Consider the following 57,671-nt stretch of genomic DNA (forward strand, 5'->3'; position numbering starts at 1 on the left):
TTGTTCACCGGTCAGAACGGGTGACAGCAGAATGCGGTTGTAGTTGGGATAAGGCTCGGAGCCAAACACCGTGATGTCATATAGATCGCGGTCCAGCTTGAGCAGTTCTTCTATGGTGCGGATGCCGGCCATACCGTTGCCGACGACGACGAGTTTCATTTTCTTCATGATGCATTCACAAGTTTGAGTGGCGACTGTTCAGTGTTGGCACCGGTGTCATGGTTGCTGAGGTCAGCCGGGTGCCCGTGACGGTGGTGCAGAAAGCTCAGCACAGCGCTGCGATAGGCAGCGTATTCAGGGTTGTTCAGCAAGGCCATGCGATCACGTGGGCGAGGCAGGTTGATGTGCAGGATTTCGCCTATGGTCGCAGCAGGGCCATTGGTCAGCATGACGATGCGATCAGACAGCAGGACGGCTTCGTCCACATCGTGCGTCACCATGATGGTCGTGGTGGAGGTCGCGGCCACGATGCGCAGCAGCTCGTCCTGCAGGTGGACACGGGTGAGTGAGTCCAGTGCCCCGAAGGGCTCATCCAGCAAAAGTACTTTGGGCTTGATCGCCAAAGCCCGTGCAATGCCAACGCGCTGCTTCATACCGCCCGAGATTTCTTTGGGCAGCTTGTGCATGGCATGGCTCAGGCCCACCATATGCAAGGCCATGGTCGTCCGCAGGCTCAGCGCATCTCTGGTTTCGCGGTTGCCGAATACGCGCTCGACCGCCAGATGAACATTCTGAAAACAGGTGAGCCAGGGCAATAGGCTGTGATTCTGGAAGACCATCGCTCGGTCGGGGCCTGGCCCGGTGATTTCCTTTTCGGCGCACAGCAGCACGCCTTCGGTGGGGCGGGTCAATCCTGCGATCAGATTCAGCAAGGTCGATTTGCCGCAGCCGGAGTGCCCGATCAGCGAGACGAACTCTCCCTCTCGAATCGCCAGGTTGATGTCGCGCAGCGCAACAAAATGGCCGTTGCGGGTGTCGAAGCTTTGCCCGACATCTTCGATGCGTACGAACTTTTTCATGCTCTCAAGCCTCGCTGTAGTTCATGCGGCGGGCCAATGCCAGCAGGCCCAGGTCCAGTATCAGTCCGATCATGCCGATGACCAGCACGGCGATCAAAATGTTCTGTACATTCAGGTTGTTCCATTCGTCCCATAGCCAGAACCCCAGGCCGGTGCCGCCAGTCAGCATTTCGGCTGCCACGATGACCAGCCACGCAGTGCCTATGGACAGGCGTACGCCTGTCATGATGTAGGGCAGTGCCGATGGCAACAGAATGCGGGTGAAGACTTTCCATTCAGACAGGTTCAATACACGCGCGATATTCAAATAGTCTTCCGGCACACGCCTTACACCGTCAGCCGTGTTGATGATCATGGGCCAGATCGAACAGATGAAAATCGCCCAGATTGCCGCAGGGCCGGCAGCCTTGAACAGCAATAGTCCCAGCGGCAGCCATGCCAGAGGCGAGATCGGACGCAACAGGTTGATGACGGGTGTGCAGATGGCGTTGATGACCGGGACACGTCCGATCAGGAAGCCTATGGGTATGCCTACCAGTGCAGCCAGCATGAAGCCGATGGCCACGCGGCTGAGCGAGGCCAGGATATTCCAGCCTATGCCTACGTCGTTGGGGCCGTTGTCGTAGAACGGATCTTTGAACAGATTAAAAGCTGCCAGCAATGTGGATTCGGGCGGAGGGATGTCGCCTATCCGCATTGAGATTATTTTCCAGATGAAGAGCAACAGCGCAAAGCCAAGCAGTGGTCCGGCGCTGGCGCCGGTAAACTGCCCGATCAGAGTGCGCCAGCTTTTTCTGTTCGACGGCTTGATGACAGAGCTGGTTGTGTTCATATGTTTACCCTTTATGCCTTGATGACGAAGCCGTCGGCATAGCCGGCCGGATCGCTGCCGTCCCACACCACGCCGTCCAGCAACTTACTGCTGCGCGACTCGCTGGCGGGCAATGCTATGTTGGCCGCCGCGGCGGCTTCTTTGTAGGTGTCGATGCGATTGACTTGTTGTGCAACGGTCCGGTAGTTGGGGTGTTCCTTCAGGATGCCCCAGCGCTTGTGCTGGGTCAGGAACCACATGCCATCACTCAGGTAGGGAAAGTTGACCGCACCTTCCCCATGAAAGCGCATGGCGTGTGCGTCTGACCAGGACTTGCCCAGACCGTTTTCATATTGGCCCAGCATGCGGCCCATGATGACGCCGACGTTGGCGTTCACATATGATTTGGCGGCTATTGTTTCAGCCGTCTTGCGCAGATTGTCGGGCGAGCTGTCTATCCAGCGGCTGGCTTCAAGAATCGCGGCGGTAACTGCGCGCACGGTATGGGGGTGGCTTGCGACGAAGTTCGCACGCGTACCCAGGACTTTCTCGGGATGGTCCACCCAGATGTCTTGTGAGGTGGCTGCGCTGAAACCCACTTTGTCGATGATGGCCCGGGCATTCCATGGTTCTCCCACACAATAGCCGTCAACATTACCTATGCGCATATTGGCCACCATCTGCGGTGGCGGGACGGTCACATTGCGTGTCTTGCCCGGATCTATGCCATGGCTGGCCAGCCAGTAATAAAGCCACATGGCATGCGTGCCTGTGGGAAAGGTATGTGCGAAGGTGTACGGACGTTTATCGCCAGCGATTTTTCTGGCTAATGACTCACCGTCGATCACGCCCGCTTCGCGTAGCTGGTTCGACAGAGTGATGCCCTGGCCGTTCTGGTTCAGGCCCATAAGCACGGCCATGTCTTGTTGGGCGCCAGCCAGCCCAAGCTGCATGCCATAGATCAGACCGTACAGCACATGGGCGAAATCCAGATCTCCGTTGGTGAGTTTTTCCCGTACCCCGGCCCATGAGGCCTCCTTGGTGGGAATGATCTTGACTCCATGCTTCTTGTCGAAGCCAAGGACAGAAGCCATCACCACCGATGCGCAATCGGTTAACGGGATAAAGCCAATTTTCACTTCGGTCTTCTCGGGCGCATCGGAACCGGCAGCCCATGCAGTGGCCCGGATCAGGGGATCCATCAGCGAGAGTGCTCCCAGTCCGGCTGCGGCGGAGGCGCCAAGCAAGGCCCGGCGCCGTTGATCGATACCATTGATCTGCGATGTGGCGATAGTCTGCGCGCCAGAGGCAGGGGGCGGTGGGGATGCGGCTTTCATTGGGGCTCCATGTAAAACATCTGCACAGGAGTTAAAGCAAAATTCGTGCCAGCTTTATGTCAGGCCCATCAGGCTGGAAAACGCTGTCACCTGCACTGGAGCTGTGCATCGTGTGTTGCGACGCACCAGAACCGGGCTGTGGCGCTTTGGTCATTGGCTTATAATTTGCTGTGCTTTTGTACAGCAGCCAACATGGATTCCGAACACGCTCGCCCTCGCCGTATCGCTCATCTGGATATGGATGCTTTTTATGCATCGGTAGAGCGCTTGCGTTATCCCGAGCTCAAGGGCTTGCCTGTCGTGATTGGTGGCGGCAGCGCAAGTCAGCCTACGGTGCTGCCCGATGGCACGCGGCTGTTTTCGCGCCTGCAGGGCTATGTTGGCCGCGGTGTGGTGACTACCTCCACTTACGAGGCACGCGCGCTGGGTGTGTTTTCAGCCATGGGCATGATGAAGGCAGCCCAGCTGGCGCCCGAGGCGATTTTGCTGCCGGTGGATTTCAAGGCCTATCGCTATTACTCACGCTTGTTCAAGTCCGCGGTGGCGAGTATTGCTCCCCACATGGAAGACCGTGGCATCGATGAGATATACCTCGATCTGAGTCAACATCCGGAGGATACCCTGACGCTGGCCCGCAACATCAAGCAAGCTGTTTTCCAGGCAACCGGTCTTAGTTGTTCGATAGGCATTTCGCCCAACAAATTGCTGTCGAAAATAGCGTCAGAACTCGATAAGCCTGACGGTATAACCATTATTGGGCCAGGTGATCTCGAGGCACGAATCTGGCCACTGCCGGTGGGCAAGGTTAATGGCATAGGGCCTAAAGCGAATGCTCGTTTGGCCGCAGCAGGCATCCATACCATTGCCGAACTGGCTGCCGCAGCCCCCGAGCTGTTGCAAAGCTTGTTTGGCCTGAGCTATGCGCAGTGGCTGCTGAATGTGGCACAGGGTGTTGATCACCGCCCTGTTGTCACCTATTCGGAACCAAAATCCATCAGTCGTGAAACGACTTTCGAGCGTGACCTGCACGTCCAGCACGACAAGAAGGTGTTGTCTGCCCAGTTTTCACAATTATGTGAACAGCTGGAAGGTGATTTGCTGCGTAAAGGCTATGTAGGGCGCACTATAGGGATCAAACTGCGCTTCGATGATTTTCGTACAGTCACGCGTGACCTGACACTACCGGGCCCCACCGGCAGTGCGCAGGTCATACATCATGCGGCCGGGCAGTGTCTGAAGCGTATAGAGCTGAATCACCGGATTCGGCTATTGGGGGTACGCATCAGTGGACTGCAGCCTGGTACAGGCCCGGAAGATGAAACGAACAGGGCGCCCGAGCAGCTGAGTCTTTACGATTAGCAGAGCGATAGTGTTGGTGGTCGATAGAAAATTTAAATAACAATAATTGCTTTAAGCTAATTTTTATATTTCTTTTAGCTATTTATAAGTAATGAACAAATAGTTATAAAAATCGGGCGGGCTTGCTAGCATAAGGTTTCTGGCGCATGTTGCCGGGGTGGCCTGAAACGGTTGCCTTGCGCTGCCAACCCAATATCTTGCAGGAACAATTCATGAAGACTTTTGCTTATGTACGCGGCTTACTGGCTGCGGGCGCAGTGGCTGTGTCGGCCCTTGTCGCCGGTGGTGCTGCCCAGGCGGCCGATCTGATCGATACCGTCAAGGAACGCGGTACCTTGATTGTCGGTGTCGAGGGTACCTACCCACCCTTTAATTACGTAGATACCAAAACAGGCGAACTCGATGGCTTCGACATCGAAGTGTCCAGGCTCATCGCCGACAAGCTGGGTGTCAAGGTACAGTTTGTCAAAACAGAATGGAGCGCGATTCTGGCTGGACTCAGTTCGGGCAAGTTCGATGTCATCGTCAATCAAGTGGGCATTACGCCCGGAAGGCAGCAAACCTTTGATTTCTCGATACCCTATGTGGCGTCCAGTCCGCAGCTGATTCTGCGCAAGAATGACGACGCAGGCTACGCCAGTTTCGCCGACCTGAAAGGCAAGAAACTGGGCGTATCGCAGGGCAGCAACTACGAGGCTCTGGCCAAGTCCCAGGAAGGGGTGGATGTCAAAAGCTATCCCGGTGCCCCCGAGTATTTGTCCGACCTGATCAGCCGACGTGTCGATGCTGCACTGAACGATCAACTGATGACCGCCTATCTGGTCAAGACATCCAATATTCCCATCAAGGGCGGGGCAATTGTGGGCGAGCCCAAGTTCAATGGCATACCCTTTCGCAAAGGCAATCCAGGCTTCGAAGCGGCACTGAACAAGGCCCTGCAAGACGCTTTCGACAGCGGCGAGTTTGCCAAGATCTCGAATAAATGGTTTGGCATTGATGTCAGCAAGGTTCGCAAACCTGAGTAATTCCAGTTTTTGATTCAGTATGAATTTCTTTGACCTGATGGTCCTGGCCGGTCCCATTCTTTTGAAGGGGACCGGCTACACCTTGATCTTTGCCTTTTCAGCCATGTTTGGCGGCTTGCTGGTGGGCTTTGCGCTGGCTGTGCTGCGTATTATTCCCAGCCGCTGGACTCAAGTTCCGGCCACGGTATATGTAAGCATGATGCGGGGTACGCCCTTGCTGGTGCAGGTATTCATTATTTACTATGGCCTGCCCAGCATCGGTATTTCATTCGATCCGCTGACGGCCGGGGTGCTGGCACTTAGCCTGAATGCTGGCGCTTATATTTCTGAGAGCCTGCGGGGCGCCATTGTGGGGATTACCAAAGGGCAGTGGTCGGCAGGCTACAGCCTAGGCCTCAGTTACTGGCAGAATCTGCACTACATCGTGATGCCCCAGGCTCTGCGCCTGGCCGTGCCATCCATGAGCAACTCCCTGATCAGCCTCATCAAAGATACTTCGCTGGTTTCGGTGATTACGGTCACTGAATTATTGCTGGCCACCAAAGACGTGATCGCCACCACCTTCCAGCCCCTCCCGTTGTATCTGGCTGCGGCAGGTATCTATTGGATACTGAGCTTGTGCCTGGAGCAGGTACAGGCTCGGCTCGAGAAACACTACGGCCGCAGCGCCCGCCACGCCTAGTACTTTGGCGGGCGTACAGCGCGTGGGCTTGTTCGCGGAACGCTTAAAAATCGAATTCAGCTTCGACCAGATCGCCAGCGCTTAGCGTGCTGCCAACGCTGGCACCCGCCACCACGGCATTCACACCAAACAGCAAGCCTTCGGGAAACTGTCGATACTCGGCCAAAGTCAGGCCCGGCTCGTCGGCCGGCAGGGCGGTGGCCTGATCGATGTTGGGTATGGGACAGCGGGCGCAGCGCTTGACCTGAGCCAGCGTCATGCGCCCCACCTTAATGCTGGCCAGGTAGTCTTCTTCGTAGGGTTCCAGGCCCTGTAGCACGATATTGGGGCGGAAGCGATTCATGGGTACAGCGTCCAGCCGCTTGGCCTGCAGGCGCTGGTTCAACTCGTCGAGGGAGCCCTGGTTGGCGATCAGAAAGGGAAAGCCGTCGGCAAATCCAAAACGGTGACGGGCCGGAAAATCCGGCATCAGCTCGCCATGTTTGGCGCGCCAGTTTTGTACGTGTTTGAGGCTGGCATAGCGTTCGGCTTCGGGGTGTACCCGCAGCAGGCGGCAGGGCAAGCCCAGGAACGCTGCGAGCCAGTTTGCCACCACATCGCCTTCGTCGAAGCCCAGCGTATCGGCTGCCCAGATACGTACGGGCACCTGGGCGGGTTCGGCTGTGTCGGTGAGCCAAGGCACCAGAATATCGGGCATGCCCGGTGCCGACAGGGTCAGGTCGCCTTGTTGAATAGCGGGTTGTATGAGTGCCATTTTGGCGTGCTGGCGCTGCGTCAGGAACACACCATTACCGTCGACAATCACCCACTGCCTGTCAAGAAACAGGCCGCTTTGGCTGACAGCGACTTTGGCGTGATCGATACCGGCACATGATTTGACCGGGTAGGTGTGCAGGCTAAGAATGGAAATAGTCATGGTGCTACGGGCTCCTGGCGCATAATACCGCTTTCCAAGTATATAGCTGAAGGAATGGGAATGCCGTTGAAAGACTGGCTGGCGGCCTTGGTCATCGTGTGCGCCTGGGGTATTAATTTCGTGGTGATCAAGCTGGCGCTGGATGAAATACCACCCCTGCTGCTGGGAGCCTTGCGTTTCACCTTTGTAGCTTTCCCTGCCATTTTGTTCGTCAAACGACCGCAGCTGCCCTGGCGCATCATCGTCCTGTATGGACTGACGATCAGCTTCGGACAGTTTGTATTCCTGTTTACGGCTATGTATGTGGGCATGCCGGCGGGCCTGGCTTCGCTGGTGCTTCAGTCGCAAGCCTTCTTTACGGTACTGATCGCCGCTCTATTGCTGGGCGAAGGGGTGTACCGGCACAATATCCTGGGCATGGGTGTTGCCGTGCTGGGGCTGGTCTTTATACAGCAGGGTGCCACAGGAGGCTCGATGACCCTGCTGGGCTTTGTATTGACCTTGCTGGCGGCCTTGAGCTGGGCCAGCGGCAATATTGTTGCCAAGGTGGCCGGCAAGGTCGATATGCTGGGGTTGGTGATCTGGGGCGCATTGATTCCACCTATACCTTTCCTGGCAATGTCATGGGCGCTGGAGGGGCCGCAGGCCATACAAGAAAGTCTGAGCCAGATTACTTATGTGGGGGTTGCGGCGGTAACTTATCTGGCTCTGGTGGCCACTGTGATTGGCTATGTCTTGTGGGGGCGCCTGCTGACGCGGCATCCGGCCAGCAAGGTGGCGCCCTTGACGCTGCTGGTACCGGTCATAGGCCTGGTCTCGGCGGCCTGGCTGCTCGGTGAGCAGCTGCAAGCCGTGCAATGGCTGGGCGGCGCAATCGTCATGCTGGGCCTGATCATTAATGTATTTGGTCCCAGATTCATGCTGCGTTTGCGCACGATTTTGCGCGCTTGAACGCGGCGGGTTCGTCATGCCCATGCTTGCTGTACTGCGGTAAAATTTGCCTTGCAGGACTTGCTGCCATTACTTTCTTTTTTTGAATAGGAAGCCAAAATGAAATTTGATCAGTCGGGTGTCGACGCGTTGATGGAGATTACCAGCCGTCCCGAGCTCGTTTTTGTGCGCGGACAAGGTTCCTGGCTGGAAGATCACAATGGCAAGCGATACCTGGATTTCGTGCAGGGCTGGGCGGTCAACAGCCTGGGCCACTGCCCACCCGAAGTCGTTCGCGCCCTGGGAATGCAAGCTGAACAACTGATCAACCCTTCGCCGGCCTTCTATAACCAGCCTGCCATGGACCTGGCCAAGCGTCTGACTGGCGCATCCTGTTTCGACCGGGTGTTTTTTACCAATAGCGGTGCCGAAGCCAACGAAGGTGCCATCAAGCTGGCACGCAAGTGGGGGCAGCTCAAGCGCAACGGCGCCTACAAGATCATCACCTTCGATCATAGCTTCCACGGCCGTACGCTGGCGACCATGTCGGCATCAGGCAAGCCTGGTTGGGACAAAATGTTTGCCCCACAAGTCGATGGCTTCCCCAAGGCTGATTTGAATGACCTGGATTCGGTGCGTGCCCTGATCGACGACCAGACCGTGGCCATCATGCTTGAACCGGTTCAGGGTGAAGGCGGGGTCATCCCGGCGACGGTCGAGTATATGCAGGGGTTGCGCAAACTGGCCGACGAACACGGCCTTTTGCTTATCGTCGATGAGGTGCAGACCGGCATGGGCCGTACCGGTACCTTGTTCGCCTACGAGCGCTCGGGCATTACGCCTGACATCATGACGCTGGCCAAGGGAATAGGCGCCGGTGTGCCGCTAGGCGCGCTGTGCGCACGCGAAGAAGTATGCGTGTTTGTACACGGCGACCAAGGCGGTACCTACAATGGCAATCCACTCATGGCGGCCGCCGGCATTGCCGTCTTTGATGCCATCACGGCCCCAGGCTTTCTTGACTCGGTCAACGCGCGTGCGCAACAGCTGTCCGAAGGCCTGCTGGCCCTGTCGGCCAAATGGGGCATGAAAGGCGAGCGTGGTGTGGGCCTGCTGCGTGCCCTGATGCTCGATCGCGACGATGGTGTTGCCATTGTGAACATGGCGCGCGACTGGGCACCCGAGGGCATGTTGCTGAACGCACCGCGGCCGTCCTTGTTGCGCTTTATGCCGGCGCTGAATGTCACGGCCCAGGAAATCGATCTGATGCTGGGCCGGCTGGACGAAATCGTGGCAAAGGTGCGCGCTTAGCTTCCGTCTTCTTTGCCCATACCAGACACAAACAACAAGGCCTGAAACGCTCCCGCACTTCAGGCCTTGTGTATGAACGGCTGGCCGGATTCTTACTTGGCCTTTACTGCCTGGCGCCACTGGTGCAGCAAGGGTTCGGTATAGCCGTTGGGTTGTTCCAGACCTTTGAACACCAGATCGCAGGCTGCCTTGTAGGCCAATGAGGTGTCGAAGTGTCCGGCCATGGGCTGGTACAGGGGATCACCGGCATTTTGACCATCAACCACAGCGGCCATGCGTTCCATGGTTTCCTGTACCTGCGCTTGGCTGACCACGCCGTGACGCAGCCAGTTGGCCATGTGCTGGCTGGAAATGCGCAGGGTTGCGCGGTCTTCCATCAGGCCGACGTCATGAATGTCGGGGACCTTGGAGCAGCCTATGCCCTGGTCCACCCAGCGCACCACATAACCGAGTATGCCCTGTGCATTGTTGTCGAGCTCTTCCTGGATTTCCTGGGCTGACCAGTTGGTATCGGTGGCGACGGGGATGGTCAGTAGTTTGTCGAGCAAAGGCTCGGACTTGCCTTCCATGCCTTTCTGGACTTCCTGCACATCGACTTGGTGGTAGTGCAGCGCATGCAGGGTGGCCGCGGTGGGCGATGGCACCCAGGCTGTGTTGCCGCCGGCCTTGAGGTGACCGATTTTTTGTACCAGCATGTCGGCCATCAGGTCGGGCATGGCCCACATGCCTTTACCGATTTGAGCCTGACCGCGCAAGCCGCATTCCAGGCCAGTTTGCACGTTGTTGCGCTCGTAGGCGTCTATCCATGCACTGCGCTTCATGTCGCCCTTGCGCACCATGGGGCCCGCTTCCATGGACGTGTGCATTTCGTCGCCAGTGCGATCCAGAAAACCGGTATTGATGAAGGCGACGCGCTCGCGCGCAGCGGCAATGCAGGCCTTGAGGTTGGCACTGGTGCGGCGCTCTTCATCCATGATGCCCATTTTGATGGTGTTGGGCGCAAGACCCAGCAAGGCTTCCGTGCGCGAGAACAGCTCAGTTGCAAAGGCGACTTCGTCGGGACCATGCATTTTGGGCTTGACGATGTAGATGGACCCCGAGCGCGAGTTGCCTTGTTTCTTCAGGTCGTGGATGGCGATCAGCGAAGTGAAGACCGCATCGAGTATGCCTTCGGGCACCTCATTGCCGGCCTCGTCAAGGATGGCCGGATTGGTCATCAAGTGACCCACGTTGCGGATGAACATCAGGGAGCGGCCATGCAGAGACTGCGGCTGGCCGTTCAGGTCGGTGTATTGACGATCTGGATTCAACTTGCGGGTGAAGGTCTTTCCGCCTTTGCTGACTTCCTCGGCCAGGCTGCCGTTCATCAGGCCCAGCCAATTGCGGTAAGCGCTGACCTTGTCTGCGGCATCGACGGCGGCGATGGAGTCTTCGCAGTCCATGATGGTGGTGATGGCAGCTTCCATGACCACGTCCTTGATGCCCGCGAGATCTTGCCCGCCGATGGGGTCCTTGCTGTCGATCTGGATTTCAAAATGCAGGCCGTTGTGCTTGAACACGAGGGCTTCGGGTTGGGCAGCGTCACCGCGATAGCCCAGAAAGAGCGTAGTGTCAGCCAGCGTGGTGTCTTGTCCATTGCTCAGGCTGACCTGCAGTTTGCCATTGTTCACGGCATAGCGCTTGGCATCGCTGTGCGAGCCGGCGGCCAGGGGAATGCTTTCGTCCAGGAAGGCGCGTGCAAAGGCAATGACTTTGTCACCGCGCTTGGCGTTGTAGCCACCGGCCCGGGTGGCGCCATCTTCTTCGGAAATGGCATCGGTGCCATACAGGGCATCGTACAGGCTGCCCCAGCGTGCATTGGCGGCGTTCAGCGCGTAGCGTGCGTTGGTAATGGGTACGACCAGCTGTGGACCGGCTTGCTGGGTAATTTCGGTGTCGACTTTGTTGGTCTTGACGGCCACACTGGCTGGCACGTCTTTCAGGTAGCCGATCTGGCGCAGGAAATCCTGGTAGGCCGCGGCGTTCTGGATGGGGCCGGGGTTCTGGCGGTACCAGTTGTCGAGTTCGGCTTGCAGGCGATCACGCTCGACCAGCAACTGGCGGTTCTTGGGTGCCAGCTCGTGCACCAACTGGTCGAAGCCAGACCAGAATGCCTCGGCGCTGACGTCGGTACCGGGCAGGGCCTCGTTCTGGATGAAGTCATACAGTACGGTGGCAACCTGCAGCCGATGGCTGGAAGTTCGCTCGCTCATGGTGTTCCTTTGATTGGATGGATGGAAGGCGGCGCCGGATGCGCCTGCATGGCTATAGCATAATGAAAATAAGCCTGGAGTTGAATGCTATGATTTATCGTTTCTATCGATACTTTTAGTATTGGCTATTACCAGTAAAAAAGAGTTTTTGAGAACTTTCCTGTTTGCTTTCACCCTTAGAACCTAAATTTAGGTACGGAATGGATAGATATACCGCCATACGCAGTTTTGCCCTGATTGCAGAGAAAGGCAGCTTTGCCGCGGCGGCTATCGTCGAGGGTGTCACCCCGGTGATCATGGGGCGGCGCCTGACCTCGCTGGAGCGGCGGCTGGGGGTGCAGTTGATGCATCGGTCGACTCGCGGGCTGACTCTGACTGACCTGGGCGAACAGTTTCTCGAGACTTGCCAGCAGTTGCTGCAGGACTTTGATGCGGCAGAAGACGGCATCAGTGCAGGCCGCAATGTGGTGCGCGGTCATTTGGCGGTGGCGGCACCGGCCGCCTTCGGACGCAAGCATGTGGCACCGCATGCGGTGGCCTTCCGGACGCTCTACCCCGAGCTGCGCTTGTCTTTCAACTTTACTGACAGTGTCGAAGACCTGGTGCGGGAAGGCTATGACATGGCCATACGCATAGGCGAAGTCAAAGATCCCAATTATGTGCCGGTGCACCTGTTTCCAAACCGGCGTGTGGTGTGCGGCACGCCAGAATATTTCAGCCAGCATGGTGTACCGCGCATCCCCGAGGATCTGACCCGGCATAATTGCCTGGCCTTCAATCTGCAGGGCGGGCAGCAACGCGGCTGGATTTTTGTGCGCAACGGCAAGCCCTTTGCCGTGCGGGTCGAGGGTGACCTGGCCTGCAACGATGGCGAACTGCTGTACGAATGGATCAAGCAGGGCCTGGGTATAGGTTGGCGCTCAACCTGGGAAATACAGGCGGAGCTCAAGGACGGCAGTCTGATGACGGTGCTGGATGATTTCGCCCTGCCCGACTACAACATCCAGGCGGTGTATCCACAACAACGCTATTTGCCCGCTAAGGTGCGCCATCTTATCGACTTCCTGCGCGACATCTATAACCGCCCTGGTTATTGGGAAGAAAAGCTGCCGGCCTGAAGCGCGGGCTGGCCGGAATGGCTAGTCAGCTGCGTTGATGATACCGGGCGGGCTCAGGTTGACGACATCGCAGTTCTCGCCCGGGCCACTGCGATCTATGACCAGAAAATCAGAGGCCTGATCCAGTGCAAGCAGCGGATGGTGCCAGACTCCTGTTCGGTAATTGACGCCTTGGGTGCTTTGGCACAGAAACACGCGCAAGCTATCCAGGGTTGGCGCAGCGCCCGCCGGAGCAACCACCACCAGATAGGGATGACCGGACAGCGGCATGAAAGCCTGGCTGCCTTGCGGATGTCGCTCCATCATGCTGACCGTGAAAGGCAGCTGGCGGGGCAGGCCGCGAAATATCGACACGATGGCTTTGCCGTTCGGACCTGGGTCGATATGGGCGAGGTCGTGGTAGCGTTCGGTATTGCCGTCGTTGATGGTGAAATGCCTGGCCTGGCCGGAGACTTCAATGACATCTCCGTAGGGGGCGAAGGCGTCTGGCGTCAGGGGTGCAATGGGCAGGTTGTTAAAGGTCATGGTTGTGCACCTCAAGAGTAGCGGGCGTCCAGCCGGAAACGGGCAATCTTGCCGATTTCCTGCAGGCAGGTAGAAAGCTCGATGTCGCGACTGTTCAGCAGGCGTGTATCGATGGCATCCATGATTTGGTGGCGGCTCAGGCCTTTGACCGCAATGATGAATGGAAAACCGAAACGCTCGCGATAGGCAGCGTTCAGCCGGCGCAGGCGTGCGAGCTCGTCGGCGCTGCATTGGTCCAGTCCGGCTCCTTGTTGTTCTTGTGTCGATGCCTGCGTCAGCGTGCCTTGAGCGGCTTCCTTGCCCGCCAGCTCGGGGTGGGCGCGTATGAGGGCAAGCTGGTCAGCGGGGTCGGCTTGGCTGACGGCGTCCAGCAGCGCCTTGTGCAATGCCTGCACGCTGTCAAAAGGGCGGGCATGCCAGGCGCGTTGAGTAACCCAGGCAGAGTGCTCGAAGATACCCTCCAGTGCCTCGGTGAATGCCTGGCAAGGCATGACGGACAGTTCGGCCGGAGTTGGAAACGGCGCTTGTGTGGTGGTCATGTGGAGCTCGTGCTGGTTTGCGTGTTGTAGGGGACAGCAAAGCCGTCGCTGCATAAACAAGACACTAGTGTGCCCCAAAGGGCGGTCAGGTCGCAATTGAAATCACCCCCGATAGCGGGCACAATCGGGATGAGGCCTGACAATATTTGCCAGGTGCGATCCCTGGGTACTCTGCGAGTACGGAGCCGGTTCAATGAAGACGCACAACATCCGTTTTTATTATCAGGGCAAGGTTCACGAAGTGGCTGAACAGCCAACGACGCGAACGGTCTTGCAATACCTGCGCGAAGACCTGCACTGCCGTGGTACCAAAGAAGGATGCGCCGAAGGTGATTGCGGCGCCTGTACGGTGGTGGTGGGCGAGCTCGATCACGACGGCAAGCTTGCCCTGAAGGCAGTCAATGCCTGTATACAGTTTCTGCCCACACTCGATGGCAAGGCGCTTTTTACAGTTGAAGATTTGCGGCAGCCCAATGGTGCCCTGCATCCAGTGCAGCAGGCTATGGTCGATCATCATGGTTCGCAATGCGGCTTTTGTACGCCGGGGTTCGTGATGTCCCTATGGGCTCTGTATAACAAGCAGCAGGCGGGCGAACGCCCCACGCTTGCGGACATACACGACACTTTGTCGGGCAATCTTTGCCGCTGTACGGGCTACCGCCCTATCGTCGATGCGGCCCATGCCATGTTCGACTCGCCGCGACTGACCCTCGACGAGCAGGCTCTGGCCGGGCAGCTGGATACACTGCGTCGTACTGATACCTTCAACTATCGCCATGGCGAGCAACTATTTTTTGCACCACGCACCTTATCTGAACTGGCGCAGCTGCGACTCGATTATCCCGATGCGCGGCTATTGGCCGGCGGCACCGATATCGGTTTGTGGGTTACCAAACAATTACGCGAGCTGCCTCAGTTGATCCATGTGGGCCGGGTGGCCGGGCTGCACGATATGGATGAAGACGACGGGGTTTTGTGCATAGGTGCCGGTGTCTCGCTGAACGACGCCTATAGTGCTTTGGTGCAGCGTTATGAGCAGTTGCACGAAATGCAGCGGCGTTTTGCGTCGTTTCCCATACGCAATGCCGGCACGCTTGGTGGCAATATTGCCAATGGTTCTCCCATAGGCGATGCCATGCCTGCCCTGATCGCTTTGGGCACACAGCTGGTCTTGCGCCGGGCTGAACATACCCGGACGCTGGCCCTGGAAGATTTTTACCTGGGCTATCAAAAGAATGCGCTGCAAACCGGCGAGTTTGTGCAAGGTATGCGCGTGCCCTTGCCTGTTAGCGGCTTGTGTTTTCGCAGCTATAAGTTGTCCAAGCGTTTCGACCAGGATATCTCTGCAGTATGTGCAGCGTTTGCCTTCAGGCTGGACGATGGCCTGATACGCAACGCGCGTGTGGCATACGGAGGCATGGCCGCAACGCCAGCCCGCGCGCCGGCTGCAGAGCACGCGCTGGAAAGCCAGCCCTGGACGCTGGCCACAGCCAGACTGGCCATGGAAGCGCTGAAGCAAGATTACAAACCTTTGTCCGATATGCGTGCCAGCAGCCGTTATCGCATGGTGGCCGCGCAGAATCTGCTGTATCGCTTCTACCTTGAAACTCGCGCTGACCAGCCGTTGCCAGCGCAAGAAACCAGTGTGTTTGCGGATGTTCCCTAAATGAATACGCAATCAGAAGTTTTCCTGCATGATGGCGTCAAAGCGACCGCGTCCAACGCGGCAGGCGCGCCGGCGCCGCATGAGTCGGCCGCCCTGCATGTCAGTGGCGAGGCCATCTATGTCGACGATCTGCCCGAGCTGCAAGGCACATTGCATGGCGCCCTGGGTTTGTCCGGCAAGGCGCATGCGCGCGTTCTCTCCATGGACCTGGACCCGGTACGACGGGCACCCGGGGTGGTGGCGGTGCTGACTGCAAGCGACATTCCTGGAGAAAACAATTGTGGGCCGATCGTGCACGATGATCCCGTGCTGGCCGACGGTCTGGTGCAATATGTGGGCCAGCCTGTTTTTGCGGTGGTGGCTGAAAGTCACGACGCCGCCCGCCGCGCAGCGCGTCTGGCATGCATTCAGTACGAAGACCTGCCGGCTCAGCTGACGCCACAACCTGCTGGGGCGGAACAGGCTACAGTGGTGGCACCCATGCGCATGCGTCGTGGCGACCCCGAGGCTGCCATTGCGGCGGCGCCGCAACGCCTGGCCGGCACTTTTTCATGCAATGGCCAGGAGCAGTTTTATCTGGAAGGGCAAGTCTCTTACGCCATACCCAAAGAAGGTCAAAGCCTGCATCTGCATTGCTCCACCCAGCATCCCAGTGAAATGCAGGCTGTAGTGGCTCATGTGCTGGGCTGGCATGCACATCAGCTCAGAGTGGAGTGCCGGCGTATGGGCGGCGGCTTTGGCGGCAAGGAATCACAGTCGGCGCTTTTTGCCTGCGTGGCAGCCCTTTGCGCCACACGCCTGAACAGGCCGGTCAAGCTGCGTCTTGATCGTGATGATGACTTCATGATCACCGGCAAGCGCCATGGCTTTCATTATGACTATGACGTGGGCTTTGACGAGCAGGGTCGCATACTGGGCCTGAAACTGGACATGAGTTTGCGCGCCGGGTTTTCGGCTGATTTGTCCGAGGCTGTAGCGACACGCGCCGTATGCCATGTGGACAATGCCTATTACATCCCTCATATCGATGTGCTGGCCGTATGCAGCAAAACCAACACGCAGTCCAATACCGCATTTCGCGGTTTTGGCGGGCCGCAGGGGGCGCTGATCACCGAGGTCCTGCTGGATACCATTGCTCGTCGTGTGGGACGCGATCCCCTCGAGGTCCGGCGCGTCAATTTCTATGATGGGCAAGACCGCAACACCACACCTTATGGTCAGCCCGTGCTGGACAATGTACTGGTGCCGCTCACAGATCAACTGGTGGCTGCCAGTGCCTATGAGGCCCGCCGCAAGGCCGTACAGGAATTCAACCGCAACAGCCAGGTGCTGAAAAAAGGTCTGGCGCTCACCCCCGTGAAGTTCGGCATTTCATTCAATGTGCCCGCCTTCAATCAGGCGGGTGCGCTGGTGCACGTTTATCGTGATGGCTCTGTATTGGTCAACCATGGTGGTACCGAAATGGGCCAGGGTTTGAATACCAAAGTGGCTCAGGTTACGGCAACCGAGCTGGGCGTGAATCTGGCCAGTGTCCGCGTAACGGCAACCGACACCAGCAAGGTCGCCAACACTTCGGCTACGGCGGCCTCGACCGGTTCCGATTTGAATGGCAAGGCCGCACAGGATGCGGCACGTCGCATACGTTGCCGGCTGGCTGAGTTCGCCGCTGCTCATTGGGGTGGGTCGGCCGCTGATGTGGTGTTTGCCGATAATGCCGTGGCGGTCAACGGGCAGCAATTGCCTTTTGCTCAGGTGGTGGACACGGCCTACTGGGCTCAAGTGCAACTGTGGTCGGAAGGCTTTTATGCCACGCCCGGCATACAGTGGGACAAGCACACCATGACAGGTCGGCCTTTTTATTATTTCGCCTATGGTGCAGCCGTGTCGGAAGTCGTGATCGATACCTTGACCGGCGAATGGAAGCTGCTGCGAGCCGACCTGTTGCATGACGTGGGGCAATCCATCAATCCGGCGATAGACATCGGGCAAATTGAAGGTGGCTTTATTCAAGGCATGGGCTGGCTGACCACAGAAGAGCTGTGCTGGAACAACGAAGGCAAGCTCACCACCCATGCCCCTTCCACCTACAAGATACCGGCTGTGGGCGACTGTCCTGCTGACTTCCGGGTGGCCTTGTTTCATAACCAGAACATCAAAGACACAGTCCATCGTTCCAAGGCGGTCGGTGAGCCGCCGCTTTTGTTGTCTTTCAGTGTTTTCAATGCCATACGTGATGCTGTTGTCAGTGCGCAAGGCAATGGCAACGAGCCTCAGCTGAATGCGCCTGCCACACCAGAGGCCATACTGGATGCGCTGAGTGGCTTGCCTGGCCGGAGCACTGCCTGATGCACGATTGGATCCACACCGCGCAGCAGTTGTTGTCGTCAGGCGAGCCGGCCGTGCTGGTAACCCTGGTCAAGGCCGAAGGGTCAACGCCGCGCGAAGCAGGCACACGCATGCTGTTCACGGCCGACCGGCAATGGTCCAGCATAGGTGGTGGCCAAATGGAATGGCGTGCTGCCGACATTGCCCGCGACATGCTGGCCGGCCAGCAGGGTTACGGTGCACATCATGTCGAGCGTATACCCTTGGGGCCGCGACTGGGGCAATGCTGTGGAGGCGTAGCCACTCTGGCTTTCGATCTTTTGACGCAAGCCCTGTTGGACCAGGAGGCGGCAGCCCGGCAGCCACCCGATCAGCATCTCGTGCTGTTTGGTGCTGGCCATGTGGGGCGAGCGCTGGTCCCCATATTGGGTAGCTTGCCGTGTACTGTGCTGTGGGTGGATGAACGTGATGCACAATTTCCCGAAGCATGGCCTGCCAATGTCAGCATCGAGGTCACCGACACGCCCGAAGCGGTGGTGGATCAGGCGCCGCCAGGCAGCTACTTCCTGGTTGTCACGCATTGCCATGCCCTGGACCTGCGCTTGTGTCGCCAAATTCTGAAGCGCGATGACTTTGCTTATTTCGGCCTGATAGGTTCGCAGACCAAGCGCCACAAGTTTGAGCGCCGTCTGCGTGAGCGGGGTGTGCCCGACGCCAGGCTGGCGCGCATGATATGTCCGATAGGTGTGCCGGGCATACGCGGCAAGGCGCCCGAAATCATTGCGGTGGCCGTGGCCGCCCAACTGCTGCAGGCGCGCGAACAATATCTTGCTGCCACACACCTGCCAGCCGGCGCCGATGACCTGCTACCATTGCCCCTGATTGTGCCCACGTTGGGTGCTAAGACCGAGTGAGACACCTTGATGCAGCCTATCGGCGGGGCAGTCAGGCCCGATGGAAAAATCGCATATCGCGCACAACTGCTGTATTTCACGGCATCACCTGAGCAGATAGCAGATGGTGACGCCACGGTGTACCTGCCCGACGGGCTGCTGGTCGTCCACGATGGCCATGTAGCTCAGATTGGCGATTATCAGGCGCTTGCAGCCAGCCTGGGTGCAGACACTTCCGTGGTGGACTGGCGTGGCAAGCTCATCATGCCAGGCTTCATCGATACGCATCTGCACTATCCGCAAACCGATATCATTGCTTCGCCTGCGGAAGGCCTGCTGCCATGGCTGGAGACCTACACGTTTCCGGAAGAAAGTCGTTTCCAGAACTCCGGACATGCAGCCCGCACAGCCCAATTCTTTCTGGATGAGCTGTTACGCTGCGGCACGACAACCGCGCTGGTGTATTGCACCGTACATCCCGAATCGGCTGAAGCCTTCTTCGAGGAAAGTCATGCCCGCCAACTGCGTATGGTGGCCGGCAAAGTAATGATGGACAGGAACTGTCCCGATTATTTGCAGGATACGGCTGAATCCGGGGCACGCGATAGCGAGGCCCTGATCCAGCGCTGGCATGGCAAAGGACGTCAGATGTATGCCCTGACGCCGCGCTTCGCCCCTACTTCCACTCCAGAGCAACTGGGGCTGTGTGGTGAGCTGGCGCAACGCTACCAGGACGTGTTCATACAAAGTCATCTGGCCGAAAACACCGCCGAAATGGAGTGGGTAAAACAGCTTTTTCCGGACCACCGCAGCTATTTGGATATCTACGATCATTTTGGCTTGCTGCGCCGTCGTGCGGCATACGGACACTGCATCTGGCTTGATGAAACGGATCGCCACCGCATGGCCGAGACGGGCACACTGGCCGTGCATTGTCCGACCTCCAATCTGTTTTTGGGCAGCGGCCTGTTTGACTTTGCTGCCGCCAATGCCGCAGGAGTGCCGGTTGGGCTGGGTACGGACGTAGGCGGCGGTACCTCGTTTTCCATGCTGCAGACCATGGCTGCGGCGCACAATGTGGCGCGCATGTCCGGCCATCACTTGAGTGCGCACACCTTGTTTTATCTGGCGACAGAAGGGGCGGCGCAGGGGCTGGATCTGGGCGGCCAGATAGGTACGCTGGCCCCCGGCGCCGAAGCCGACTTTATTGTGCTCGATCCGCAGGCTACTCCGTTGCTGGCACGACGCACGGCGCGGGCCGACTCGCTGGAGGAGATGTTGTTCGCGCTGCTGACGCTAGGTGATGATCGCGCGGTAGCCGCCACGTATGCAGCGGGGCGTTTGCGGCACGAACGCAGCCCGTCTGTCTGAGCAGGTAGCCGTCGATCGCGCCCGGCGCTTGCTTAAACAGCCAGGCGACCCCATAAGCGTACGCGGCTGATGCCGCCATCGGGAAACATATTGACGCGCACATGTGTAACCGGACCGCATTGCCGAAGCGCGTTGCCTTCAAAGAAATGTTGTGCGTCGGCTTCGGTTTTTTGTTCGGCCAGTAGCGCTGGCCAGAACATGGCCTGGGTGATCAGTGATTCGTCGGTTGATGCTGTCATGCGGGCGCCCTGCACCGAGACACGATCGGGATAGTTGCCTTTGAAATGCGCTGTATCGATTTCTATTTTTTCAATTGTGGCGGCGTGTCCCAGCTCGATAATGCACCAATCGTAGCCGGGCTCGCGCCGGCGTCTTGTTTCCCATCCGTCGCCCATATTGACGCCGCGCCCGGGCATGATCAGGCGAAATGGCGTGCCATAGTGTGCGTTGTTGTAAGCGACGATACGTCCGCCATGGTGTAGTGCCGATACCTCATGCAGTGCGTCGGCATCGTATTGGGACCAGTCGCAAGCAGGCTGGCCATAAACGCGCAAGCGCGCCACGCCGCCATCGGGGTAGATATGCAGCCGCAGATGCGTCCATACCTGGGTATCGGTGATGTCGATGAAGTGGTGAGCATTGCCGGATAAGGATGAGGCAGGCACAAGTTCGGTCCAGACCGTGCTGTCGTCCGGATCGCCCTGTACATGGCAGACCTGCACCGAGGCGGCCGGAGGATAGTTGCCGGTGAAGTGGCTGGTGTCGATGTCCAGGCCCTTGATGATGCCGGGCATGCCCAGGCGAATGACGGCAGTGTCGTGGCCGCCATTGCGGCGTCGGCGGGTTTCCCAGCCGTCCATCCATTTTCCATGGTCGTCGAATTTGCCCACGACGAAAACAGGTTCGGACGCTTGCAGCATGCGCTCGGACTTGGCAAAGAATTCATCGGTGCAATCAAGTACTTTGGCGCCGAAGTCGGCCGAGGCCAGATTGGCATGGCGGGTGGCGAACAAGGGCAGCTCGGCAGCTGCGGCATTGATGATGGTTCCATCGGAAGGATCGGTTGCAGCCATGGTGCGGGCTCCTGAAAGGGCGAATGACGATTAAGGGGCGATATTGATTGGGCGATAACGCTGCGGGCGCATAGGGCATGCTAACCGGGTGCCGTGTCCTGCCAGGGGTGATGTTCCGACCAGTGATGGGCAATGGCCGCACGCGTAGGAATCCAGACCCGGTCGTGCCGCTGGATATAGTCCAGGAAACGCTGCAAGGCGGCGAAGCGACCTGGCCGCCCGACCAGCCTGCAGTGCAGCCCCACCGACATCATCTTGGGCGAGTGTTCGCCTTCGATATACAGGACGTCGAAGGCATCTTTCAGGTAGGCAAAGAACTGATCGCCGCTGTTGAAACCCTGAGGAGATGCGAAGCGCATGTCGTTGTTATCGAGTGTGTAGGGCACGATCAGTTGCTGTCGCGCCGTGCCATCCGGCATATTGACGGGCATCCAGAAAGGCAGATCGTCGCCGTAATAGTCGGCGTCGTACAGAAAACCGCCCTCTTCCATGAGCAGCCGCCGGGTATTTGGACTGTCGCGGCCGGTGTACCAGCCTTCCGGGTGTCGCCCTGTCAGTGCTCTGACCACTTCGATGCAGCGTTGCATGTGTTCGCGTTCGATGTCCTCGGCGACTGATTGGTAGTGTATCCAGCGATAGCCGTGGCAGGCGATTTCGTGACCCAGTTCAACGAAAGCCTGAGCCGCTTCCGGGTTACGTTCGAGCGCCATGCCTATGGCGAAGACGGTGAGGGGCAGGCCACGGCTTTCAAACTCGCGCAGCAGGCGCCATACGCCGGCGCGCGAGCCGTACTCATAAATGGATTCCATGGACAGGTGGCGATCAGGATAGGCAGAGGCGCCTATGATCTCGGATAGAAACTGCTCCGAGCCAGGGTCGCCATGCAGTACGCAGTTTTCGCCGCCTTCTTCGTAATTCAGGACGAATTGAACAGCGATGCGCGCCTTGCCTGGCCAGTTCGCATGCGGCGGATTGCGGCCGTATCCGATCAGGTCTCGCGGATAGTTTGTGGTCACCATGGAAACTCCGAAATCAGCAATGATTGTGTTTCAATAGAAGCAACAGCCGTCAGTATGGTATCAATAAAGGCGGGCAACAAGCGGAGACAAGCATGGGGAAGCTTACGACACATGTGCTGGACACCATGAACGGTGTGCCGGCGCAAGGCGTCCGGATCGAACTGCACCGTATCAACAATGCAAGCCGTCTATTGCTGCGGAAGACACACAGCAATAGCGATGGCCGTTGCGATGAGCCCTTGCTGCAAGGCCCTGACCTGGAGCAAGGCATATACGAGCTGGTATTCCATGCTGGCGATTATTTCGCTGCCCGAGGCGTGCGTGTACCCGAGCCACGATTTGTCGACCAGATCACGCTGCGCTTTGGTGTGGCGCACCCATCTGAAAACTACCATGTGCCACTGGTGGTCACGCCCTGGACCTGGTCAACCTATCGCGGCAGCTAGGGTCTGGGCATGTATACCTACGCGCTCGACGCTGGCAATCTGCTGCTGCGCTGGCTGCATGTCATTGCGGCCATTGCCTGGATAGGCGAATCCATTTATTTCGTCATGCTCGATAACAGCCTGCGGGTACCGCGCGACCGGCAAGCGAGAGCGTCCGGCGTTCACGGTGAAATGTGGGCGGTACATGGCGGCGGTTTCTACCATAATCAAAAGTACCTGAGCAGTCCGGCAGAATTGCCCGATGATTTGCATTGGTCGTTCTGGAAGGCCTATACCACCTGGCTTTCGGGCTTCGCTCTGTTTGCCCTGCTGTATTTGTATCGGCCCGAGTTCTACCTCGTCAATACGGCCAGTCCCTGGGCCTGGGCGGCGGCGCTGAGCGGCCGGCAGGCCGGCGTAGTGGCCGTCGCTTTCCTGGTGCTGGGTTATATCGTGTATTCGCAGCTGTGTCGCCGCATCAGCCCCACTATGCAGCACGATGGTTTGCTCAGCGCCGCTGTTGGCGTCATGATGGTCGTGGTGGCTTATCTGACCGTGCAGATTTTTCCTGGAAGAGCCGCCTTTCTGGTTACTGGCGCGCTCATGGCAACTTGCATGTCGGCCAATGTGTTCTTCTGGATCATCCCGGGGCAGCGGCGCATGGTGGCCGCCCTGAAGGCTGGAGAAAAACCCGATCCGCTGGATGGCCTGCGCGGCAAGCAGCGCTCGGTGCACAACACCTACTTCACCCTGCCGGTAGTGTTGCTGATGCTCAGCAATCATTATTCCTTTATTTTTTCCGGTGCCTGGAGCTGGGTGGTCATGAGCCTGTTCATTTTTGCAGGCGCACTGATACGGCAGTATTTTGTACTGCGGCACATGGGCAAGAACCGGCCCGCCTACCCATTGGCCGGTGTGGTTTTGCTGTTGCTGGCCTTGTGGCTGGCGGCGCCTGCAAAGGCTCCGGCAAGTGCAGCGGGAGCGGCCAAGGGCGCGGGTCAGGGCAATGTTGCTTCGGTGCCGCAAGCAGCGGCCGGAGAGTTGTTGCAGGTGCAGTCCATAGTGATGGCCCGCTGCGTGCAATGCCATTCCGCCACGCCGGTTCAGCCGGGCTTTACCGCTCCGCCTGCCGGCATGGTATTCGATACACACGACCAGATCTTGCTGCATGCCGCTCAGATCAAACAGGCGGTGGCCAGCGGTTATATGCCGCTGGGCAATATCACTCATATGACCGATCAGGAGCGAGCGCTGATTGCAGGTTGGTCGGGTCTGAAATAAAGAAGACAAGTGTCCTGTATCTGGTCAGGTATTCGAAGTGCTCAGACAGGGCGCCAGCAGGGTTTGGCAGCGATTTGTCATATTTCAGCCAGATCATGCCATTATGATGTAAGGCTGCATGCTGCTTCGCTTGATTCGAAGGCGGGAACCGGGCAAACAGCACACTGACGATGCTTCACTCAAGGGGAAGTCCATGAAGAACCGGCTGAAACTGATTGGCGCTCCGTCGGCCCTGTTGTTGCTCGAGGGCTGGTCGGCCACGGAAGGGCGCGATGCCATACACAAAACCTTCGTTTTCAAGAATTTCAACGAAGCCTTTGGCTTTATGGCGCAGGTGGCCATGCAGGCTGAAAAGCTGGACCATCATCCCGAGTGGACCAATGTCTATAACCGGCTGAGCGTCACCTTGACGACTCACGATGCCAAGGGCGTTACCGAGCGGGATGTGGCATTGGCCTTGTTCATGGACCAACTGGCGTAAGCCACGACACCAGCAGCGAAACGGTGACCAGTGACAAGACAGTGGACAGCAGGATGGCACGCGATGTGACGGCAGGCTCGCGCTCGTAAAGCGTGGCCAGCATGAAAGGCCCGGTTCCCACGGGCAAGGCGGCAAGCAGTACTACGGTGCTGGCCCAGAGCGGGGGCATGTCAAATACCCAGTAAGCCAGCACAAACGCTATCAGCGGATGAAGAAGCAGTTTCAGAGCGACGATGCGCCAGACAGTACTGTGATGACTGGTGGATTTTCCCTTGGACAGGAACAGGCCTATGGTCACCAGCGCGCAAGGGCTGGCGGCAGCCCCCAGCAAAGTGGTGAACTGTTCGACGGCATAAGGTAGCGGCCACTGCATGGCCGCCAGCAACAGCCCCAGTACGGGAGCGACCACCAGCGGATTGAATAGCAGGGCTTTGCCTACCTTGCGTGCCGTGCGCCAGACACCGGGAGTGGCTTGCAGATCGATTTCGATCAGCACAATTGAAAAGGCAAACAGGCCGCAGGCGGTGATCAGTGTGGCCAGGACGACAGGTGGCAGGCCGGCTTCACCGAACAGCATCAGGCATAAAGGTATGCCCATGAATCCTGCATTGGAATAGGAGGCTGCCAGGCCTTCTATGCTGGCGTCGGCCAGACGACCCTTGCGCTTGCGATCCAGCGCATAGGACACCCCAAATGTGACTGCAATCGACAGAATGGTGGCGGCAAGATAACCCGGCTGGTTGATTTCGTCCCAGGTAATTTTGGCCATGGACTGGAACAGCAGCGCGGGCAGCGCCATATAGACCACGAACTTGTTCAGGCTGTCGACCGAGCCGGCCCCCAGCAGATTGTTTCGGCCGCTCAGGAAGCCAAGCAAAATAAGCGCAAACAGCGGGAAGACAGCGTTGACGATAAGGCTCAAGATGCATCCTGGGCAAGGGGTTCGGATCGGCCTTATTAAAGCAAATATTTCATCCCGGCGGTAATGGCAAGAAGGCCTTCAGGGTTTATGTGTTGTATTTCATGAGCTGCGGCTACGATGCTTCCGCTTGGGCGCTATGGTGTCGGCGTTATACAGTAAAGCCCCTTTTATGGTTGCAATAAGCGGATCATCGCTTTTAGTCAAATGCCAAGCAGCCACAATCGGCGGAAGAGGAACCTTTAATGCGACCTGTACAACTCGAATGAGTTTCTGTTGCTGCCATTGTGCGGCAATGGAGGATGGACAAATCCCTATGAAATGGCCTGTTCTGACCATGTTTAACTGTGAGGCGGAGATAGCGCACTCCACTAGCGGCTTTGGAGGGCTGAGGCCAGCGTTAAGAAACTCGGTCTCAATCAATTTTCGGGTCACAGAACCAGAAGAGGGTAGAACCCAGGAGTATCCTTTCAGCTCACTGAGCCTTACACCTTTTGCCTTGGCAAGTTCGTGGTCATTCCCGCAGATGATAGACATACCCTCCTCGTACAAAACTTGTGTATCAAAGCGGGTATCAGCTAGAACGTTGCCATGATCATCGAGCAGGCGGGTTATCGCCAGGTCCAACTCACCACGATCCAAAGCGCTTAACAGCACAGTAGAAGAGCCCTCTAGTATGTGCACTCGTATATTAAATTCGTTTCGGTAGAGATGGGCAAGCGTATTAGGGACTAACCCCTGCATACAACGTGGCAGAGCACCGAGGTAAAAGCTCGACGCTTGCCCCTCGGATAGGCTCGTCAGATCATTTTCCATCCCTTGCGCTTCACGCAAAATTACGCGTGCCCGCTTTAACAAGGCTTCAGCTTTCAGGTTTGGGGTCATTCCACGACGACCACGGTCGAACAGCGTCATGCCAAACATGGCTTCGATATCTCGCACCAGTTGACTTGCTGAAGGCTCGCTAATACGCAGCGACTCGGCGGCCTTGCGTAGCGAACGGTATTCCATCAAGCGCTCAAGCAAGGTTAGGTGCTTGATTCGCATTTGTGAAATTCGATTATTTATCGCTGTTTTCAAGCTTCGGGATTCCCTATCACATGATCGATTAATCATACTGTATTTCGATCATTAGCCTATCTACAATTGATCCAAATCAAACAATTGCCCCATGGCTTGCGCAAAGAGCTGTTCGGTACGAATAGGAGACAAATCAATGATTAAAAGTATTGCTGCAACAATCTGTCTGGTTTTGGCCCACATCACAGCCTTCGCCGATAGCGCCCCGGAAACCTACCCTGAAAAACCTGTAAGGTTTCTAGTCCCGTATACCCCTGGCGGCAACGCAGATATGATCGTGCGCTTACTGGCTAACCGATTGAGCGGAATGTGGAATCAGTCTGTTGTTGTAGAAAACAAGCCGGGAGCATCTGGAACGATTGCAGTAAACGAGGTGGCCAAAGCCGCAGCTGACGGCTACACCATGGTTCTTGGTGCTGCTGGGAATCTGGTTGTCGCCCATAAGCTTATAAAAGACCTTCCCTATGATGTCTTGCAAGATCTGAAGCCGGTCACCTTGGTTGCGGCTCCTCCATTTGTATTAGTCACCTCACAAGAGTCCAGGTTCAAGAATGTTCAGGACTTGCTGCAGTACGCGCAGCAGCACCCGGGTGAAGTGACATATGGATCTGCAGGTGTTGGATCTGCGAACCATTTGTCTGGTGAGATGCTCGGACTGTTGAAGAACGTCGAGATGATGCACGTCGCGTATAAGGGAATGGGGCCGGCCATCAATGATCTCATCGGGGGGCGCACTGATTTTGCATTTGCGCCTATTCCTCTTGTTCTTCCGCAGATTGAAGCTGGCAAGCTTAGGGCCTTGGGTGTGACGGGCCGTGCTCGCAGCAAAGTCCTGGCAGACGTGCCGACAGTAGCCGAGTCCGGTGTTAAGGATTTTGAAAGTGGTGCATGGTTTGCGGTGATGGTGCCGGACGATACGCCAGACGCGATTGTGAACAAGCTAAATGCTGATATTAAAGCCGCGCTGCAGGACAAGGAGGTTATACAGAAATTGGCAGCAGAAGGTGCTGACCCAATTGGTAATTCTCCCGAAGAGGCTTTGGTGTCTCTTAATGCTGAAATGAAGAAATGGGGTGACCTGATAGAAAAGCTGAAGTTACAACCTAACTAGGAGCCTTTGGTGCTGCGGTGCGCATACGTTCCTCGGCATTCGCCTGGATGCATTCAAAAGTCATAGAGAGATAAGCATGAATGAAATTGTGAATGAAGTAGGTGCCTTGCCTATTTTTCAGAATGAGCAAGCGTGGCGTGGCCCACAGCTCAAGCAATCACCGCAGGAGTGGACTCATCATCTCACGAAGGATGAATTGGCTGCATTGGATATCATCATCCACCACGTTGAAGCAAGCGGCAAAGACCTTGTTGACGTGAAAGTTGGGGATTTACCAGAGTTGGATCGATTGGAACCTTTGTCAAAGAAAATAAAAAGTTCTGTCCTTTATGGACGTGGCTTGATTCTATTGCGAGGTTTACCTGTTCACCAGTATTCATATCGGCAATCTGCAACTGCATATTGGGCGTTGGGGCTGGTGTTGGGCGTGCCGGTATCGCAAAACGGCAAAGGTCACGTGCTCGGCCATGTTGCCAACCTGGGTTTGGACTATGCAGACCCGGCAGTGCGAGGATACCAGACCTCACATCGGCTTCCTTATCATACGGATTCGTCGGACATGGTCGGGCTATTATGTCTGCGGCCTGCAAAATCTGGCGGGCTATCATCAGTGGTAAGTTCCACGACTGTTTGGAATGAATTGGTATCCAAGCATCCTGAACAAGCACGTGTATTGCTTGGTGATTTTCATCGTACCCGGTGGGGTGAGATCCCGGCAGGTCAGTTACCTTATTCTTCCAGCCCGGTTTTCGTTTCATTCAAGAATCGTATGTACGCAAACTATGTACGCAGCGGTATCAGGAAAGCACAGCTTTTAGAGGAAGTTCCAAGACTGACCGAAGAGCAAAATGAAGCGTTAGATTGTCTGGATGCCATGACTTGCAATCCGGATTTATATTTGGACATGGAGTTTTTGCCAGGAGATATTCAACTTCTTTCTAATTTTTCTATATTTCATTCACGGACGGCCTATGAAGATTGGCCCGAACCCGAACAGCGCCGCCACTTACTGAGGCTCTGGTTGGCTTGTGAAGACGGTCCGGAAATTCCGGAACCTTTATTGCGACGTAATGGTGTCACCACAAATGGTCGTCCAAATGGGATAGAGGTGCCGGGCGTGAGGCTGAATGCGCCTATGGAGCCGGCCTAGCTGGTGGATAAGGAAATACCATGAAGCTGCTCACATTCTCTCGTACAGGGCAACAGTCTCGGCTGGGGCTAATGCTAGAAGGTCAAATCCTTGACGTTAGTTCTGCCTGGAACGTTGTAGAGCATCCGCTACAAGGAAGCCCCGCGCCGACATCTGTCCTGGATGTGATTCGAGCAGGGCACTCTTGTATGGATGCCCTGGCCTTACTTCAAAACGCAGCCAGACACAGGCCCGAATGTTGCGTAGATGCAGATGAGGTTACTTTTCTGCCGCCAATACCCCAGCCGCCCAAAAACGTGATTTGCGTAGGACGAAATTACAAAGCGCATATTGTTGAAAGCAATCTTGCGAGAGGGAGGGCTGCAGAAGATTTTCCGAAAGCAATCGAACTTTTTACCAAACCCGCTACTACGCTGGTAGGACACAAGCAGGCGGTTAGCAGGCATGCGGCGCATACGGCCATACTCGACTACGAGATTGAACTGGGTGTGGTGATTGGCAAAGAGGGGAGCAATATAGACCCCGCCGATGCCATGAAATATATATTTGGCTACACCATAGTCAATGATATTACTGCGCGCGATCTACAAGCGCTTCATGGTCAGTGGTTTAAGGGAAAGTCACTGGATGGTACTTGCCCTATGGGGCCAGTCGTAGTGACAAAAGATGAGTTGTTAGATGCGGGTAAGCTGGATCTAGTGTTGTCGGTTAACGGAGAGGTCAGGCAGTCGTCCAATACCTCTGATCTCCTTTTCGACATTCCCCAGATCATCTCTCAGGTCTCGGCTGGTCTGACTCTGCAGGCTGGTGATATTATCGCTACAGGCACGCCGTCCGGTGTCGGCTTTGCCATGACACCGCCAATATCACTCGAGAGCGGTGATCTGATTTCAGCGCGAATACATGGTATCGGAGAGCTGCTGACCACCATAGCCCGATAAAAAAGGCAGAAGGACTACTGTTTGGCCTTTTGCTACATCGCCGCCAATCGCAATTGCAGCAGGAGGCGCGGCAATCAAACTACGTAACTCAAAGATCCGGTTCGACAGACTGCTAGATGATGCGTGAGTGCGAAGATGAAATAAAGACATTGCTTTTGTGCGGTAAGTGAAGCCGACAAAGTGTGCGTTTGCCTCAGACATGGAGTAGGGATGCATGATGATGCATATCGTGTCATAGTTGGTTTATATACTGTCTTTTTTGTTGGTGGCAAACATGTCTGATTCGTCTGATTCCATATCTTCCACGCTGTTGCCGCCCGTCATGCCGTTTACGGCATTCACCGATGCCAGGGCGGCGGTAGAGCGTCTGGTCGAAATCTACGCCCGGAATACGGCTTTCATACGTGATGCGTTTTCCGAATATGCCCAGGGCCGCCTGACCGGCAGGCGAGCGCGGGCCTATTATCCGGCTATCCGTATCAAGGTCAGTACTTACCAGGAGGTTGACAGCCGCCTGTCGTATGGCCATGTGGTCGAGCCGGGGACATACATGACGACGGTGACCCAGCCGGCCCTGTATTTTGATTATCTGCTTGAGCAGATCGGGTTACTGATCAAGAACCACAGCGTGCCGGTGGAGATCGGCGAGTCCGATATGCCCATCCCTCTGCATTTCTCATTTGCCGACGGGCAGTATGTGGAAAGCGTTTATTCCGACACATTGCTGGGCGGCTCGCTGCGCGACAGCTTCGATGTCCCCGATCTGGCCGTAACCGATGATGCCATTGTCAATGGCACCTGGCAGGGGCGAACGGGCGAGCCTTTGCCCCTGGCACCCTTTACCGCGCCGCGGGTCGACTATTCCCTGCACAGACTGCAGCATTACACGGCCACGGCACCCGAGCACTTCCAGAACTTCGTGCTGTTCACCAATTATCAGTTCTATGTGGACGAGTTCTGCCAATGGGCCAAGGAAACTCTGGCTCAGGGCGAGGGCGGTTATACGGCGCTCGTCGAACCGGGCAATGTGGTCACGCGCGCGGGTCCGGATGCCGAACGCAGCGGCTTGCCGCTGATGCGTGCTCCCCAGATGCCTTCTTACCATTTGGTGCGCGAGAATCACAAGGGCATCACCCTGATCAATATCGGTGTGGGTCCTTCCAATGCCAAGACCATCACCGACCATGTGGCGGTGTTGCGGCCCTCGGCCTGGCTGATGCTGGGTCATTGCGCCGGTCTGCGTACCACCCAGCGCCTGGGTGATTATGTGCTGGCCCACGGTTATGTGCGGCAGGATCACGTACTGGACGCCGATCTGCCCACCTGGGTGCCGGTACCGCCACTGGCGGAAATCCAGGTGGCACTGGAGCAGGCCGTGGCCGATGTGTCGGGCCTGTCGGGATGGGAGCTCAAGAAGATCATGCGTACCGGTACGGTGGCTTCCATCGACAATCGCAATTGGGAGTTGCGTGACCACGACGAGCCGGTGCGGCAGCTATCGCAATCGCGTGCCATTGCGCTCGATATGGAGTCGGCGACCATTGCCGCCAATGGCTTTCGCTTTCGGGTACCTTATGGCACCTTGTTGTGTGTATCTGACAAGCCCTTGCATGGTGAACTGAAGTTGCCTGGCATGGCCAGCGACTTTTACCGTACTCAAGTTGGTCAGCACTTGCATATAGGTATTCAGGCGCTCGAGTTGTTGCGTGATATGCCGCGCGAACGCCTGCATTCGCGCAAGCTGCGCAGCTTTATCGAAACCGCCTTCAAATAGCTTGCGAGGCCGTCCCCTTCTTTTGGGTGGAGACTGGCCCTGGAGAGATCATGAAATCCATATATCTGGCCGGCTTTGACGTATTCCGGCCTGACGCCCGGCAATGGGGTGACACTTTAAAGGTTTTGTGCAGCAAGTATGGTTTTATGGGCCTGTATCCGCTGGACAACCAGGCGCCCAGGAATCTGAGCGGGCCGGAGTTGGCACTGTGGATCTATCGGGCCAATATTGGACTGATTGAGCAGGCCGATATGGTGGCGGCAAATGTCAATGCCTTTCGGGGTGCAGAGCCTGATTCGGGCACGGCTTTCGAGGTGGGCTATGCTGCGGCGCTGGGTAAGCCGGTGTGGGTGTATACGGATGATGCCCGGCCGCTGATCAAGCAAGTACCGGTGGTTCGGTCGCCAGGCAGTCCGGTGTATACAGATACTCAGGGGTATACCGTGGAGGATTTTGGGCTGAACCTGAATTTGATGATTGCCTGCAGTGCGCAGGTGGTGATTGGGTCGGTGGAGGACTGCCTGAGTGAGATGTCGGAGCATGCCTGATGGCTGTCGCGTGTATGGGAAGCAATGCCAATTGAGTTCGCTGTATTTGCTTGCTAAGACGGCCTGGCAGGTGTTGCCGAGCAGACAAATAAAAAAGGAACGGCGAACCGTTCCTTAAAAAGTCAGCAGGGTTTAACCCTTGCTGCTTGAGCCCTTACTTCTTGCGAGCTTCAATATCTTTCTGGGCCTGGTTGACCAGATCCTCACCGATGGTCTTCTTCCATTTTTCAAAGACAGGCTTGGTCACCTTAACAAATGCATCGTGCTGCTCTGGCGTCAGGCTGGTAACCGTTACGCCATGGCTTTCAATGTCTTTCAGCATCGAAGGGTCTTCAGGCGTGACACCCTTGCGAGCAATCACGATTTCCTGTTTGCCGGCTTCGATTGCCGCTTCACGCACAATCTTGCGATCTTCTTCCGTCCAGGACTCCCATACATCCTTGTTCACCACGAATACCAGCGGGTCGGCCACATAGTTCCACAGTGTCAGGTACTTTTGTGCGACGTCGTAGAGCTTGGCGCCAGCGTAAATGGACAGCGGGTTTTCTTGCCCATCCACAGCACCGGTGGCCAGGGCGGGTTGTGCGTCAGCCCAGCTCATTTGAGTCGGATTTGCGCCCAATGCCGTGAAAGTATCGATATACAGCGGCGAGCCCACCACACGCAGTTTCATGCCCTTCAAGTCTTCCGGTGATTTGACCTCACGCTTGGAGTTGCTGAGCTGACGATAGCCGTTTTCGCCCCAGGCCAGCGGCACGACGCCTGCTTTTTCAAGGTGCTTGAACAATTGCTTGCCGACTTCGCCGTGTATCAGAGCATCGATGGCCGCGTAGTCGGGCATCAGGAAGGGCAGAGAGAACAGGTTGAGCTGTTTGACCTGGGGAGACCAGTTGATGGTCGATCCGATGGCCATGTCGATCACGCCCTGGCGGATAGCGGTGAATTCGCGCGTCTGGTCGCCCTGTACCAGCGAGGTGCCGGGATAGATTTTGATATTGATGCGGCCGTCGGTGCGTTCCTTGACCAGCTTGGACCAGATCTCGGCACCCTGGCCCCAGGGGAAGGTGGTGCCCACCACGATGGACAGCTTGTATTCGGATTTATAGTCGGCCGCATGCGCGGTGGACGTAGCGGACAGGGCCGCTACGGCGCAGGTAATGGCGCCAAGTAGTGAACGGATTTTCATGTGGTCTCCTCGAGAGGTGTGGTTATGCACGTAAAGGCCGGAGACATCATGTCGCCGGCGAGTTAAGGGGTAATGGTTAAAAGCCCAGGTAGCGCGGCAGCCATAAGGCCAGTTCGGGGAACATGATGACCAGCACCAGTACCAGGAACATGGATAACAGCAGCCACATGACCCATTGCACCGTACTTTCCATGGGTACTTTGGCAATTCGGCAAGACACCATGAGATTGACGGCGAGCGGCGGCGTAAACTGCCCTACTGCAACCATGAGTGTCAGGAGCACGCCGAACCAGACGGCATCCCATTGATAAGCCGCCACAATGGGCATGAGCAAGGGAACAAAAATCAAGAAGATGGAGATGCCGTCAAGAAACATGCCCAGTACGACCAGCAGCACGATCAGCAGGGCCATGACACCGTATTCGCCCAGCCCCGAGTTGACGATGGCGTGAGTGATGGGGTCGATGACGCTAAGCGTGGACAAGGCCCATGCAAAGATGCCGGCCAAGGTCACGACCAGCATGATGACGGCGGACAGTTCGGCCGCTTCGCGCAGTATGGTGAACAGGTCGCGTATCTTGATGGTGCGATGTATGCACATGCCCACGAAAAGGCCATAGAACACTGCTACGACGGCAGCCTCGGTGGGCGTAAAGTAACCCATGCGCATGCCGCCCAGTATGATGACCGGCGCGATCAACCCCCATGAAGCTTCGAGCAGACTAGGCCAGAAGCGTGGGCGCGGCAAACTGCTTTCAAGGGCGCCCATATTGTGGCGCCGCGCCAGCCAGACGGCCGGTATGATCAGGGCAATGCCCACCATAATGCCCGGAATCATGCCTGCTGCGAACAGGGCCGGCACCGATGCTTGGGGCACCAGTATGGAATAGACAATGAAAGCAATCGAGGGCGGAATCAGGATGTCGGTTGATGCGCCGGCTGCCACAATACTGGCTGAAAACGGCTTGGGATAGCCCGCCCGAGTCATGGCACCTATCATTACGGCGCCTACGGCGGCCGCACACGCAGGCCCTGAACCCGAAATACCGCCCAGGAACATGGCTACGGCGATTGCCACCAGCGGCAGCATGCCGGGGCCACGGCCGACGATGGCAATGGCGAAGTTGACGAGTCGGCTGGCGACGCCCGAGCGGTCGAAAATAGACCCCACCAGGACAAACATGGGGATAGCCAGCAAGGGATATTTGGCCAGGCCGGCGTAAAAGCTTTGCGGCACCGCCAGCAGGCCGAACCAGTGGGTATCCAGGTTGGACATTACTATGGACAGCGTGCCCGCGATGCCCAGGGCGACGCCCACGGGCATGCCAATGACCATGAGCACGACAAAGACAATGAACAGCGTAGCGACGATCATGCGGGTTCCCGCAGCAGGCGGCGCAGCATGCCGGCGATCCGCAGTGAAATGCCAAAAGCCAGCACGGGCATCCACATGGAATACCACCATGTAGGCACACCTATGGCGGGTGAGGTGTCGCCCCAGTTGAATTCATCCAGGGCCATGCGCGCAGACAGAACGGTCAGCAGTACGAAAAAAGCCAGGACCAGCGAGTAGCTGATCAGCGCCAGTCGGCGGCGACGCCTGGGTGTTCCGCCGTCGGCGAACAGTTCTATGCGTATATGCTGGTTGCGTACGAAGGCGGTTGCGCCGGCAGTCATGGTCAGTACGATGAGCAGGAAAACCGAGATCTCTTCCGTCCAGGCAAAGGATTGGTCTGTTGTGTAGCGGACCACCACATTGGCGAAAGTGATGAGCGCCAGTATGGCCAGCACAAGCACCGAGATCCAGTCTTCGATTTTCAGTGGAACCTTGACGGGCGGATCAACCACCTCGGGTATGACGGGTTCTATAGGCTCTGTGCTGGATGGGTTTGGGGAAGACATGACGAAAACAGACACGGTTGCTTTGATGGAATAGCCAACATGCTAACGTGTCTGCACGATTTTGATAGCCCGGGGTTTCCCGCGCTTGGGCATCCCGGTTTGTGGGTCATTTAGACGGTTTTCCGGCCTTCTTCTTTTTACCTGACCCGGATTTTTTCTTAGGCAGGGCCAGCATGGTGCCGCGACAGGACTCAGCGCCGCACAGGCACTGGTACTGGCTGCGCAGCTTCTTGGTGATGCGCCCGTCCAGGATCAGGCCATAGTCATAAAATAGTTCTGCGCCCGCAGGAATGTCTTCCAATGCGACGACAAACACCTTTTTGCCGCTGGCGTTTTCCTGTGTTTCGCAGTTGGGGGCACAGGCGTGATTGATCCAGCGCGCCTCATTGCCGCGTTGGCCGCCATCAATGATCTTGCCGCTGCTGAGCGAAAAAAAGAAAGTGTGGAAAGGATCATCAGGATTGACCGGGTGCATGTCGTCGGCCTGTTCGGGCGTAATACGTTTGCCGCGATACTCGATGATTTGCGTGCCGGCGGGAATATCGCGTGCAGCGAAGACCCCATTACCGTGCAAGGTGGATTTTTTGACGAGATGCCAGGGTGTAGCGGGGTCGGTCATAGGAGTTTTGTAGCGCGGGTTGAAAAGGTAATAAACTTCAGAGACCCATATCTTATGCAATAAAGTGCAAGTCCGTGAATACTACTACTGAAAGTGCCGCCCTCAATGGAGCCCAGACCCTGCTTGAAACCTTGATTTCCTGCGGGGTGGATACGATTTTTGGCTATCCGGGGGGCGCTGTGCTGCCTTTGTACGATGCCTTGTATTCCGAGCCGCGCATACGGCATGTGCTGGTCCGGCACGAGCAGGGGGCCATGCACGCCGCCGAGGGTTATGCCCGTTCTACCGGCAAGCCCGGGGTGGTTGTGGTGACGTCGGGGCCAGGCATGGCCAATACCACTTCGGGTTTGCTGGACGCCTTGTGCGACTCCATCCCCGTGCTGTGCATCAGCGGCCAGGTAGCAACCGGAGCCATAGGCACCGATGCTTTCCAGGAGTGTGATGCCATTGGAATTTCGCGACCGGTCACCAAGTGGAATGCACAAATCCGGCGCACTGAAGACGTGGCTGCTCTGGCTGCCAAAGCCTATCAACTGACGACTTCGGGTCGGCCTGGCCCGGTATTGCTCGATTTTCCCAAAGACATGCAGATTGGCCTGGTACCCGAGCAGACCACCGGCACCGGGCTGCCGGAACAGGCCGTCATCGAGACCAACAGCCCGGCAACAGAAGCTGCCATCAAACGTGCCGCTGCGCTGATTGCCAATGCCAAGCGTCCTGTTTTTTATGGTGGAGGCGGGCTGATCAATTCAGGCATCGACGCCTGCCATGCCTACACCAGCCTGGTGCAGGACATGGGCGCGCCGTGCACCCTGACCCTGATGGGCCTGGGCGCCTTCCCGGCCGATGATCCGTTATTCCTGGGCATGTTGGGGATGCATGGCACGCTGGAAGCCAACCTGGCCATGCACCACGCCGATCTGATTATTTGCGTGGGTGCGCGTTTTGATGATCGCATCACCGGTCGTTTGTCTGACTTTTGTCCGCATGCCAGCAAAATCCATCTTGATATCGATCCGGCATCCATCAATAAGGTCGTGCGCGCCGACGTGGCCATGGTGGGCGACTGCTATCCGCTCTTGCGCGCCTTGCGCAAGGAACTGGGGCAGCTGGAGCTGGAGCCCGGGCGGCTGGATGCCTGGTGGCAGCGCATTGCCGTATGGCGTGCCAAAGATTGCCTGAAGGTGACGCCGTCAACCGAGCATATCCTGCCACAGCACCTCATGCAGCGCCTGGATCATGTGCTCACGGGCACTGATGCCGTCATCGCCACTGACGTGGGCCAGCACCAGATGTGGGCCGCACAGTACATCAAGTTCAATCGTCCCAACCGCTGGCTGACGTCCGGTGGGGCAGGCACCATGGGTTATGGCTTGCCGGCCGCCATAGGCGCGCAAATCGCACACCCCGACAAGCCTGTGGTTTGCGTCAGCGGTGATGCTTCAGTATTAATGAATATCCAGGAACTGGCCAGCGCCACCCAGCACCAGACGCCGGTCAAAGTCGTACTGTGCAACAACGGCCATATGGGCATGGTGCGCCAGTGGCAGGAGCTGATTCACGATGGTCGCTACAGCCATAGCTATAACGCTTCTTTGCCTGATTTTGTCGCCTTGGCCAAGGCCTTTGGCTGGGGCGCCGCGCGTGTCGAAAACCCGGCCGACCTGGATGCGGCGCTGGCCGAGTGCATGAGTCATGATGGCCCCTTCTTTCTGGACGTCGTCGTCGTGGCTCAGGAGAACTGTTTCCCCATGATGCCTGCCGGCTACGGCCATCAGCAAGTCATGTTGTCGGAAGACACCTGGTACGTTGAAGACTGAGGCCGACGCCGTCTAAACAGATAAGCCCAAGGCTGCCCGGGCCGTTCGGGCGATGGCCAGCGCATCAACCTCGAAAAAACGCCGCAACTCGCTGCGGGAGTCGCTGCGGCCAAAGTCGTCGGTGCCCAGAGTCAGGTAGCGCCGTTCGGAGGGCAAATAGGCGCGTATGGACTCAGGTACCTGGCGTACATAGTCGCTGGCGGCCACAATCGGGCCAGCACTCTGTGCCAGCTGATGGGCAATAAAGCTGTTGCCGGCCGCCTGGGCATTGCTCAGGTCGGCCTCGACAACACGCCGGCCTTCGCGGGCAAGTTCGCTCCAGCTGGTCACGCTGAACACGTCGACGGTGATGCCTTCGGCAGATAGCTGGGCGGCGGCGCGGATGACTTCAGTCAGGATGGCGCCTGAACCCAGCAGGGTGGCGCAAGGGGCTTGTGCAGACTGGTCGCCTTGCGCCGGGTAACGGGCATAGTGCCAGGCACCGCGAATTACGTCTTCATGCTTGTCTGCAGGCAGATCGGGCTGAGCGTAGTTCTCGTTCATGGTGGTGATGTAATAGAAGACGTCGCCTTGTTCTTCGAGCATCTCGTGCATACCGTGGTCGACGATAACAGCCAGCTCACCGGCAAAAGCGGGGTCGTAGGCTTTGCAGTTGGGTATGGTGGCGGCCATCAGATGACTACTGCCGTCCTGATGCTGCAGGCCTTCTCCGGCCAGCGTCGTGCGGCCGGATGTGGCGCCAATTAGGAAGCCGCGCGGACGCTGGTCGGCGGCGGCCCAGATCAGGTCGCCGACACGCTGGAAACCGAACATCGAGTAGTAGATGTAGAAGGGCAGCATGGCCAGACCGTGCACGCTGTAGCTGGTGGCGGCCGCTGTCCAGCTCGATATGGCGGCGGCTTCGCTGATGCCTTCTTCCAGTATCTGTCCATTGGTGGCTTCGTGATAGCTCAGCAGCGAGCCTATGTCTTCCGGCTCATAGCGCTGGCCGACGCTGGAGTAAATGCCCACCTGCTTGAACAGATTGGCCATGCCGAAGGTGCGGGCTTCATCGGCCACAATGGGTACCAGCCTGGGTCCCAGTTCTTTGTCTTTGAGCAGGCTGCCCAGCATGCGCACGAAAGCCATGGTGGTGGACATTTCACGGCTATTGCCTTGCAGCGCGAACTGGCCATAGCTGGCCAGCGCGGGCACCGTGACCCGATCAGCATGGCTTTGGCGTGCCGGCAGGTAGCCGCCCAGCGTCTGTCGCTTGTCGTGCAGATAGCGTAGCTCGGGGCTGTCGTCGGCGGGTTTGTAAAAGTCCAGCCTGCGGGCTTGTTCATCGCTCAAAGGCAGTTTGAAACGGTCACGAAAAGCCAGCAGGTCGGTGTCTTCGAATTTCTTGTGTGAGTGCGTGGTCATGCGGCCCTGACCGGCCGCGCCCATGCCATAGCCCTTCTTGGTGTGAGCCAGAATGACGGTGGGCTGACCGCGATGCGCGGCTGCGGTGGCGTAGGCGGCATGTATTTTCACAAGATCGTGCCCACCGCGCTTCAAGGCATCAATTTGCTCGTCGCTCATGCCCTGCGCCAGCCTTTTCAGTTCGGGATTCTGGTCAAAGAAGTGTTCGCGGTTGTAGCGGCCGTCCTTGGCCGCAAAAGTCTGCATCTGCCCGTCGACGGTATTGGACAGGGCTCGCACTAGCGCGCCCTGTGTGTCGCGGGCGAACAGGCCGTCCCAGTCGCTGCCCCACAGCAGTTTGATGACGTTCCAGCCTGCGCCCAGGAAATGGCGTTCCAGTTCATCGATGATGCGCGAGTTGCCGCGCACGGGCCCGTCGAGCCGCTGCAGATTGCAGTTCACCACCCAGACGAGGTTGTCCAGGCCTTCGCGCGAGGCTAGTGTAAGGGCGCTCATGGATTCGGGTTCGTCCATTTCGCCATCGCCGAATATGCCCCACACTTTGCGTCCCTGGCAGTCGAGCAGGCCGCGGTGTGTCAGGTAACGCATGAAGCGGGCCTGGTAGATGGAACTGATGGGGCCTATACCCATGGAGCCGGTGGGAAACTGCCAGAAATCCGGCATCAGGTAGGGGTGAGGATAGCTGGACAGGCCACGCGCGCCAGCGCGTGGGCCGCGTAATTCCTGGCGGTAATGGGCCAGGTCTTCCTGAGTGAGCCGTCCTTCGAGATAGGCGCGGGCGTAGACGCCCGGTGCGCTGTGAGGCTGGAAGAAAACCAGGTCACCACCCTGCTGTTTGGCATCGTCGTTGCGAGCGTGGAAGAAGTGATTGAAGCCGACCTCGAACAGATCGGCCGCACTGGCATAGCTGGCGATGTGGCCGCCCAGCTCACCGTAGGCAGCATTGGCGCGCACCACCATGGCCAAGGCATTCCAGCGCATCAGCGCCCCCAGGCGGGTTTCCAGATCGAGGTCACCGGGAAAGTCCGGCTGTTGTTGTGCCGTAATGGTATTTACATAAGGCGTACCGGCGGGCGGTACGCAGGAAACATGCATGCCACTGGCCAGACGTAGCAGCTCCTGCAGCATGAAACTGCCGCGCTCGGTGCCTTGAGAGCTGACCAGGGTCTGGAAAGATTCACGCCACTCCTGGGTTTCTTCCGGATCGTCATCTCCGTGGTGATCGGGGGCGGGCAGCAAGTGGTGTAAAGGCAAGGGTGAGTTCATGTCTGGGGGTGGAATAAGGTTGCTGGCATGAGATCATCGTTTTGATGCCACCATTGTGCGCTGAAAAACCTGGCATTAGGTTCTTAATATCTATGTGTTAATACATTTTTTAAGCATAAAATGCTTGTAAATTTTGTTTTTAAAGTTTTTTGTTTTGATGCTATGGATGTGGACCGGGTGTATATGAAAATAGGTGCGCCTGCATGGCGGAACGGGGGAAGCTCATGAAGCAAAGCGCACGGCTGGATCTCACCGATCTGCGCATTCTTGACGAGTTGCAGCGTGATGGCGGTTTAAGCAATGTCGAACTGGCGCGGCGAGTGCATCTGTCGCCTTCGCCTTGCCTGCTGCGGGTCAAGGCCTTGCAGGCCGCCGGGGTCATCACACGCTATGTTGCCTTGGCCGATGCGGCCGCCCTGGGCCTGGACCTGAATGTATTCATCTCCATCAGTCTGAAGTCGCAAAATAAAGATGCTTTGGCCAATTTCGAGCGTAGTATCGCCGAGCATCCAGAGGTCATGGAGTGCTATTTGATGACAGGCGACTCCGACTACCTTATTCGAGTCGCTCTGCCCACGATCGCCGCGCTTGAGCGATTCATACTGGAACAGCTCACGCCCATCCCGGGCATCGAAAAAATACGCTCCAGCTTTGCCTTGAAGCAAGTGTCGTATAAAACCGCATTACCGCTTCCGACTGAAGGAATGCATAGGACCTGATCAAAGAAAACCCCTATACCATAGCGGCTGTGTTTCAGGTAAAAACCTGAAGTCGCTACACAATGTCTTATGTTGGGGAAATAATGCGTAATACCTGGTTTACCAAAGCCCTGCTGGCCGCCTCTATGGCCAGCATGTTCGTTGCCGCGCCCGCGCTGGCTGAAACCAAGCTGAAGATGGCCTATGCGCTCTCTACCAGTTCACACTATGGTGCAGGCGCCGACGCCTTTGCCAAATCCCTTGAAGGCGCCACCAATGGCGAGTTCAAGATCGAACAATTCCCCAACAGCGCGCTGGGCGGTGAACGCGAAGTGATCGAAGGCCTGCAACTGGGCACCATCGACCTGGCCATCGTGTCTACCGGCGCCACGCTGAACTTCGTGCCCGAAACCGGGGTATTCGACATCCCCTTCCTGTTCCGTGACCTGGCGCATGCCCGCAAGGTACTCGACGGCGAGATTGGCCAGAAAATGCTGGGTGAATTCCCCAAGCGCGGCCTTGTCGCTCTGGCCTGGGGCGAGCAAGGTTTTCGCCATCTCACCAATAATGTGCGTCCCGTCAGCACGCCCGAAGATGCCAAGGGCCTGAAAATCCGCACAACCGAAAATCCCATCCATATTGCCGCATTCCGCGAAATCGGCATTCTGGCTACGCCTATGGCATGGCCTGAAGTGGCCACCGCCCTACAGCAAGGCACTATCGATGGCCAGGAAAACCCACTGTCCGTGATCGTGTCGGCCAAACTGCCTCAGTTGCAAAAATATCTGTCCCTGACGGCACACGTATATGGTCCGGCTCTGGTACTGGTCTCACCCAATGTCTACGACGGTCTGTCTGACGCTGACAAAGAAAAATTCAAAAAAGCTGGTCACGAGTCGGCCATGGCGATGCGCAAGTATGTCGACGACATCGAAGCCAGTGGCATCGAAGCAGTCAAAAAAGAAGGTATGCAGGTCAACACCGTTGATCACGCAGCGTTCGTGAAAGCCGTACAGCCGGTCTACCCGGAGTACTACAAGCAGTTCGGCAAAGAGCTGGTAGAGTCCATTCAAAATACCAAGTAAGTCTTGGATTCATCGTGTCTTGCCGGTCTTGCAACAAGCAGATTGGCCGACACGATATTAGCGTCAAGACCAGGGCTGGCTCACTGCCAGCCTTTGTCATTTCTTCATGCATTTTGCCCGCAGGCGCCGGGTACGATATAAACAGGACAAATCTGTGACAGTCATCCGCCTTCTGGATCGATCCCTCTTCAAGTTGGTTTCGGCCGTTACCCAGCTATTGATTCTTTCCGCCGTAGCTGCCGGCTTCTATCAGGTCATTGCGCGTTTCGTGCTGGAGTCACCGGCCGACTGGAGCGAGGCCTGGACTCGAGCCTCTTTGATCTGGACCGTCATGCTGGGTGTTGCATTGGCCTTCAGGCAAGGCGCCATGCTGAGTGTGGAAATGCTGCATAGTTTTTTGGCGCCTCGCAACAAGCGCTGGCTGGAGCATGTGATTCTGGTCATATGTGTGAGCTTCCTCGGCTTTATGGCGTGGGCAGGGGGCCAGATGACATGGCGGGTACGCTTTCAGACCATGCCCAGTCTCGAAGTGTCGATTTCATGGGTCTACATCTCCATACCCATAGGCATGGTGTTGGCCATATTGGCGGTCGTGGCGTTCTGGGCCGAAGGCCCGCGCAAGGCCATCGTCGACGACACCGTCATCTGACGGATGGTCCGACGCAGCACAAACAACATTCTCATAAATGAACAAAATCAGGTGAAACCATGCCGCAGTTGATGGTTATTTCAATGTTGCTGTTTTTTGCGCTATCGGTGCCGGTGGCGGTTGCCATCGGCCTCGCCAGCATGCTGGGCGTGGCGTATGACGGCATGACCTGGCTGGTGATTGCGCAGCAAATCTATGCGTCGCTCGATAAGTACCCCTTGGTTGCCGTGCCCTTCTTCATTTTGGCCGGCAATCTGATGGAAGCCGGTGGCATTTCCGAGCGCATGGTCGATTTCGCCAAGAGCGTGGTGGGTGGCATGCAGGGCGGGCTGGCATGCAGCTGCGTGCTGACATGCATGATCTTCGCCGCTGTGGCGGGGTCCAGCGTGGCCACCACCTTTGCCGTGGGTGCCATTCTTATTCCGGCCATGGTCAAGCATGGCTACCCCAAGCCTTTCTCCGCATCGCTGCAAGCCTCGGCAGCTGAGCTGGGTGTCATCATCCCGCCGTCGATTCCCATGATTCTGTTTGCAGTGTCCACCGACACATCGGTGGGCGAACTGTTTATTGCTGGTATCGGCCCGGGTATTCTGATTGCTGGCGCCCTGATGACTTATGTCTGGGTCTACGCGCGCCGGCATGGTTATGGCAAGCAGGATGGCGCTGACAGGCTGCCGCTGTGGCCCGCCTTCAAGCGCGCCTGGCTGGCTTTGCTGATGCCCGGCATTATTCTGGGTGGTATTTACGGTGGCATTTTTACGCCTACCGAGGCCTCAGCGGTGGCGGTGGTCTACGCCTTGATTGTTGGCATATTTGTCTATCGTCGCTTAACGTTCACTAATTTATCGAAAACACTGCATAGATCGGTGGTGTCGACCGCGGTCATCATGTTTGTGATTGCCAATGCGGGGGTGTTCGGCTTCCTGCTCAATCGAGCGGGTATTCCAGCGGCCCTGGGCCAATGGCTGGGCATGATTTTCAGCGATAAGTACACCTTCCTGATGGGCCTGAACGTAGCGCTCTTCTTCATTGGGATGTTCATCGAAACTTCGGCTTCAATCGTGGTACTGGCCCCCTTGCTGTTGCCGGTGGCCATGCAGTTTGGTGTGGATCCCGCGCACTTCGGGGTCATCATGGTGGTGAATCTGGCCCTGGGTATGGTGACGCCGCCTTTTGGGGTGAATCTGTTCGCCGCCTGCGCGGTGGCAAATCTGCCGATAGAGCGGTTGGTGAAGTCGTTGCTGCCTTTCGTGGCAGTGGTGCTGGCGTGCCTGTTGATGATTACTTATGTGCCCGAGATTTCGCTGTTCTTCAAGGAATTGGCGTACGGGTAGGGGCTGTTCCGGCTAGGCGCGCTGCGGCCCTGGCTTTGCCAGGGCTACCCGTCGCTTAAAACGGTGGATCATCATCCTCAGGCGTCGTCACGGGTGCAGCCTTGACCGCCTTCTTCACAGCAGCCTTCTTCACCGCCGCTTTCTTGGCAGCAGCCTTCTTCGCTGGTGCCTTCGTAGCGGCCTTCTTGGCCGGCGCCTTCTTCGCCGCAGTCTTGCTCGCCGTCTTTGATGCCGCTTTCTTGGCGGCCGTCTTAGCCCCGGCCTTCGCAGGGCGTGCCTCGAACTCAAAGCCTATCTTGCCATTCGGCTGCTTCACCAAATAGGCCTTGAACTTCCGGTTCGTACGGCTCGAAACAAAGCCCTCGAGCAAATCCGTCTTGCCTTCCGACAACAACTTGCTGACCTGTGTAGCCGAAATCTCCTGTTGCAGAATCATCTTGCCCGTACGGAAATCGCAGGTTTTCTCTGGGCCCACCGACTTTTCGCAGACATAATTCATGCCATGCTCATACACCTTGTGGTGGCATTTCGGGCAATCCCCTACCGCTGTATGTCCTGAAAAGTCGACCGGCTCAGTGTCCTCATCATCCTTCTGACCGAAATCGAACTCCAGCTTGTACTCATCGGTAATCCGCAGCAATGCCGCAAACGGGCGGCCCATTTTGCTGATGAAACCAGGCAGTGGACCCAGCTGGCGCTTGGTCAGCAACTCTTCAACTTCGGCGATCTCGAAAGTGCGCCCGCCCGGATGCTTGCCTATGGAAAAATCACAACTTGTGCAGGCATAGCGGCGGTAGTTTTCCTTGACCACGCTGCCGCACTTGGGGCAGGGTGTGGCCAGGGTTGCATAATCGCCGGGCACGGTGTCGCGCTCGTACTCTTTCGCGCGCTTCACAATAACCTGTGTCATTTGCGCGATCTCGCGCATGAAGGCATCGCGGTCCAGTTCTCGCTGCTCGATCTGCTTCAGGCGATGTTCCCATTCTCCTGTCAGCTCGGGCGACGTCAGTTCATTGACCCCAAGTCCGGACAGCAACGTCATCAGCTGGCGCGCCTTGGCACTGGGTATCAGGTCGCGGCCTTCGCGCCGCAAATAGCCCTCGTTGAGCAGCCCCTCGATGATGGCTGCCCGTGTTGCCGGTGTGCCCAAGCCGCGCTCGGACATGGCTTCGCGTAGCGCTTCGTCGTCGACCAGCTTGCCCGCGCCTTCCATGGCCGACAGCAGGGTTGCTTCGGTAAAGTGCGCGGGAGGCTTGGTAGCCAGGCCCTTGGCCTCGACCTCTTCCGTCTTGACCGTTTCGCCTTCGGAGACGGCAACCAGGGTTGTATCGTCGCCTTGTGCCTCGCGGCCGTAAATGGCCAGCCAGCCCGGTGCAATCAGGACCTTGCCTTCGGTCTTGAAGTGGTGGCCGGACACCTCGGTGATACGCGTGGTGATGCGGAACTCTGCAGCCGGGAAAAAGACCGCCAGAAAACGGCGGGTGATCAAGTCATAGATCTTGCTTTCGGCCTCGCTCAGTTCACGCGGAATCTGCAGGGTAGGGATAATGGCGAAGTGATCTGACACCTTCTTGTCGTCGAAAATACGCCTGTTGGGCCTGACCCACTTTTGTTTGCAAATGGTCTCCGCAAATGGGCGTACGCCGGCGGCTGCCGATGATCCGCCTTCTGACAGGGCCTCCATGGTCTGCTGAACCGTGCCGAGGTAGTCTTCGGGCAGATAGCGCGAGTCGGTGCGCGGATAGGTCAAAGCCTTATGGCGCTCGTACAGAGTCTGGGCCAGGGCAAGCGTGGTCTTGGCCGAGAAGCCAAAGCGGGAGTTGGCCTCGCGCTGCAGCGACGTCAGGTCAAACAGGGCAGGTGATATCTGGGTAGAGGGCTTGGACTCCTCTGTAACCTTGCCGGGCTGTTCACGGCAGGCCATCACAATAGTTTGCGCGGCCGTGCTCGACCAGAGGCGTGAGTCGCGTTTTTCGGGGTCGCGCTCGTCCTTGACGAACTTGGGGTCAAACCAGCGCCCTGTGTAGAAGCCGGCGGCAGCGACAAAAGTGCCGTGGACTTCCCAGTAGTCGCGGGAAACGAATTTACGTATGCGTTCTTCGCGTTCGTTGACGATGGCCAGCGTGGGGGTCTGGACACGACCCACAGGCGTCTTGAAAAAGCCGCCGTCCTTGCTGTTGAATGCTGTCATGGCGCGTGTGCCGTTGATGCCTACCAGCCAGTCGGCCTCGGCACGCGAACGAGCAGCGGCTTCCAGCGGTTTCATGGTGTCGTCGTCGCGCAGATTGGCAAACGCCTCGCGTATGGCTGCTTGTGTCATCGAGCGCAGCCAGAGGCGCTTGACGGGCTTCTTGACGCCTGAATACTGGACTATATAACGGAAGATAAGCTCGCCTTCGCGTCCCGCGTCGCAGGCGTTGATGACCGCGTCTACATCTTTGCGCTTGAGCAGTTTGACCAGCAGCTTGAGCCGTTCGGCAGAACGCTTGTCGGTAGGGCCCAGTTCAAACTGAGGCGGAATGACCGGCAGATGTGTGAAGCTCCATTTGCCGCGTACAGGATCGTTGGGCGCAACCAGGCTGAGCAGGTGGCCTACGCTGGAGGCCAGCACATACTGCTCGCTTTCAAAATAGTCGCCTTCCCGGGTGAAGCCGCCGAGGGCGCGGGAAATATCCAGTGCAACCGAGGGTTTCTCGGCAATAATGAGCGTTTTAGTCATGAGTTTCCAGTAACTGCATTTCAGCAGCAATAGCGCGGATAATACGAGGTGAGAAACGCACTATGCAAGTCGAGGACCATAATAACCATTTGCAGCCAGGTCTTTTTTGGCCTTCCTTTTTGCATAAATCAGCCCTCGGTTTGGCTGGTCTATTGCTTGCCAGCGCCGGTGTTTGCTGGCTTGCAGCCAATTGGGAGCATGCCGGTGCCTGGCAAAAACTGGCAGGTATCCAGCTTTTGCTGGTACTGCTGGTTTTGTTGGCATGGCGCACAATAGACAGGCCTTCGCCTTCCGCAGGGCGCGATTTTTCCGCCTTTGGCGTGCTTGCCTCATTAGCCAGCGTTGCCGTAGGTGGATTACTCGCCCTAGTGGGCCAAATATATCAGACGGGGGCTGATCCCTGGCAATTGTTCCTTTTATGGGCGGTATTGCTGCTACCGTGGCTGGTGTGGGTGTGCACGGTATTCATAGGCGTGCTGTTTGGGCTGCTGCTCAATCTGGCGGCCGCCTTATATCTTGATGTATTTGGTGGGCATTTCTGGTTTGACATAGCGCTGGACTGGATGGCGGCCAGCTTGTTGATGGCCTTGATGAATGCCGTGCTGCTGGCAATGTGGGAGTGCGCCGGGTCACGGTTTGACGACGCCTGGCGTATTGGGCCGCGAGCGTTGGCGACCGCGCTAGCCGGCTGGCTGGTGGTGGCGATGATTGCCGGCATTGATGGCCCGAATAGCATAGGCGGGCTCGCCTCGATCGGCTTGCTGGCATGCGCCCTTATATATGGTGTGTATACGGCATGGCGGTCCGATCTGGCCATGGCCTGTCTGGCCGCGGCCACCGCCTATGTTTTGCTGGCCATATTTTTGGTCAGCAGGATCGACACCGAGTTGGGTTTGCTACTGGTTATCGTGGCGCTGGTGGTGTTGGCGGGCGTGGGCTTGCGCCAACTGGCCAGACTGATCCGTGACGCGGCTCGTGATCCGGCTGTCGAATCGGCCAAAGACGAGACGCCCAGCCTGGATCCGTGGTACTTCAGTTTGTTGCGGATTGCCGTCATGGGGCTGGCTGCCATTCTGGTGATTGCCTTTCTGTTCGTCACGCTTGAGCTGGAATACGAGCAATTGTGGGTCATAGGCCTGATCGTTTGCGGGCTGGGCCTGCTGTTGCTCAGGGCCGGTGGTGGCAGCGTGCTTGATGAATTGGGTACGACGCTTACGGTGGCCGGCTTGCTGATGACAGGTGTGGGTCTGTTTGATCTGGATGGGCTCGCCGCTGCCTACAGGGCCGGTGGCATCGTGCTGATGGGCCTGCTTGTGTACTGTCTGGCTACTGGTGCGGCCTTGCGATTTCTAGGCGCCTTATTCGTTCTGACCCTGGCATACATCCTGACATGGCCCGACTATATCGACGCCATGCCCCTGGATTTGCTGGATCGCAGTCCGGTCCAGGCTTATTTTCCGGCGTATTTGCGCTTGTGGTGGCTGGCGGTGGCGGCGGTCCTGGCGTTGGCGGTGGCCCGTTCGGCCAGCAAGAAGGTATTCTGGCTGCCGCTGGCCTGGGCGCTGGTCTGCCTGACGCAGACGGCTGCCTGGTTGACGCCGGCGCCGACTGTCCTGGGTCTGAACGAAGTGGGGCAGCAAGTGCCGGGCCTGTTGGTGATCTGGCTGGCGTGCGCCCTGCTGCCGGTATTGTCGTTGGCCGCCCTGATGTGGCGCGCGGCTCATGTGCCGCGCTGCCTGGGTGTGGCAGCACCACTGGCGCTGGCAGTGGCCAGCCTGGGTTGGTTGGGCGCACCGGGCGTATCGATGGCCTTGCTCTGGCTGGTGCTGGGCTATGCCTTGCGACAGCGCGCCTTGCTGGTGTTTGCGGTGCTGGCCTTGCTGGCTTACTTAAGTCGCTTCTATTATCAAATGGACGCCAGTTTGCTGCAAAAGTCCCTGGTACTGGGCTTGACTGGAGGCTGGTTGCTGCTGTCCTGGCTTGTGCTGCGTGCCAAGGTCTCCGGCTTGCAGGCCACGCGGGACCCGGCGTCCAGCTCACAAGTGCCGCAGGCCTCGGGGCCGGCTGCTTCGGACCATGCCTTCCGCTTGCGTAGCCCATGGGCTGTGGCAGGCTTGTGGGCCGGCTTGCTCATCGTGCTGGTGGTGGCCAACAGCGGTATTTACCAGCGGGAACAAATCCTCAGGCATGGGCAGACTGCCATCTTGGCCCTGGCACCGGTGGATCCCCGCTCCCTGATGCAGGGCGACTATATGGCCTTGCGTTTTGCCGCCGAGCAGGAAACCCGACTATGGCTGAAACAGGCACCCGCCCAGGTTGCTCGATCAATCGAAGAGCAGCGTGGCGGCTGGTTGTTGCTGCGGCCCGACGCCAACGGTGAACATCACGTAGAGGCTGTGCTGCCCGAGTTTCCGGATGCCAACGCGCAAGCGGCGGGTACGGGGCAGGACGCGGCTGCCCTATTGCTCGAATTCCGCCTGCGTGACCGGGATATTCGCATTGTGACGGACGCCTGGTTTTTCCCGGAAGGACAGGCAGCCCGTTACGAGCAGGCACGCTATGGCGAGATTCGGATCGGTGATCGAGGGGTTGGCCTGTTGACCGGCTTGCTCGATGAGCAGCTTCGGTCTTTGCATTAACGCCTTGAGCCTGAGGCGCTACGGGCCGTAACGGTTGGCCCAACGCTGCGTCGCGGTTTCCCAGAATACCGGCAGGCCCGGACTCGTCAGCGCTTCGAAGCCCAGGGCCTGCCATGCCTGGTTCAACGTGTGCAGCGGATGGGTAAGGTCCATGGCGGCCGCGTGATTCTGCTTGGACAGCTTGCGGCCTGCCGTGTCGAGCAGCAAGGGAACATGCATGACCGACGGGTAGTCTATACCCAGATGCCGGGCCAATATGCGTTGGCGCGCCGTTGAATCCAGCAAATCAGCGCCGCGCACGATATGTGTCATGCCCTGCTCGCCATCGTCGACCACCACCACCAGTTGGTAGGCCCAGAGTCCATCGGCACGTTTGATGATGAAATCGCCGGCGGTTGCAGCGACGTCCTGTTGCTGAGGGCCTTGCCAGCGATCAAGAAAGCATTCCACCCCCTGGGAGACGCGGAAACGCCACGCACGAGGCTGGCGACCGGGAGGTAGGCCTTGGCTGCAGGTGCCGGGATAAGGGCCGTCCTGGGGCAGTTCCTGGCGTGTACAGGCGCATCCATAGACTTCACCCTGGGCGGACAGCCTGTCGAACGCGTCCTGATACAAAGCAAGACGCTGCGACTGCCAGACCGGATCTTCGTCCCAGCGCATGCCCAACATGCTCAGCTGGTGCATGATGGTCTTGTCGGCGCCGGGTACCACGCGGGGGGTGTCTATGTCTTCAATGCGCAGCAACCAGCTCCCACGATGCACCCTGGCATCCAGGAAGCTGGCCATGGCTGCGATCAACGAGCCATTATGCAAGGGCCCGCTGGGGCTGGGCGCGAATCGACCGCGATAGGCAGGGCTACGTGTTGATACGGAAACCATCCGGCTGTCGCTATAGCCCTGTCAGCGCACCGCTTAGTGCGACAGGCGAGTACGGTCGTCGGCCAGGAGTTCCTCGAATACCAGGTGATCGACCTCGGCCTCCTGGCTCCAGAGCACCATGAGGGCGATGATCTTGATTTTGGATAGTGAAATGGGCGATTCGCCAGTAGCCTGGGCGCGTTCGATCAGAATTTCACGCAGGGCGGGTGGCAGCACGCCTGAGTTTTCAAGAAAGGTAATGAACCCAATGGCCTGAGTGCCCAGCGTTTGGTATTCGTGATCGGTAAAAATGCGTTTGCTGTCGCCGACGGGAATATGAGCCAGTTCACCGCATTCTTCGGTGGTTTGTGCCAGCCCGTGCAGCCAGCCTAGCGCATCGTTGATGTCTTCGTGCTCGAAGCCGACCGCCGCCAGCTTATGGGCCAGCACATCGGCTTCGGGACACGCTTGCGGCGTGTAGTAGTTTTCGAACAAATAAACCAATATGTCGAACATAGGTGCGCGATTCCGGTTGCTAAGATGTATTTGAAACCAGTAAATAAGTAAGAGAAACCGGTAAAGTTAATGACGACTTTACGCTGAATCGCGGCGCCGGGCAACTTGACCCTGTTGTGGCAAAGAAACGCTCATTTGCAAACCGCTGTCCATCTGAGCAGTATTAAAAAAAATGTCTCACTCCCCAATAGCAATCAGCTCCGCCCCATCCGTCACCTGATCGCCCACGGCGAAAAACACCTCCTGCACCGTACCGTCCGCTGGTGCAAGTATCGTGTGCTCCATCTTCATCGCCTCCATTACCAGCAGCGCATCACCGCTCTTGACCGTATCGCCCGCCTTCACCGCAATCGAAATAATTTTTCCTGGCATAGGCGCCGTCAGCCCGCCGCCAAAGCCGCCAGCGTCATCCTGGGCGTGCTCCACCGCATCGTGCTGCTTCAACACATATACCGCACCTTCGCGGAACACATGCAGGTTTTCTCCACGCACAATAACCGTGGCAAACGCATCGGAGCCGTCCAGCCGTAGCCGCAAGCGATACTGCCCCGGCGTAACGGCCTGTGCATCCCATTCCAGCGATACCGCCTCGCCCTTGTGGCGATAAGTCCATTGCTCTGCATCGCGCTGCACAGAAACTTGCCGCAGCTCGTCCTGATCCAGCAGCTCGAAAGCCTGGGTGTAGCATCCCGCCACGCGCCAGCCATCGGATCGGGCCCAAGGATCTACCGGCGCCTTGTTCTGACGTCGGACCGAATGCAGCTGCCCTCTGTGAGCCAGGACTGCGACGATGGCCAATGCCAGCGTGCTGTCACTGGCTGGCTGGGCAGGAGGAAACAGACTGTCGTGCTGCCGCTCGATCAAGCCCGTGTCCAGATCGGCCTGTGCGAAAGATTCATCCAGCATCAGGCGGCGCAGGAAGGCGATATTGGTCTGCACCCCTACGCTATGGATTTCGCCCAGTGCCTGCACCATCCGTGCGCGTGCCTGCTCGCGGTCGTTGCCACGCACGATCAGCTTGGCAATCATGGGGTCGTAAAAAGGCGTGATCGTGTCGCCAGCTTGTACGCCGCCGTCTATCCGCACATCGCCGTTCTTGAATGCAACATGCGTTGGAAAATCCAGCGTGCTCAATGTGCCTATGGAAGGCAGGAAACCCTTGTCGGGATTCTCGGCATAAATGCGCGCTTCGATGGCGTGTCCTGTAATGCTCAGTGCTTCCTGCGTGACCGGCAGAGGTTCGCCGGCGGCAATGCGCAACTGCCACTCCACCAGGTCATGTCCGGTAATCATTTCGGTTACTGGGTGCTCGACCTGCAGGCGCGTGTTCATTTCCATGAAGTAAAAGCGGCCGTCAGGCTCGGCAATGAATTCAACCGTGCCGGCACCCACATAGTTGACGGCCTTCGCAGCCGCGACCGCTGCCTCGCCCATGGCACGGCGGCGCTCTTCGGTCATGCCGGGGGCGGGTGCTTCTTCGATGACTTTCTGATGCCGTCTTTGTACCGAGCAGTCGCGCTCGAACAAATAAACACAATTGCCCTGGGTATCGGCAAAGACCTGGATCTCGATGTGGCGGGGCTTTTGCAGATAGCGCTCGATCAGGACCTTGTCGTCGCCAAAGCTGCTGGCAGCTTCGCGCTTGCACGAGGCCAGGGCTTCGGCGAAGGCTGCGCTGCTCTCGACGATGCGCATGCCCTTGCCGCCGCCGCCGGCACTGGCCTTGATCAGTACCGGGTAACCCATGGCATCAGCCTGCGATTGCAGGAACTGCGGGTCCTGATTGTCGCCATGATAGCCAGGCACCAGCGGTACACCGGCTTTTTCCATGAGCGTCTTGGCCGCCGACTTGCTGCCCATGGCCGCAATGGCACTGTTGGGCGGCCCTACGAAAATAATTCCTGCATCGGCGCAGGCCTGAGCGAAAGCCTCGTTTTCGGACAGAAAGCCGTAGCCGGGGTGCACGGCCTGGGCGCCCGTTTTGCGGGCGGCCTCGAGAATGGCATCTGCGCGCAGATAGCTAGCGCGCGGCTCCGGGCCGCCAATATGGACGGCAGTATCGCAAGCCGCGACGTGGCGTGCATTGGCATCGGCATCTGAATAGACGGCCACCGTGCGCAAGCCCAGACGACGGGCGGTGGCTGCCACACGGCAGGCGATTTCGCCGCGATTGGCTATCAGTAAAGTGTTGAACACGTCGACTCCTTGCGATTACATGCGGAACACGCCGAAACGCGTGTCTTCTATGGGGGCATTCAGTGCGGCGGACAAGCTGAGGGCCAGCACGCGGCGCGTGTCGGCCGGCATGATGATGCCGTCGTCCCATAGGCGAGCCGTGGCGTAGTAAGGATGGCCTTCTTCTTCGTATTGCTGGCGTATGGGAGCCTTGAAGGCCTCCTCTTCATCGGCGCTCCATTGCCCGCCTTTGGCTTCGATGCCGTCGCGGCGCACGGTAGCCAGCACGCTGGCCGCCTGTTCGCCACCCATGACCGATATGCGGGCATTGGGCCACAGAAACAACAAGCGCGGCCCGAAGGCGCGACCGCACATGCCGTAGTTGCCGGCGCCAAAAGAGCCGCCTATCAGCACGGTGAATTTGGGCACGGAGGCGGTCGACACGGCTGTGACCATTTTGGCGCCATGTCGTGCGATGCCTTCGTTCTCGTACTTGCGGCCCACCATGAAGCCGGTGATGTTCTGCAGAAAGACCAGAGGTATTTTGCGCTGGCAGCACAGCTCGATAAAGTGTGTGCCTTTTTGGGCGGCTTCGGAAAACAGGATGCCGTTGTTGGCAATGATGCCTACGGGCATGCCATGGATATGGGCAAAACCGGTAATCAGCGTGGTGCCGAAGCGAGCCTTGAATTCGTCGAACTCCGAACCATCGACAACGCGGGCAATGACTTCACGTACGTCGTAAGGCTTGCGCGTGTCGTTCGGGATGATGCCGTTCAACTCTTGCGGGTCGTACAAGGGTTCGGCAAAGGGACGGCGCTGCAGCTGGACGGGTTTGTGGTGGTTGAGCCGGCCTACCGCGCTGCGGGCCAGCGCCAGCGCATGCAGGTCGTTGTTGGCCAGATGGTCGGCTACGCCGGACAGCCGTGTGTGCACATCGCCGCCGCCCAGATCTTCGGCCGTGACTTCTTCGCCTGTGGCGGCCTTGACCAGCGGCGGGCCGCCCAGGAAGATGGTGCCCTGGTTCTTGACGATGATGGATTCGTCGCTCATGGCAGGTACGTAGGCACCGCCAGCGGTGCACGAACCCATGACCACGGCGATCTGGGCGATGCCCTGGGCCGACATATTGGCCTGGTTGTAGAAGATGCGGCCGAAATGGTCGCGGTCAGGAAAGACTTCGTCCTGGTTGGGCAGGTTGGCGCCGCCGGAGTCAACCAGGTAGATGCATGGCAAGCGGTTCTGTTGGGCGATTTCCTGTGCCCGCAAATGCTTCTTGACCGTAAGAGGGTAGTAAGTACCGCCTTTGACTGTAGCGTCGTTACAGACGATCACGCATTCGACGCCTGCCACGCGGCCTATGCCGGTTATCACCCCTGCACCGGGCGCGACGTTGTCGTAGACGTTATAAGCGGCCAGTGGAGACAGCTCCAGGAATGGCGTGCCCGGATCCAGCAGCCGCTCGACGCGATCGCGAGGCAAGAGCTTGCCGCGCGCCAGATGCTTGGCTCGTGCGGATTCGCTGCCGCCTTGGGCGACTTGACGCAGTTTTTCCAACAGATCGTCGACCTGCTCCTGCATGGCGCGCGCATTATCGGCGAACGCTTGTGATCGCGGGTTGATGCGGGATTCAATGATGGGCATTGCTATTCCTGAAAAAAGGACTGGGAGCGTGGGCCGATGCTGGCCATCGGCTACGCTCCAGGTGGGTTGCTGCGCTAGACCATTTCAATGGCCAGCGCCACTGCTTCGCCACCGCCTATGCACAGCGAGGCAACACCGCGCTTGCCGCCGGTTTTGCGCAATGCGCCGACCAGTGTCGTCAGCAGACGGGCACCCGAGGCGCCGATAGGATGGCCCAGCGCCGTAGCACCGCCGTGGATGTTGACTTTGTCGTGCGGCAGCTTTAGCTCAACCATGGCGGCCATGGTGACGACGGCAAAGGCTTCGTTGATTTCGTACAAGTCCACGTCTTCGGCCTTCCAGCCATTTTTGGTAAGCAGCTTGTTGATGGCGCCAACCGGTGCTGTAGTGAACCAGCCAGGTTCTTGCGAATGCTGGGTGTGGCCGACAATACGGGCCAGCGGTGTGGCTCCCAGTTTCTTGGCCATGGACTCGCGCATCAGCACCATGGCTGCTGCACCGTCTGAAATTGACGAGGAGTTGGCTGCCGTGACCGTGCCGTCTTTCTTGAAGGCGGGTTTCAGCGTGGGGATTTTTTCAGGCATGGCCTTGGTCGGTGCCTCGTCGGTGTCGATGATGGTGTCGCCCTTGCGGCCGGCCACGGTGACGGGGGTGATCTCCCATTTGAAGCTGCCATCTTCGGTGGCGGCACGAGCGCGGCGCAGCGACTCGAGCGAGAAGGCGTCTTGCTGTTCACGGGTGAAGGTGTACTTGGCGGCGCAGTCTTCGGCAAAGACGCCCATGGCGGTGCCGCGCTGATAGGCGTCTTCCAGGCCATCCAGTGCCATGTGGTCATAGACAGTGGAGTGGCCATAGCGATAGCCCTGGCGGCCACGCAGCAGCAGGTAAGGGGCGTTGCTCATGCTCTCTTGGCCGCCAGCAACGACTACGTCGGCGCTGCCCGCAAGCAGGATATCGTGGCCGAACATGGCTGCTTTAAGGCCCGATCCGCATACCTTATGTATGGTGGTGCAGCCCACGCCCAGAGGCAGGCCGGCGCCCAGCGCCGCCTGGCGTGCAGGGGCCTGTCCCTGGCCGGCCTGCAGCACATTACCCATAATGACTTCATCGATGGCTTCGCCCTGGATGCCAGCGCGCTCGACGGCCGCCTTGATGACGGTTGAGCCCAGCTCGTGTGCGGCCAGGCCCGATAAGCTGCCCATCATGCCGCCCATGGGCGTGCGGGCGACAGATACGATAACGATAGGATCAGACATGTTTTACTCCTGAAAAATGCGTCAAAGATGGGGTGCTGGTGTGCAGGGCGACGTCGGACAGACGCCGGCTCTCGTTGTAGGGGTAGATATCTTCGATACGACCGTTCGCAGCCCTCTGGCGGCAGGCTTGCCACCAGTCCGCGTCCAGTAGTTCGGCGTGGTACTTCAGGAAAGCTGCCCGCACACGTGGGTCACCCAATAAAAAGCTTGGAAATTCTTCTGGAAATACATCGTTGGCTCCCACCGGATACCAGGGTTCGCCGGATAGTTCGGCTTCGGGATACGGTGCAGGTGGAATGCGCCGGAAGTTCATTTCCGTCATGCGTTGAATTTCATCGTAATCATAGAACACAACCCGCCCCAGACGCGTGACACCAAAGTTCTTGAACAGCATGTCGCCCGGAAAGATATTGGCCGCCGCCAGCTCGCGTATGGCATCGCCATAGCCTTTGATGGCGGTATCCAGTACGGCGTCGGAAGCGCGTTTCAGATATAGGTTGAGTGGAGACATGCGCCGTTCTATATACACATGGCGCAGGACGATATTGGCTCCGCTGTCGTCTATCAGGCTGGGTACCTGACTGCGTAATTCTTCGAGTAGTGCCTGCGAGAAACGCTCGCGGGGCAAAGCCACCTGCGAGTACTCCCAGGTGTCGGCCATGCGCCCGACCCGGTCATGCTTCTTGACGAGCTGGTATTTGAGCCTGACTGTGGCGTGATCCATGCCCGGCTTGGCAATGCGGTCGCGGATCAGCTTGAATACATAAGGATAGGACGGCAGAGTGAACACCGTCATGACCATGCCCTTGATGCCGGGAGCAATATCGAAGGCATCGTGTGAATGTGCCAGGTGTTGCAGGAAGTCGCGGTAGAACAGCGTCTTGCCTTGCTTTTGCAGACCTATGGTGGTGTAGAGTTCGGCCTTGGGCTTACGCGGCAGCAAGGTCGTAAGAAAATGCACGTAGGCGGCAGGTGTTTCCATATCGACCAGAAAATAGGCACGGGTAAAGCTGAACAGCGTGCTCAGGTCGTCGGGTGTGTGCAACAGGGCGTCAAGGCGGATATGCCCCGAGGGGGTGTGCAGCAGAGCAATGGCGAAGGGGTAGATATTGCCCTGATTGATCAGGCGGCCCACGACATAAGCGCCCTTGTTGCGGAAGAACAGCGAGTTCAGAACATGTATCTGGCAGTCAGGTGCGATGCGCTGGCCTGCGTCTTTGGGAATGATGCGTCGAAGCTGGTGTATGGCCCGGCGCAAGGCCTGGCGCGTGTCGGCTGGCAAATCGTTGAATGGCGCTGCCAGGCCGAAATCGGCAATCAGTTTGATCAGCGTCTTGTGCGGGCCTGCACTGGATGGGTAGTAAACGCGATACGACGGCAGCTTGCTGTCGAGGTATTCGGTGGCGATGGCCGGTCGCACGAACAGGAAGTCGTTATGAAAGTATTCGCGATGCAGCACGCGGCACGATACGGAGTTGAAAAAAGTCTCGGCACACTCCGGTTGCTTGTGGTCGGCCAGCAGGGCCACATAATGGGCCTTGACGGCCTGCCAGAATGCGGTTTGCGCCGTGGTCAGGTCAGTGAACGCCGAGGCGCCTTCGGGGCTGGCTTCGCTACCTTTCAGCGCTGAGGTCAACAGCGTGACGCATTCGCGCACGCGGGTGTCGTAGTATTCGATCCGTTCTTGTGCAAGTTGCTGAATACCTCGCCAATTGCCGGATTCGTACAGGGCTTTGGCGCGCTGGGCGCAATAACGAAACAAGGAGTAATGACGGTTGAAGCCGTCGAGCATGGTTTGCGCCACAGCTTGCGGAGCCAGACCCGAACGCGGGACTGGCTCGATATGCTGGTGATCCGAGGTGTAGATCATGGCGTTTGTCAGCTTGTAGCGGCTCAGGCCGTCTCGTTGAACAGTTCGCGGCCGATCAGCATGCGGCGGATTTCGCTGGTGCCGGCGCCGATTTCATACAGCTTGGCGTCGCGCCACAGGCGTCCGGTGGGGTATTCATTGATGTAGCCG

The 57,671-nt window shown here is 57.8% G+C and carries 49 protein-coding genes (2 of these 49 running past the window's edge); 24 read left to right on the forward strand and 25 right to left on the reverse strand.

All coding sequences use genetic code 11. The features are described 5' to 3' along the window. The 4 genes in view from nirB to ERD84_RS03810 are tightly spaced (at most 11 nt apart) and all read right to left on the reverse strand, a layout consistent with a single transcriptional unit that may run on beyond the window. A protein-coding gene (gene nirB / locus ERD84_RS03795) for a nitrite reductase large subunit NirB (RefSeq protein WP_130038273.1) crosses the window boundary here: on the reverse strand, positions 1 to 168 show its beginning. The gene continues 2,265 nt to the left of window position 1, outside the view; the window shows 168 of its 2,433 coding nt (coding positions 1-168); it begins with the start codon at positions 166 to 168; its stop codon lies off the left edge, out of view. Further along, on the reverse strand, positions 165 to 1,019 hold the full coding sequence (locus ERD84_RS03800; protein ID WP_130038274.1) for an ABC transporter ATP-binding protein: 855 nt from the start codon (positions 1,017 to 1,019) through the stop codon (positions 165 to 167). Before ERD84_RS03800 ends, nirB begins: the two co-directional genes overlap by 4 nt. Before the next feature lie 4 nt (positions 1,020 to 1,023). Continuing rightward, positions 1,024 to 1,851 carry a nitrate ABC transporter permease gene (gene ntrB, locus ERD84_RS03805; protein ID WP_245150605.1) on the reverse strand — a complete coding sequence of 276 codons (828 nt, stop codon included), beginning with the start codon at positions 1,849 to 1,851 and terminating at the stop codon, positions 1,024 to 1,026. Positions 1,852 to 1,862: 11 nt separating this feature from the next. Beyond that, entirely contained in the window at positions 1,863 to 3,167 is a 1,305-nt protein-coding gene (locus ERD84_RS03810) for a CmpA/NrtA family ABC transporter substrate-binding protein (protein ID WP_130038276.1), read from the reverse strand. Between the two features lie 192 nt (positions 3,168 to 3,359). Here ERD84_RS03810 and dinB point away from each other — a divergent pair, with 192 nt between their 5' ends. From dinB to ERD84_RS03825, 3 genes are all read left to right on the forward strand, one after another. Beyond that, positions 3,360 to 4,526, forward strand: a complete 1,167-nt coding sequence (dinB, locus tag ERD84_RS03815; protein ID WP_130038277.1) for a DNA polymerase IV — start codon at positions 3,360 to 3,362, stop codon at positions 4,524 to 4,526. 212 nt (positions 4,527 to 4,738) lie between these two features. Next, on the forward strand, positions 4,739 to 5,551 hold the full coding sequence (locus ERD84_RS03820; protein WP_130038278.1) for a transporter substrate-binding domain-containing protein: 813 nt from the start codon (positions 4,739 to 4,741) through the stop codon (positions 5,549 to 5,551). A 19-nt stretch (positions 5,552 to 5,570) separates the two neighbouring features. Next, entirely contained in the window at positions 5,571 to 6,233 is a 663-nt protein-coding gene (locus ERD84_RS03825) for an amino acid ABC transporter permease (protein WP_130038279.1), read from the forward strand. Positions 6,234 to 6,276: 43 nt separating this feature from the next. On the opposite strand, the gene ERD84_RS03830 is transcribed toward ERD84_RS03825, so the two are convergent. After that, on the reverse strand, positions 6,277 to 7,149 hold the full coding sequence (locus ERD84_RS03830) for an MOSC domain-containing protein (RefSeq protein WP_130038280.1): 873 nt from the start codon (positions 7,147 to 7,149) through the stop codon (positions 6,277 to 6,279). A 60-nt stretch (positions 7,150 to 7,209) separates the two neighbouring features. Between ERD84_RS03830 and ERD84_RS03835 the strand changes: the two genes are divergently transcribed. Both ERD84_RS03835 and ERD84_RS03840 read left to right on the forward strand, forming a co-directional pair. After that, the gene (locus ERD84_RS03835) at positions 7,210 to 8,100 is read left to right on the forward strand and encodes an EamA family transporter (protein ID WP_130038281.1); all 891 of its coding nucleotides are present in this window, start codon (positions 7,210 to 7,212) and stop codon (positions 8,098 to 8,100) included. Between the two features lie 99 nt (positions 8,101 to 8,199). Beyond that, a complete protein-coding gene (locus ERD84_RS03840; protein WP_130038282.1) occupies positions 8,200 to 9,390 on the forward strand; it encodes an acetylornithine transaminase in 1,191 nt (396 codons plus the stop codon). A gap of 92 nt (positions 9,391 to 9,482) precedes the next feature. On the opposite strand, the gene ERD84_RS03845 is transcribed toward ERD84_RS03840, so the two are convergent. Next, entirely contained in the window at positions 9,483 to 11,642 is a 2,160-nt protein-coding gene (locus tag ERD84_RS03845; RefSeq protein ID WP_130038283.1) for a malate synthase G, read from the reverse strand. A gap of 200 nt (positions 11,643 to 11,842) precedes the next feature. Between ERD84_RS03845 and ERD84_RS03850 the strand changes: the two genes are divergently transcribed. Next, positions 11,843 to 12,760 carry a LysR family transcriptional regulator gene (locus ERD84_RS03850; RefSeq protein WP_130038284.1) on the forward strand — a complete coding sequence of 306 codons (918 nt, stop codon included), beginning with the start codon at positions 11,843 to 11,845 and terminating at the stop codon, positions 12,758 to 12,760. Positions 12,761 to 12,781: 21 nt separating this feature from the next. Here the strand turns inward: ERD84_RS03850 and ERD84_RS03855 are convergent, their stop codons facing one another. Both ERD84_RS03855 and uraD read right to left on the reverse strand, forming a co-directional pair. Next, complete coding sequence (locus tag ERD84_RS03855) at positions 12,782 to 13,285, reverse strand: ureidoglycolate lyase (protein ID WP_130038285.1); 504 nt, start codon at positions 13,283 to 13,285, stop codon at positions 12,782 to 12,784. A gap of 11 nt (positions 13,286 to 13,296) precedes the next feature. Beyond that, positions 13,297 to 13,824 (reverse strand): 2-oxo-4-hydroxy-4-carboxy-5-ureidoimidazoline decarboxylase, encoded by a 528-nt coding sequence (uraD, locus tag ERD84_RS03860; RefSeq protein WP_130038286.1) that lies wholly within the window; start codon positions 13,822 to 13,824, stop codon positions 13,297 to 13,299. Positions 13,825 to 14,017: 193 nt separating this feature from the next. Between uraD and xdhA the strand changes: the two genes are divergently transcribed. The 4 genes from xdhA to guaD are packed head-to-tail and all read left to right on the forward strand — an operon-like array spanning position 14,018 to position 20,079. Further along, the gene (xdhA, locus tag ERD84_RS03865) at positions 14,018 to 15,490 is read left to right on the forward strand and encodes a xanthine dehydrogenase small subunit (protein WP_130038287.1); all 1,473 of its coding nucleotides are present in this window, start codon (positions 14,018 to 14,020) and stop codon (positions 15,488 to 15,490) included. Continuing rightward, complete coding sequence (xdhB, locus tag ERD84_RS03870; RefSeq protein WP_130038288.1) at positions 15,491 to 17,836, forward strand: xanthine dehydrogenase molybdopterin binding subunit; 2,346 nt, start codon at positions 15,491 to 15,493, stop codon at positions 17,834 to 17,836. It begins immediately after the preceding gene. Next, entirely contained in the window at positions 17,836 to 18,729 is an 894-nt protein-coding gene (gene xdhC / locus ERD84_RS03875; RefSeq protein WP_130038289.1) for a xanthine dehydrogenase accessory protein XdhC, read from the forward strand. The genes xdhB and xdhC overlap by 1 nt, the downstream gene beginning before the upstream one ends. A gap of 9 nt (positions 18,730 to 18,738) precedes the next feature. Further along, positions 18,739 to 20,079 carry a guanine deaminase gene (gene guaD, locus ERD84_RS03880; RefSeq protein ID WP_130038871.1) on the forward strand — a complete coding sequence of 447 codons (1,341 nt, stop codon included), beginning with the start codon at positions 18,739 to 18,741 and terminating at the stop codon, positions 20,077 to 20,079. A 32-nt stretch (positions 20,080 to 20,111) separates the two neighbouring features. Here guaD and alc read toward each other — a convergent pair whose 3' ends face one another. Beyond that, entirely contained in the window at positions 20,112 to 21,152 is a 1,041-nt protein-coding gene (gene alc / locus ERD84_RS03885; protein ID WP_130038290.1) for an allantoicase, read from the reverse strand. Between the two features lie 80 nt (positions 21,153 to 21,232). Next, positions 21,233 to 22,171 carry an allantoinase PuuE gene (gene puuE, locus ERD84_RS03890; protein ID WP_130038291.1) on the reverse strand — a complete coding sequence of 313 codons (939 nt, stop codon included), beginning with the start codon at positions 22,169 to 22,171 and terminating at the stop codon, positions 21,233 to 21,235. Positions 22,172 to 22,263: 92 nt separating this feature from the next. Between puuE and uraH the strand changes: the two genes are divergently transcribed. From uraH to ERD84_RS03905, 3 genes are all read left to right on the forward strand, one after another. Beyond that, entirely contained in the window at positions 22,264 to 22,617 is a 354-nt protein-coding gene (gene uraH, locus ERD84_RS03895) for a hydroxyisourate hydrolase (RefSeq protein ID WP_130038292.1), read from the forward strand. 9 nt (positions 22,618 to 22,626) lie between these two features. Next, the gene (locus ERD84_RS03900; RefSeq protein ID WP_130038293.1) at positions 22,627 to 23,877 is read left to right on the forward strand and encodes a urate hydroxylase PuuD; all 1,251 of its coding nucleotides are present in this window, start codon (positions 22,627 to 22,629) and stop codon (positions 23,875 to 23,877) included. Positions 23,878 to 24,070: 193 nt separating this feature from the next. Beyond that, the gene (locus ERD84_RS03905; RefSeq protein WP_130038294.1) at positions 24,071 to 24,358 is read left to right on the forward strand and encodes a 4a-hydroxytetrahydrobiopterin dehydratase; all 288 of its coding nucleotides are present in this window, start codon (positions 24,071 to 24,073) and stop codon (positions 24,356 to 24,358) included. Here ERD84_RS03905 and ERD84_RS03910 read toward each other — a convergent pair. Together ERD84_RS03910 and ERD84_RS03915 are read right to left on the reverse strand one after the other, a co-directional pair. Then, on the reverse strand, positions 24,339 to 25,280 hold the full coding sequence (locus ERD84_RS03910; protein WP_130038295.1) for an AEC family transporter: 942 nt from the start codon (positions 25,278 to 25,280) through the stop codon (positions 24,339 to 24,341). The two genes, ERD84_RS03905 and ERD84_RS03910, sit on opposite strands and share 20 nt — an antisense overlap. Positions 25,281 to 25,379: 99 nt before the next feature. After that, positions 25,380 to 26,357: a LysR family transcriptional regulator gene (locus ERD84_RS03915; RefSeq protein ID WP_167667238.1), complete on the reverse strand. Its 978-nt coding sequence runs from the start codon at positions 26,355 to 26,357 to the stop codon at positions 25,380 to 25,382. A gap of 136 nt (positions 26,358 to 26,493) precedes the next feature. Here ERD84_RS03915 and ERD84_RS03920 point away from each other — a divergent pair, with 136 nt between their 5' ends. The 5 genes from ERD84_RS03920 to ERD84_RS03940 all read left to right on the forward strand — a co-directional run bounded on the left by ERD84_RS03920 (position 26,494) and on the right by ERD84_RS03940 (position 31,881). After that, complete coding sequence (locus ERD84_RS03920) at positions 26,494 to 27,468, forward strand: Bug family tripartite tricarboxylate transporter substrate binding protein (RefSeq protein WP_130038297.1); 975 nt, start codon at positions 26,494 to 26,496, stop codon at positions 27,466 to 27,468. A 76-nt stretch (positions 27,469 to 27,544) separates the two neighbouring features. Further along, a complete protein-coding gene (locus tag ERD84_RS03925) occupies positions 27,545 to 28,618 on the forward strand; it encodes a TauD/TfdA family dioxygenase (RefSeq protein WP_130038298.1) in 1,074 nt (357 codons plus the stop codon). Positions 28,619 to 28,638: 20 nt separating this feature from the next. Continuing rightward, positions 28,639 to 29,559, forward strand: a complete 921-nt coding sequence (locus tag ERD84_RS03930) for a fumarylacetoacetate hydrolase family protein (RefSeq protein ID WP_130038299.1) — start codon at positions 28,639 to 28,641, stop codon at positions 29,557 to 29,559. A gap of 274 nt (positions 29,560 to 29,833) precedes the next feature. Next, positions 29,834 to 31,333: an AMP nucleosidase gene (locus tag ERD84_RS03935; protein WP_130038300.1), complete on the forward strand. Its 1,500-nt coding sequence runs from the start codon at positions 29,834 to 29,836 to the stop codon at positions 31,331 to 31,333. A 50-nt stretch (positions 31,334 to 31,383) separates the two neighbouring features. Continuing rightward, the gene (locus ERD84_RS03940; RefSeq protein WP_130038301.1) at positions 31,384 to 31,881 is read left to right on the forward strand and encodes a nucleoside 2-deoxyribosyltransferase; all 498 of its coding nucleotides are present in this window, start codon (positions 31,384 to 31,386) and stop codon (positions 31,879 to 31,881) included. Between the two features lie 154 nt (positions 31,882 to 32,035). Here ERD84_RS03940 and ERD84_RS03945 read toward each other — a convergent pair whose 3' ends face one another. From ERD84_RS03945 to ERD84_RS03960, 4 genes are all read right to left on the reverse strand, one after another. Then, on the reverse strand, positions 32,036 to 33,067 hold the full coding sequence (locus tag ERD84_RS03945; protein WP_130038302.1) for a DctP family TRAP transporter solute-binding subunit: 1,032 nt from the start codon (positions 33,065 to 33,067) through the stop codon (positions 32,036 to 32,038). Positions 33,068 to 33,143: 76 nt separating this feature from the next. After that, entirely contained in the window at positions 33,144 to 34,442 is a 1,299-nt protein-coding gene (locus ERD84_RS03950) for a TRAP transporter large permease (RefSeq protein WP_130038303.1), read from the reverse strand. Next, positions 34,439 to 34,969: a TRAP transporter small permease gene (locus tag ERD84_RS03955; RefSeq protein ID WP_130038304.1), complete on the reverse strand. Its 531-nt coding sequence runs from the start codon at positions 34,967 to 34,969 to the stop codon at positions 34,439 to 34,441. The genes ERD84_RS03950 and ERD84_RS03955 overlap by 4 nt, the downstream gene beginning before the upstream one ends. A 106-nt stretch (positions 34,970 to 35,075) precedes the next feature. After that, positions 35,076 to 35,588, reverse strand: coding sequence for an SET domain-containing protein (locus ERD84_RS03960; protein ID WP_130038305.1), 513 nt, complete (start codon positions 35,586 to 35,588; stop codon positions 35,076 to 35,078). A gap of 74 nt (positions 35,589 to 35,662) precedes the next feature. On the opposite strand from ERD84_RS03960, the gene ilvB reads away from it, so the two are divergent. Continuing rightward, the gene (ilvB, locus tag ERD84_RS03965; RefSeq protein WP_130038306.1) at positions 35,663 to 37,408 is read left to right on the forward strand and encodes a biosynthetic-type acetolactate synthase large subunit; all 1,746 of its coding nucleotides are present in this window, start codon (positions 35,663 to 35,665) and stop codon (positions 37,406 to 37,408) included. Between the two features lie 12 nt (positions 37,409 to 37,420). On the opposite strand, the gene mdeB is transcribed toward ilvB, so the two are convergent. Beyond that, on the reverse strand, positions 37,421 to 40,078 hold the full coding sequence (mdeB, locus tag ERD84_RS03970; protein WP_130038307.1) for an alpha-ketoglutarate dehydrogenase: 2,658 nt from the start codon (positions 40,076 to 40,078) through the stop codon (positions 37,421 to 37,423). 224 nt (positions 40,079 to 40,302) lie between these two features. Here mdeB and ERD84_RS03975 point away from each other — a divergent pair, with 224 nt between their 5' ends. The 4 genes from ERD84_RS03975 to ERD84_RS03990 all read left to right on the forward strand — a co-directional run bounded on the left by ERD84_RS03975 (position 40,303) and on the right by ERD84_RS03990 (position 43,844). Then, positions 40,303 to 40,797, forward strand: coding sequence for an Lrp/AsnC family transcriptional regulator (locus tag ERD84_RS03975; RefSeq protein ID WP_130038308.1), 495 nt, complete (start codon positions 40,303 to 40,305; stop codon positions 40,795 to 40,797). An 83-nt stretch (positions 40,798 to 40,880) separates the two neighbouring features. After that, positions 40,881 to 41,861 (forward strand): TRAP transporter substrate-binding protein, encoded by a 981-nt coding sequence (locus tag ERD84_RS03980; protein WP_130038309.1) that lies wholly within the window; start codon positions 40,881 to 40,883, stop codon positions 41,859 to 41,861. 163 nt (positions 41,862 to 42,024) lie between these two features. After that, the gene (locus tag ERD84_RS03985) at positions 42,025 to 42,510 is read left to right on the forward strand and encodes a TRAP transporter small permease (protein ID WP_167667315.1); all 486 of its coding nucleotides are present in this window, start codon (positions 42,025 to 42,027) and stop codon (positions 42,508 to 42,510) included. A 59-nt stretch (positions 42,511 to 42,569) separates the two neighbouring features. After that, complete coding sequence (locus ERD84_RS03990) at positions 42,570 to 43,844, forward strand: TRAP transporter large permease (RefSeq protein WP_130038311.1); 1,275 nt, start codon at positions 42,570 to 42,572, stop codon at positions 43,842 to 43,844. A gap of 55 nt (positions 43,845 to 43,899) precedes the next feature. Here the strand turns inward: ERD84_RS03990 and ERD84_RS03995 are convergent, their stop codons facing one another. Continuing rightward, complete coding sequence (locus tag ERD84_RS03995; RefSeq protein ID WP_130038312.1) at positions 43,900 to 46,563, reverse strand: DNA topoisomerase III; 2,664 nt, start codon at positions 46,561 to 46,563, stop codon at positions 43,900 to 43,902. Between the two features lie 119 nt (positions 46,564 to 46,682). Between ERD84_RS03995 and ERD84_RS04000 the strand changes: the two genes are divergently transcribed. Next, positions 46,683 to 49,202, forward strand: coding sequence for a GDYXXLXY domain-containing protein (locus tag ERD84_RS04000; protein WP_167667240.1), 2,520 nt, complete (start codon positions 46,683 to 46,685; stop codon positions 49,200 to 49,202). Between the two features lie 18 nt (positions 49,203 to 49,220). Here the strand turns inward: ERD84_RS04000 and gluQRS are convergent, their stop codons facing one another. From gluQRS to ERD84_RS04035, 7 genes are all read right to left on the reverse strand, one after another. After that, the gene (gene gluQRS / locus ERD84_RS04005; RefSeq protein ID WP_130038314.1) at positions 49,221 to 50,081 is read right to left on the reverse strand and encodes a tRNA glutamyl-Q(34) synthetase GluQRS; all 861 of its coding nucleotides are present in this window, start codon (positions 50,079 to 50,081) and stop codon (positions 49,221 to 49,223) included. A 33-nt stretch (positions 50,082 to 50,114) separates the two neighbouring features. Continuing rightward, a complete protein-coding gene (locus ERD84_RS04010; RefSeq protein WP_130038315.1) occupies positions 50,115 to 50,576 on the reverse strand; it encodes a Smg family protein in 462 nt (153 codons plus the stop codon). 177 nt (positions 50,577 to 50,753) lie between these two features. Beyond that, positions 50,754 to 52,772, reverse strand: coding sequence for an acetyl/propionyl/methylcrotonyl-CoA carboxylase subunit alpha (locus ERD84_RS04015; RefSeq protein WP_130038316.1), 2,019 nt, complete (start codon positions 52,770 to 52,772; stop codon positions 50,754 to 50,756). Positions 52,773 to 52,787: 15 nt separating this feature from the next. Then, complete coding sequence (locus ERD84_RS04020; RefSeq protein WP_130038317.1) at positions 52,788 to 54,395, reverse strand: carboxyl transferase domain-containing protein; 1,608 nt, start codon at positions 54,393 to 54,395, stop codon at positions 52,788 to 52,790. 74 nt (positions 54,396 to 54,469) lie between these two features. Continuing rightward, positions 54,470 to 55,651 carry an acetyl-CoA C-acetyltransferase gene (locus ERD84_RS04025; protein WP_130038318.1) on the reverse strand — a complete coding sequence of 394 codons (1,182 nt, stop codon included), beginning with the start codon at positions 55,649 to 55,651 and terminating at the stop codon, positions 54,470 to 54,472. Further along, the gene (aceK, locus tag ERD84_RS04030) at positions 55,644 to 57,521 is read right to left on the reverse strand and encodes a bifunctional isocitrate dehydrogenase kinase/phosphatase (RefSeq protein WP_130038319.1); all 1,878 of its coding nucleotides are present in this window, start codon (positions 57,519 to 57,521) and stop codon (positions 55,644 to 55,646) included. Before aceK ends, ERD84_RS04025 begins: the two co-directional genes overlap by 8 nt. A 23-nt stretch (positions 57,522 to 57,544) precedes the next feature. Next, positions 57,545 to 57,671 carry the final stretch of an isovaleryl-CoA dehydrogenase gene (locus tag ERD84_RS04035; RefSeq protein WP_130038320.1) on the reverse strand. Its footprint extends 1,052 nt past the window's final position, so 127 of the gene's 1,179 nt are visible here — the last part of the coding sequence; the start codon falls outside the window, past its right edge — the gene reads right to left on this strand; its stop codon occupies positions 57,545 to 57,547.

It is taken from the genome of Pollutimonas harenae, from assembly GCF_004153685.1.
Classification (GTDB): Bacteria; Pseudomonadota; Gammaproteobacteria; order Burkholderiales; family Burkholderiaceae_B; genus Pusillimonas_C; species Pusillimonas_C harenae.

What these genes read in the sequence shown, in the direction of transcription:
- ERD84_RS03980 (WP_130038309.1), top strand. Translation starts at nt 40,881, where the DNA reads ATGCGTAATACCTGGTTTACCAAAGCCCTGCTGGCCGCCTCTATGGCC.
- uraD (WP_130038286.1), bottom strand. Translation starts at nt 13,824, where the DNA reads ATGACCACCACACAAGCGCCGTTTCCAACTCCGGCCGAACTGTCCGTC.
- xdhC (WP_130038289.1), top strand. Translation starts at nt 17,836, where the DNA reads ATGCACGATTGGATCCACACCGCGCAGCAGTTGTTGTCGTCAGGCGAG.
- ERD84_RS03990 (WP_130038311.1), top strand. Translation starts at nt 42,570, where the DNA reads ATGCCGCAGTTGATGGTTATTTCAATGTTGCTGTTTTTTGCGCTATCG.
- ntrB (WP_245150605.1), bottom strand. Translation starts at nt 1,851, where the DNA reads ATGAACACAACCAGCTCTGTCATCAAGCCGTCGAACAGAAAAAGCTGG.
- ERD84_RS03800 (WP_130038274.1), bottom strand. Translation starts at nt 1,019, where the DNA reads ATGAAAAAGTTCGTACGCATCGAAGATGTCGGGCAAAGCTTCGACACC.
- ERD84_RS03945 (WP_130038302.1), bottom strand. Translation starts at nt 33,067, where the DNA reads ATGAAAATCCGTTCACTACTTGGCGCCATTACCTGCGCCGTAGCGGCC.
- ERD84_RS04010 (WP_130038315.1), bottom strand. Translation starts at nt 50,576, where the DNA reads ATGTTCGACATATTGGTTTATTTGTTCGAAAACTACTACACGCCGCAA.
- ERD84_RS03925 (WP_130038298.1), top strand. Translation starts at nt 27,545, where the DNA reads ATGAATGAAATTGTGAATGAAGTAGGTGCCTTGCCTATTTTTCAGAAT.
- ERD84_RS04025 (WP_130038318.1), bottom strand. Translation starts at nt 55,651, where the DNA reads ATGTCTGATCCTATCGTTATCGTATCTGTCGCCCGCACGCCCATGGGC.
- dinB (WP_130038277.1), top strand. Translation starts at nt 3,360, where the DNA reads ATGGATTCCGAACACGCTCGCCCTCGCCGTATCGCTCATCTGGATATG.
- ERD84_RS03905 (WP_130038294.1), top strand. Translation starts at nt 24,071, where the DNA reads ATGAAGAACCGGCTGAAACTGATTGGCGCTCCGTCGGCCCTGTTGTTG.
- ERD84_RS03975 (WP_130038308.1), top strand. Translation starts at nt 40,303, where the DNA reads ATGAAGCAAAGCGCACGGCTGGATCTCACCGATCTGCGCATTCTTGAC.
- gluQRS (WP_130038314.1), bottom strand. Translation starts at nt 50,081, where the DNA reads ATGGTTTCCGTATCAACACGTAGCCCTGCCTATCGCGGTCGATTCGCG.
- ERD84_RS03940 (WP_130038301.1), top strand. Translation starts at nt 31,384, where the DNA reads ATGAAATCCATATATCTGGCCGGCTTTGACGTATTCCGGCCTGACGCC.
- ERD84_RS03850 (WP_130038284.1), top strand. Translation starts at nt 11,843, where the DNA reads ATGGATAGATATACCGCCATACGCAGTTTTGCCCTGATTGCAGAGAAA.
- mdeB (WP_130038307.1), bottom strand. Translation starts at nt 40,078, where the DNA reads ATGAACTCACCCTTGCCTTTACACCACTTGCTGCCCGCCCCCGATCAC.
- ERD84_RS03920 (WP_130038297.1), top strand. Translation starts at nt 26,494, where the DNA reads ATGATTAAAAGTATTGCTGCAACAATCTGTCTGGTTTTGGCCCACATC.
- ERD84_RS03960 (WP_130038305.1), bottom strand. Translation starts at nt 35,588, where the DNA reads ATGACCGACCCCGCTACACCCTGGCATCTCGTCAAAAAATCCACCTTG.
- ERD84_RS03835 (WP_130038281.1), top strand. Translation starts at nt 7,210, where the DNA reads ATGCCGTTGAAAGACTGGCTGGCGGCCTTGGTCATCGTGTGCGCCTGG.
- ERD84_RS03950 (WP_130038303.1), bottom strand. Translation starts at nt 34,442, where the DNA reads ATGATCGTCGCTACGCTGTTCATTGTCTTTGTCGTGCTCATGGTCATT.
- alc (WP_130038290.1), bottom strand. Translation starts at nt 21,152, where the DNA reads ATGGCTGCAACCGATCCTTCCGATGGAACCATCATCAATGCCGCAGCT.
- ERD84_RS03820 (WP_130038278.1), top strand. Translation starts at nt 4,739, where the DNA reads ATGAAGACTTTTGCTTATGTACGCGGCTTACTGGCTGCGGGCGCAGTG.
- ERD84_RS03830 (WP_130038280.1), bottom strand. Translation starts at nt 7,149, where the DNA reads ATGACTATTTCCATTCTTAGCCTGCACACCTACCCGGTCAAATCATGT.
- xdhA (WP_130038287.1), top strand. Translation starts at nt 14,018, where the DNA reads ATGAAGACGCACAACATCCGTTTTTATTATCAGGGCAAGGTTCACGAA.
- ERD84_RS03955 (WP_130038304.1), bottom strand. Translation starts at nt 34,969, where the DNA reads ATGTCTTCCCCAAACCCATCCAGCACAGAGCCTATAGAACCCGTCATA.
- ERD84_RS03995 (WP_130038312.1), bottom strand. Translation starts at nt 46,563, where the DNA reads ATGACTAAAACGCTCATTATTGCCGAGAAACCCTCGGTTGCACTGGAT.
- puuE (WP_130038291.1), bottom strand. Translation starts at nt 22,171, where the DNA reads ATGGTGACCACAAACTATCCGCGAGACCTGATCGGATACGGCCGCAAT.
- ERD84_RS03825 (WP_130038279.1), top strand. Translation starts at nt 5,571, where the DNA reads ATGAATTTCTTTGACCTGATGGTCCTGGCCGGTCCCATTCTTTTGAAG.
- ERD84_RS03935 (WP_130038300.1), top strand. Translation starts at nt 29,834, where the DNA reads ATGTCTGATTCGTCTGATTCCATATCTTCCACGCTGTTGCCGCCCGTC.
- ERD84_RS04020 (WP_130038317.1), bottom strand. Translation starts at nt 54,395, where the DNA reads ATGCCCATCATTGAATCCCGCATCAACCCGCGATCACAAGCGTTCGCC.
- xdhB (WP_130038288.1), top strand. Translation starts at nt 15,491, where the DNA reads ATGAATACGCAATCAGAAGTTTTCCTGCATGATGGCGTCAAAGCGACC.
- ERD84_RS03900 (WP_130038293.1), top strand. Translation starts at nt 22,627, where the DNA reads ATGTATACCTACGCGCTCGACGCTGGCAATCTGCTGCTGCGCTGGCTG.
- aceK (WP_130038319.1), bottom strand. Translation starts at nt 57,521, where the DNA reads ATGATCTACACCTCGGATCACCAGCATATCGAGCCAGTCCCGCGTTCG.
- uraH (WP_130038292.1), top strand. Translation starts at nt 22,264, where the DNA reads ATGGGGAAGCTTACGACACATGTGCTGGACACCATGAACGGTGTGCCG.
- ERD84_RS03845 (WP_130038283.1), bottom strand. Translation starts at nt 11,642, where the DNA reads ATGAGCGAGCGAACTTCCAGCCATCGGCTGCAGGTTGCCACCGTACTG.
- ERD84_RS03840 (WP_130038282.1), top strand. Translation starts at nt 8,200, where the DNA reads ATGAAATTTGATCAGTCGGGTGTCGACGCGTTGATGGAGATTACCAGC.
- ERD84_RS03810 (WP_130038276.1), bottom strand. Translation starts at nt 3,167, where the DNA reads ATGAAAGCCGCATCCCCACCGCCCCCTGCCTCTGGCGCGCAGACTATC.
- guaD (WP_130038871.1), top strand. Translation starts at nt 18,739, where the DNA reads ATGCAGCCTATCGGCGGGGCAGTCAGGCCCGATGGAAAAATCGCATAT.
- ERD84_RS03930 (WP_130038299.1), top strand. Translation starts at nt 28,639, where the DNA reads ATGAAGCTGCTCACATTCTCTCGTACAGGGCAACAGTCTCGGCTGGGG.
- ERD84_RS03855 (WP_130038285.1), bottom strand. Translation starts at nt 13,285, where the DNA reads ATGACCTTTAACAACCTGCCCATTGCACCCCTGACGCCAGACGCCTTC.